At 63.6% G+C, this 57,671-nt stretch carries 44 protein-coding genes (1 of these 44 only partly in view); 17 read left to right on the top strand and 27 right to left on the bottom strand.

The window, feature by feature from the left end; all coding sequences use genetic code 11:
* The 6 genes from JV551A3_RS08955 to JV551A3_RS08930 all read right to left on the bottom strand — a co-directional run.
* Window positions 1-931: the 5' portion of an acyl-CoA synthetase gene (locus JV551A3_RS08955; RefSeq protein WP_133970957.1), read on the bottom strand. The gene continues 716 nt to the left of window position 1, outside the view; 931 of the gene's 1,647 nt are visible here — the first part of the coding sequence; the start codon lies at window positions 929-931; its stop codon lies beyond the left edge, outside the window.
* 121 nt (window positions 932-1,052) lie between these two features.
* Window positions 1,053-5,423 (bottom strand): NEL-type E3 ubiquitin ligase domain-containing protein, encoded by a 4,371-nt coding sequence (locus tag JV551A3_RS08950; protein ID WP_166674234.1) that lies wholly within the window; start codon window positions 5,421-5,423, stop codon window positions 1,053-1,055.
* 304 nt (window positions 5,424-5,727) lie between these two features.
* On the bottom strand, window positions 5,728-10,215 hold the full coding sequence (locus JV551A3_RS08945; protein ID WP_133970955.1) for an NEL-type E3 ubiquitin ligase domain-containing protein: 4,488 nt from the start codon (window positions 10,213-10,215) through the stop codon (window positions 5,728-5,730).
* Window positions 10,216-10,314: 99 nt separating this feature from the next.
* Entirely contained in the window at window positions 10,315-11,334 is a 1,020-nt protein-coding gene (locus JV551A3_RS08940) for an AraC family transcriptional regulator (RefSeq protein WP_133970953.1), read from the bottom strand.
* Window positions 11,335-11,388: 54 nt separating this feature from the next.
* A complete protein-coding gene (locus tag JV551A3_RS08935) occupies window positions 11,389-12,252 on the bottom strand; it encodes a LysR substrate-binding domain-containing protein (protein WP_133970952.1) in 864 nt (287 codons plus the stop codon).
* A 125-nt stretch (window positions 12,253-12,377) separates the two neighbouring features.
* Window positions 12,378-16,871 carry an NEL-type E3 ubiquitin ligase domain-containing protein gene (locus JV551A3_RS08930; RefSeq protein ID WP_133970950.1) on the bottom strand — a complete coding sequence of 1,498 codons (4,494 nt, stop codon included), beginning with the start codon at window positions 16,869-16,871 and terminating at the stop codon, window positions 12,378-12,380.
* Here JV551A3_RS08930 and JV551A3_RS30635 point away from each other — a divergent pair.
* The 3 genes from JV551A3_RS30635 to phnX all read left to right on the top strand — a co-directional run bounded on the left by JV551A3_RS30635 (window position 16,870) and on the right by phnX (window position 19,045).
* The gene (locus tag JV551A3_RS30635) at window positions 16,870-17,013 is read left to right on the top strand and encodes a hypothetical protein (RefSeq protein ID WP_166674233.1); all 144 of its coding nucleotides are present in this window, start codon (window positions 16,870-16,872) and stop codon (window positions 17,011-17,013) included. The genes JV551A3_RS08930 and JV551A3_RS30635 overlap by 2 nt on opposite strands.
* 63 nt (window positions 17,014-17,076) lie before the next feature.
* On the top strand, window positions 17,077-18,183 hold the full coding sequence (locus JV551A3_RS08925) for a 2-aminoethylphosphonate--pyruvate transaminase (protein ID WP_133970948.1): 1,107 nt from the start codon (window positions 17,077-17,079) through the stop codon (window positions 18,181-18,183).
* Between the two features lie 34 nt (window positions 18,184-18,217).
* Window positions 18,218-19,045 carry a phosphonoacetaldehyde hydrolase gene (gene phnX, locus JV551A3_RS08920; RefSeq protein WP_133978580.1) on the top strand — a complete coding sequence of 276 codons (828 nt, stop codon included), beginning with the start codon at window positions 18,218-18,220 and terminating at the stop codon, window positions 19,043-19,045.
* Window positions 19,046-19,559: 514 nt separating this feature from the next.
* Here the strand turns inward: phnX and JV551A3_RS08910 are convergent.
* On the bottom strand, window positions 19,560-20,624 hold the full coding sequence (locus JV551A3_RS08910) for an AI-2E family transporter (protein WP_112253285.1): 1,065 nt from the start codon (window positions 20,622-20,624) through the stop codon (window positions 19,560-19,562).
* 133 nt (window positions 20,625-20,757) lie between these two features.
* Here JV551A3_RS08910 and trhP point away from each other — a divergent pair, with 133 nt between their 5' ends.
* The 4 genes from trhP (at window position 20,758) to JV551A3_RS08890 (ending at window position 24,144) form a co-directional block, all read left to right on the top strand.
* Window positions 20,758-22,092 (top strand): prephenate-dependent tRNA uridine(34) hydroxylase TrhP, encoded by a 1,335-nt coding sequence (gene trhP / locus JV551A3_RS08905; protein ID WP_133970946.1) that lies wholly within the window; start codon window positions 20,758-20,760, stop codon window positions 22,090-22,092.
* 106 nt (window positions 22,093-22,198) lie between these two features.
* Entirely contained in the window at window positions 22,199-22,627 is a 429-nt protein-coding gene (locus JV551A3_RS08900) for a DUF411 domain-containing protein (RefSeq protein WP_063914085.1), read from the top strand.
* Complete coding sequence (locus JV551A3_RS08895) at window positions 22,627-23,064, top strand: YqaA family protein (RefSeq protein WP_133970945.1); 438 nt, start codon at window positions 22,627-22,629, stop codon at window positions 23,062-23,064. Before JV551A3_RS08900 ends, JV551A3_RS08895 begins: the two co-directional genes overlap by 1 nt.
* Window positions 23,065-23,139: 75 nt before the next feature.
* Window positions 23,140-24,144, top strand: a complete 1,005-nt coding sequence (locus JV551A3_RS08890) for an alpha/beta fold hydrolase (RefSeq protein ID WP_133970943.1) — start codon at window positions 23,140-23,142, stop codon at window positions 24,142-24,144.
* A 121-nt stretch (window positions 24,145-24,265) separates the two neighbouring features.
* Here JV551A3_RS08890 and JV551A3_RS08885 read toward each other — a convergent pair whose 3' ends face one another.
* From JV551A3_RS08885 to JV551A3_RS08860, 6 genes are all read right to left on the bottom strand, one after another.
* Window positions 24,266-24,847 (bottom strand): DinB family protein, encoded by a 582-nt coding sequence (locus tag JV551A3_RS08885; protein WP_133970941.1) that lies wholly within the window; start codon window positions 24,845-24,847, stop codon window positions 24,266-24,268.
* A gap of 14 nt (window positions 24,848-24,861) precedes the next feature.
* Window positions 24,862-25,968, bottom strand: coding sequence for a cell division protein ZapE (zapE, locus tag JV551A3_RS08880; protein WP_133970940.1), 1,107 nt, complete (start codon window positions 25,966-25,968; stop codon window positions 24,862-24,864).
* A 74-nt stretch (window positions 25,969-26,042) separates the two neighbouring features.
* Window positions 26,043-27,194, bottom strand: a complete 1,152-nt coding sequence (locus tag JV551A3_RS08875) for a PQQ-dependent sugar dehydrogenase (RefSeq protein WP_133978576.1) — start codon at window positions 27,192-27,194, stop codon at window positions 26,043-26,045.
* Window positions 27,195-27,217: 23 nt separating this feature from the next.
* Window positions 27,218-27,535, bottom strand: coding sequence for a hypothetical protein (locus JV551A3_RS08870; RefSeq protein ID WP_133970937.1), 318 nt, complete (start codon window positions 27,533-27,535; stop codon window positions 27,218-27,220).
* 234 nt (window positions 27,536-27,769) lie between these two features.
* Window positions 27,770-28,735: an agmatinase gene (gene speB / locus JV551A3_RS08865; RefSeq protein ID WP_112253293.1), complete on the bottom strand. Its 966-nt coding sequence runs from the start codon at window positions 28,733-28,735 to the stop codon at window positions 27,770-27,772.
* 25 nt (window positions 28,736-28,760) lie between these two features.
* The gene (locus tag JV551A3_RS08860) at window positions 28,761-29,840 is read right to left on the bottom strand and encodes an extracellular solute-binding protein (protein WP_133970935.1); all 1,080 of its coding nucleotides are present in this window, start codon (window positions 29,838-29,840) and stop codon (window positions 28,761-28,763) included.
* Window positions 29,841-29,942: 102 nt separating this feature from the next.
* Here JV551A3_RS08860 and JV551A3_RS08855 point away from each other — a divergent pair, with 102 nt between their 5' ends.
* On the top strand, window positions 29,943-30,833 hold the full coding sequence (locus JV551A3_RS08855; RefSeq protein ID WP_133970934.1) for a LysR family transcriptional regulator: 891 nt from the start codon (window positions 29,943-29,945) through the stop codon (window positions 30,831-30,833).
* 195 nt (window positions 30,834-31,028) lie between these two features.
* On the opposite strand, the gene JV551A3_RS08850 is transcribed toward JV551A3_RS08855, so the two are convergent.
* Complete coding sequence (locus JV551A3_RS08850; protein ID WP_133970974.1) at window positions 31,029-33,455, bottom strand: TonB-dependent receptor; 2,427 nt, start codon at window positions 33,453-33,455, stop codon at window positions 31,029-31,031.
* Window positions 33,456-33,682: 227 nt separating this feature from the next.
* Complete coding sequence (locus JV551A3_RS08845; protein ID WP_133970932.1) at window positions 33,683-34,804, bottom strand: sigma-70 family RNA polymerase sigma factor; 1,122 nt, start codon at window positions 34,802-34,804, stop codon at window positions 33,683-33,685.
* Window positions 34,805-34,939: 135 nt separating this feature from the next.
* Here JV551A3_RS08845 and JV551A3_RS08840 point away from each other — a divergent pair, with 135 nt between their 5' ends.
* Window positions 34,940-35,422 carry an LEA/WHy family protein gene (locus JV551A3_RS08840; protein WP_133970930.1) on the top strand — a complete coding sequence of 161 codons (483 nt, stop codon included), beginning with the start codon at window positions 34,940-34,942 and terminating at the stop codon, window positions 35,420-35,422.
* 18 nt (window positions 35,423-35,440) lie between these two features.
* On the opposite strand, the gene JV551A3_RS08835 is transcribed toward JV551A3_RS08840, so the two are convergent.
* On the bottom strand, window positions 35,441-35,704 hold the full coding sequence (locus tag JV551A3_RS08835) for a hypothetical protein (RefSeq protein ID WP_025338356.1): 264 nt from the start codon (window positions 35,702-35,704) through the stop codon (window positions 35,441-35,443).
* 129 nt (window positions 35,705-35,833) lie between these two features.
* On the opposite strand from JV551A3_RS08835, the gene JV551A3_RS08830 reads away from it, so the two are divergent.
* Window positions 35,834-36,154: an ElaB/YgaM/YqjD family protein gene (locus JV551A3_RS08830; RefSeq protein WP_133970928.1), complete on the top strand. Its 321-nt coding sequence runs from the start codon at window positions 35,834-35,836 to the stop codon at window positions 36,152-36,154.
* Window positions 36,155-36,176: 22 nt separating this feature from the next.
* On the opposite strand, the gene JV551A3_RS08825 is transcribed toward JV551A3_RS08830, so the two are convergent.
* Window positions 36,177-36,794 (bottom strand): MiaE family protein, encoded by a 618-nt coding sequence (locus JV551A3_RS08825; RefSeq protein ID WP_133970926.1) that lies wholly within the window; start codon window positions 36,792-36,794, stop codon window positions 36,177-36,179.
* Between the two features lie 154 nt (window positions 36,795-36,948).
* On the opposite strand from JV551A3_RS08825, the gene JV551A3_RS08820 reads away from it, so the two are divergent.
* Window positions 36,949-37,812, top strand: coding sequence for a universal stress protein (locus tag JV551A3_RS08820; protein WP_133970925.1), 864 nt, complete (start codon window positions 36,949-36,951; stop codon window positions 37,810-37,812).
* A gap of 142 nt (window positions 37,813-37,954) precedes the next feature.
* Here JV551A3_RS08820 and JV551A3_RS08815 read toward each other — a convergent pair whose 3' ends face one another.
* The 6 genes from JV551A3_RS08815 to JV551A3_RS08785 form a co-directional block, all read right to left on the bottom strand.
* Window positions 37,955-38,158, bottom strand: coding sequence for a formate dehydrogenase subunit delta (locus JV551A3_RS08815; RefSeq protein WP_133970923.1), 204 nt, complete (start codon window positions 38,156-38,158; stop codon window positions 37,955-37,957).
* On the bottom strand, window positions 38,155-41,037 hold the full coding sequence (fdhF, locus tag JV551A3_RS08810; protein ID WP_133970921.1) for a formate dehydrogenase subunit alpha: 2,883 nt from the start codon (window positions 41,035-41,037) through the stop codon (window positions 38,155-38,157). The genes JV551A3_RS08815 and fdhF overlap by 4 nt, the downstream gene beginning before the upstream one ends.
* A complete protein-coding gene (locus JV551A3_RS08805) occupies window positions 41,034-42,593 on the bottom strand; it encodes a formate dehydrogenase beta subunit (protein ID WP_133970919.1) in 1,560 nt (519 codons plus the stop codon). Before JV551A3_RS08805 ends, fdhF begins: the two co-directional genes overlap by 4 nt.
* Window positions 42,587-43,069, bottom strand: a complete 483-nt coding sequence (locus JV551A3_RS08800) for a formate dehydrogenase subunit gamma (protein ID WP_133970918.1) — start codon at window positions 43,067-43,069, stop codon at window positions 42,587-42,589. Before JV551A3_RS08800 ends, JV551A3_RS08805 begins: the two co-directional genes overlap by 7 nt.
* A gap of 1,037 nt (window positions 43,070-44,106) precedes the next feature.
* Entirely contained in the window at window positions 44,107-44,823 is a 717-nt protein-coding gene (locus JV551A3_RS08790; protein WP_133970972.1) for an IclR family transcriptional regulator, read from the bottom strand.
* A 249-nt stretch (window positions 44,824-45,072) separates the two neighbouring features.
* Complete coding sequence (locus JV551A3_RS08785) at window positions 45,073-46,389, bottom strand: OprD family porin (protein ID WP_133970916.1); 1,317 nt, start codon at window positions 46,387-46,389, stop codon at window positions 45,073-45,075.
* A 230-nt stretch (window positions 46,390-46,619) separates the two neighbouring features.
* Here JV551A3_RS08785 and JV551A3_RS08780 point away from each other — a divergent pair, with 230 nt between their 5' ends.
* Both JV551A3_RS08780 and JV551A3_RS08775 read left to right on the top strand, forming a co-directional pair.
* A complete protein-coding gene (locus JV551A3_RS08780; RefSeq protein WP_133970915.1) occupies window positions 46,620-47,540 on the top strand; it encodes an SMP-30/gluconolactonase/LRE family protein in 921 nt (306 codons plus the stop codon).
* A 46-nt stretch (window positions 47,541-47,586) separates the two neighbouring features.
* Entirely contained in the window at window positions 47,587-48,921 is a 1,335-nt protein-coding gene (locus tag JV551A3_RS08775; RefSeq protein ID WP_133970914.1) for an MFS transporter, read from the top strand.
* A gap of 4 nt (window positions 48,922-48,925) precedes the next feature.
* On the opposite strand, the gene JV551A3_RS08770 is transcribed toward JV551A3_RS08775, so the two are convergent.
* Both JV551A3_RS08770 and JV551A3_RS08765 read right to left on the bottom strand, forming a co-directional pair.
* A complete protein-coding gene (locus JV551A3_RS08770; protein ID WP_133970970.1) occupies window positions 48,926-50,107 on the bottom strand; it encodes an MFS transporter in 1,182 nt (393 codons plus the stop codon).
* Between the two features lie 132 nt (window positions 50,108-50,239).
* Window positions 50,240-50,917, bottom strand: a complete 678-nt coding sequence (locus JV551A3_RS08765; RefSeq protein WP_133970913.1) for an RraA family protein — start codon at window positions 50,915-50,917, stop codon at window positions 50,240-50,242.
* Between the two features lie 236 nt (window positions 50,918-51,153).
* Here JV551A3_RS08765 and JV551A3_RS08760 point away from each other — a divergent pair, with 236 nt between their 5' ends.
* The 3 genes from JV551A3_RS08760 to JV551A3_RS08750 all read left to right on the top strand — a co-directional run bounded on the left by JV551A3_RS08760 (window position 51,154) and on the right by JV551A3_RS08750 (window position 54,547).
* A complete protein-coding gene (locus JV551A3_RS08760; protein WP_133970912.1) occupies window positions 51,154-52,131 on the top strand; it encodes a hydroxyacid dehydrogenase in 978 nt (325 codons plus the stop codon).
* Between the two features lie 81 nt (window positions 52,132-52,212).
* Window positions 52,213-53,541, top strand: a complete 1,329-nt coding sequence (locus JV551A3_RS08755; protein ID WP_133970911.1) for an MFS transporter — start codon at window positions 52,213-52,215, stop codon at window positions 53,539-53,541.
* A gap of 88 nt (window positions 53,542-53,629) precedes the next feature.
* Entirely contained in the window at window positions 53,630-54,547 is a 918-nt protein-coding gene (locus JV551A3_RS08750; protein ID WP_133970910.1) for an amidohydrolase family protein, read from the top strand.
* Between the two features lie 111 nt (window positions 54,548-54,658).
* Here JV551A3_RS08750 and JV551A3_RS08745 read toward each other — a convergent pair whose 3' ends face one another.
* Entirely contained in the window at window positions 54,659-55,345 is a 687-nt protein-coding gene (locus JV551A3_RS08745; protein WP_112253306.1) for a hydrolase, read from the bottom strand.
* 209 nt (window positions 55,346-55,554) lie between these two features.
* Between JV551A3_RS08745 and JV551A3_RS08740 the strand changes: the two genes are divergently transcribed.
* Window positions 55,555-56,460 carry a LysR family transcriptional regulator gene (locus tag JV551A3_RS08740; protein WP_133970909.1) on the top strand — a complete coding sequence of 302 codons (906 nt, stop codon included), beginning with the start codon at window positions 55,555-55,557 and terminating at the stop codon, window positions 56,458-56,460.
* Here the strand turns inward: JV551A3_RS08740 and JV551A3_RS08735 are convergent.
* Window positions 56,457-57,494: a sterol desaturase family protein gene (locus JV551A3_RS08735; RefSeq protein WP_133970908.1), complete on the bottom strand. Its 1,038-nt coding sequence runs from the start codon at window positions 57,492-57,494 to the stop codon at window positions 56,457-56,459. The two genes, JV551A3_RS08740 and JV551A3_RS08735, sit on opposite strands and share 4 nt — an antisense overlap.
* Window positions 57,495-57,671 lie beyond the last annotated feature (177 nt).

The following is a 57,671-nucleotide window of genomic DNA, read 5'->3' as shown; positions in this document are numbered from 1 at the left end:
GTTCGCCGGCACTGCTGACCACCCGCAGGCGGCCCTTGATCGGTGTCGAAAAATCCGCCCCGGCGGCAATCAGCAGGCGGTAAGCGGTGGGCGAGCCGGCCAGGTTGGTGATGCCCAGCTTGTCGATCACCCGCGCGCAACTTTCAACACTGAAAGGGCCATCGTAGAAGGTGGTGGCATGGCCCAGCGACAGCGGGCCGGTGACCGCGTAATACAGGCCATAGGCCCAGCCCGGGTCGGCCAGGTTCCAGAAGTTGTCCTCGGGGCGCAGGTCGATGGCATCGCGCATGTAGCCCTGGAACGCGACGATGGCACGCAGCGGCACTTCCAGCGGTTTGGCCGGGCCGGTGGTACCTGAGGTGAACATCAGCAGGAACGGGTCGTTGCCCGAGCGCATGACCGGCTCGCATTGGTCTGCGGCATTATTTAGGCACTGCTGGAAGTCCAGCTCGCCACTGCGGGCATTGACGGTGATGATGGTCGGGCAGGCGCGCACATCGTCCAGCTTGGCGCGGTTGTGGCTGTCGGTGACGACCACGCGGGCGTGGGACTGCTCAAGGCGATGTTCGATGGCCTTGGGGCCGAACGCGGTGAACAGTGGCTGGTACACCGCCCCGAGACGCCAGGTGGCGAGGATGGTGACCAGCAGCTCCGGGGTACGCGGCATCAGGCCGGCGACCCGGTCTCCGGCGCCTACGCCATGCTCCCTGAGCACCGTGGCGAACCGCGCCGCCTGGTCCTTGAGCTGATCGAAGCTGTATCGTGCGCTGTTGCCATCACGGTCTTCCCAGACCAGCGCCAGCTTGCCAGTACCGGCGTGGCGGTCGCAGCATTCGACACAGGCATTGAGGGCTTCGAGGCTACCCTGCAGCGCCGCCGCAACAGCCTGGTCATGGTCAAACGTACGAGCGGCCTGAGCGTAGTCGCGCATCGTCGAACTCCTGGTTTGTTGTTTTTGTTAACCATCGGTTCGACGATATTCGCGCTGCCCGGGCGAGGCGACAATGGCCAAAGCTGTCAATATGGATGACCGGTTTGGCCGTTTGGGAGCGTCAGACCGGCCGCGCCAGCGCTTCTCTGGTCAGGCGCAAGTTCAGCGCGGCAAGCGCCCGTGCGCGGGCTTGCTGAAGGTTTCGCGCCTGCTGCAGATAGCCAGGGTCACCCAGCGCGGCGGCAGCACTGCGCTGCGCCTGCCCTTGTGCTTCCACAGCCTGCCATTGTTCGAGAAAGTCGTCCTCGACCGCGCTGTAGAGCGATGGATAAAGTGCCCGCAAGGACTTGATCCAGAACCCGAGCTTGCTGATGAATGCAGGTCGCTCCTCGCTGGCTTCAGCTGTAAGCACCGAAACATAGGCCGCGTCCAGGTCTGCCGGGCTAACCTCGACCATGTGCGCGAAATACGTGCTGGTGGGCTGACCGAGCAGATTGAGACGCTGCGCCAGCCCCACCCGATAAGCCAGGCTGACCTCCACCTCCTCCTCGTCGTGCTCACCTTGCTCCCAGCGGCCATCTGCATACCTTGCGTCCATGTTCGCGCGGGCGAGCTTTTCGACCTGGTTCAAGCGGAACAGGCGCCGAGCGAGCATCAAGCGTTCCTTGGCAGTTGCCCCGGGTTCACCGTTGTGGGTGAACTCGGCCACATGCATACCCACCTCCAACTGACTGAAACAATGCGCTACGCTGTCGGCACAAGTGCGCGGGTCGGCCGCCAAGTCGAACAGGTCCCTGCGCACCCGGGCATCGCCCTTGGCTGCTGCCACCACCCTCCATACCCTTCGCCCGGTCTCCTGCGGCGCTGCCCTGAAATCGGCGCTTTCCACCAATTCGTCGAGCAGCCCGAAAAATGCATCGCTGTCCGCTTCGACGCGCAGCGCATCCCACAGCGCTTCATGGGCTTGACGCTGGTTGTCATCGAGCGTGCCCAGCCAGGTGTTCTTCGATACGACGGGCTCCAGCTCGACCAGCGTCGGCTGGCCGGGGTGCGCAGGGTTGCGCAGTTGGTCCATCACTTGCTCCGACAATGGGTTGCCAGACAGGATAAGCAGCTGGCGCCGCGGCACTGGCGAATCGATGAGTGCTTGCGGCAGGTCGGTGATCTGGTTGTTACGCATGTCGACATAGGTCAGCTGTTCACAAAGCTCTAGCCCTTCGGGCATTGCCGTCAGGCCAACGCGGCGCAGGCTCAGGGTTTCCAGGCTATGTAGAGCTCCCATCTGCAGGGTCACCGCGCCCAACGGGTTATCGCTGAGCTCGAGGCTGCGCAGTTCGCCGAGGCCAGCCAGCACCGCCGCCTGGTCCTCGTCCAGGCGAATCTGATTACCGGCAAGGTTCAGCTCGCGCAGCTGGCCAAGGTTCTCCAAGCCGGCAGGCAGAGCATGCAGATCGTTGTAGGCAAGGTTGAGTACCTGCACATTGGGGAAAAACGACAGGAAATCCGCAGGCAACGCCGGCAGGCGCAGGTTGACCAACACCAACTGGTCGATGTGGCCAAAATCCGTGCCGGCGGGCAATTCGGGCAGCTCGCCCAGAGGAATGGAGATCAGAGAAACGTTTGCCTGCCTGCCGCCCTGCGGCCGGGCAGCCAAACGGAAGGTCTCCATTCGCCACGCCCGCTGAAATTCGATGCTGGCTTGCAGGCGATGATCACGCACATGTCTATTGGCATGCCGCGCCCAGGCATTGAGGCGCTGGGACAGCTGATCGTATTCCAGCTCCAGCCGCAGTACCGAGCTGAACGGTGACGCGCTGTGCTGGTAAAGCAGATCGATGTAATGCTCGGCCTGCACTTCATTCAAGCTCGGATAAAGCGCGAGGATCCTGCGGCGTAACACGCACTCAGGCGAGTCCAGGCACGACAGCACCGGGCCGAGCGGGTAGCCGGCGCGGCCATCGCCGAGCCGCTGGAAGGTGGCTCCAAGCGGCCTGGCTTCACGCCAGCCTAACAAGGCCAGCTGTTCCTTGGGTTCAGATGGCAGCCAGGCCTGTATCTGCGCGCGGATGCGCTGCGGCGCATCGTCACCCAGCCAGCCCAGCCGACGGCAGTAGGCAGGGGAAAGGCAGGCCGCGAGCACTTCGAACAAGCCTTGCGGCTGCGCGACATCCAGGTCGCTGCGCCTGCCAGCGTCGTCATACAGCTCGAAGCGCCCCGCTGACCAGACCATGTGCAGCCTTTGCGGCGGCTTGCCAAATGCCGGCAGCAAGCGCTCGAGTACCGGGCTGCTGGACGAGCGCTCATGCAGCACCAGGTCGGCCTGGTCGGCAGCGAGCCCCTGACGTTGCAACAGACGAAATACCAAGCTCACGGCATCATGGCTGTAGCTGTCACGCAAACACAATGCCTCGCGCAGGCGGGTCAGCCGAGCACGCTGCTGCTGCAGCCGCGCCTGTTGAGCCAATACCAGCGGCAGGCGCGAACTGCTCTGCATGCTTGCTCGCATTTCGCTGGTGGCCGTTCTGAGGATATCCGACGCATAGGCTTTGGGCAGTTGCGGGAAATGGCGAGCGAACAACGGCCACAACGGCTCTTCGCGCAGGTATCGCTCAGCAAAATGATCCAGCATGGCAGGGCGTAGCTGGCCGGCCTGGTCGCTCGCAGCATCCACTGGCACACCCAGCTTCTGGCTACACCAGTTGAGCCGATCGGCAAAGGCCGCGCCTTCAGCCGAACCGTCAAAAAAGGCTTGATTCCGAGTATGCACCGCGAACCGCTCGAGGGTGTCGCGCAGCGTCACCGGTAACGGTCGGGATTCGACCGCCAGCCGACGCAACCCCGCCTCGTCTGTGCCCGCAACCAGCAGTATCTGCGCCACCTGCTCGGCTGACAGGGTTCTGGCCGCCGGCCACAGGCGTGTGAGCAAGTACGCACTCCCTTGCCATTGCTGTGGCCGGTCCAGGCTCAGCCACCAGCCGCGTTCGCCATTAGTGCGCAGCAGCGGGCCGAATGCTTGCGGGCCATCCGGGTGCAGCAAGCGCCACGCGCCCTTGCTGTCCTGATACACGCCGTAAAATTTCCCATCGTTGTGCCACCATAATTCACCGGCACCGCTGAACAGCCCGTCGTGGCGTTCAGTCATCTCAACATCAGGGCCTGCTTGTCCATACGGCGCCAGATCGGACAACCAGAGTTTTTCCTGCCCCTGCTCAGTGATAACGGGTTCGAGCGTCTCGACAAAAACGCTACGCGCCGTGTAGGCCGCCACGGACGCCACCCCAAGCGTTGCAACCGCGCCAGCCACCTCCAGCAAATGCTGCAAGGCTTCGTGCTGGTGACCTTGGGACCAGTCGCTGACGCCTTCGTACACATGCCCCAACACTTGCCTGGCCATGTCAGCCAACAGCAGGGTGCCCACCACAGGCACGAACAAACCGGCCAGGGTCAGCAGCCCGATGCCGGCGTTTTTCAGTGCGGTCAGGCGCGCCGCAGCCGCTCGGCTATCCACGCGAGCCGAAGGAACCGCCAGGAACATCGCGTCGTTCTTGATACGGCGCGCCTGCCAGCGGGCCATATCGATGAACCACTTACCATCGGTTTTCGACCGGCCAGGCTGCAAGTCTGGCTGGGCATCACTCAAGCGCACAGCCAACAAGGCCTGGAAACCCGCCTGATCATGCAAAGCGATGCGCTGCAGCAAAGCACGCTGAAATGCCACTTGCGCCAGCTCATGGGCCAGAGCTTGGTTGACGGCGCCCCAATCCGCAAAACGACGTAACGACGCTGACGCCGCGCCGGGCAGGTAAATGATCACGCCTTTGAGACGGTCAGGCAGCCCCACCGGGAAATCACTCTGCCGCCGGATCGGCTCGCGCAACTCGAAGGCCAGGGCGCCATCGACCCGTTTTCCCAGAACCTTTAACGCCCCGGTGTCAAAGACCAGCCCCTCGGCATGGAGGGCTGGCTTGTCTTGGCAAATCAAGCTTAACGCCATGCCATCGGCACTGTTGAGCTGCCCTTTCAGGCAGGCCAGCTCGATGGCGAGTGCCAGCTCCTGGCGTTTGTCTTGCGCCAGCGCATCGACGAATGCCGGGCTCAGTACCTGGGCAAGATGCGCCTGGTAAGCGGCCCCGACATCGACTTCCCGGCAGACGGCGACCAAGTCATCGATTCGGTCGGTCAATATGACGGGCGCTTGCTGGCCCGCAGCCTGTGGCCCGAGCACCGCGGTCTGGTTGGCGAAAGACTCGCCTGCAGTAAAATTTTGCAGCAGTTTTTGCAGCAACGGCTGCTGGACGAAACGGGTTTCGAAGTCTGGCGGAAGCAAACCCGGAATGGGCTCGAATGGCCGCTGGCTGACATGAATGCGCGCTTCTCGCCAGACGGCGGTATCCAGCTCGATCACCTGCCCCAGGCGGCTTGCAATGGCTGGTTGAAGCAGGCCTTTCGCGAATTCCCCAAGCGGCTGCAACTGGCCGCTATAACGGGCCATCTGCTTCTGGCTTTGCAGATGCGCAGTCACACAGTCATGCAAGCGCCTGACTTGTTGCGCGCTGGCTTTGGCAAGCCACTCGGGCAAATGACTGGCAATGAAGCCATTGCCAGGGTAAGAGGAGGCGCGGAGCGCCTTTGCGGGACACATAGGCGGAGCCCTGTCTGGTTGAAGGGCCATCACCATGATCAGCCTGCCTCGGTACAGACAGCAGGAACGCTTGCCTCTGGGCAGCAACCTCCTCGGGCAAGCGTCCTGGGCGAGATACGAATTTCACCCTCCTGCGCGACCGATAGCAAGGTGATCAGGCGCCGTGGTCAGGCCTGGCTTGCAATATTTCCTTGGTAAATTCCACAACCAACCTGTAGCGGTCCGAGGTCCGCCTGTATTCAAGCTCATCCCATTCAGCCTGAGGTGCCTGCGCGCCGGCGCCCTGCTCCGTCTGAGCGGACAATGCGTTTGCCTGCTCCGCATAGTGCGTGTCGACTTCCTCGAAGCGCTGCTGATTCTCGCTTTCCACCCAGCCGCTCCAGAACGGTTGCAACGCCAGAAACTCGGCTTGCGCCTCTACGGTCTCGCCCTCGCGGACGAATGCACGCGCTGCCTCCAACTGAGCTGGGGTAACGTTGGCCAGATCGCCGTACCTGATCGATGAGGGTTGCCCTGGCAAGCCCATTTCCTGCGCCAATGCCACGCTGTAGGCGAGCTTGACCTCTATCGGGTCCACCAGTTGGCGCAGGCTCTCGCGCGTGGCGATGTCCATGCGTACGAACCGTTGCAGCCTTTCCAGCCGAAACAAGCCAAGCCCCAGCTGCAGCAAGCCATCCTGCTGGACGTCGGTGGCTCGGTTCGTCTGAGCTATCAGCGCCTGCAGATGCATTTCGCTGAAGCGCTCGGCAATGCTGTCGGCGCAGGTGGTCATGTCTTCAGCGATAGCTGTTACCCGGCCTGCAAGCTCGGCATCTTCATCCATTGCCTCGAGCAGCCCCCACACCTGCAGTGTCAGGTCGGCTCGGTGCCTCTGGTAGTCCTTGGTGTTCTGCAGCGCCTGCAAGATATGCATTACACGCGCACGGCCCGCCACGCCGAACACTCGGTCCCAACGATCGCTCTGCACCTGGGTGGCAGCCTCGCCCAACCACAGCTGCCGAGCCGGGACTTGCGCCATTGGGGCGGCCTCTGGATGCGCCGCATGCGCCGGCGGAGCGTGCAATCCGGCCAGCTGGCGTGCGGAGATCGCATTGTTTTGCACGTGAAAAGCCATACGAAACTCATACGGCATCTGCATGATCGCCTGAGGCACCTCGGGGATCTGGTTACAGCGCAAATCCACAATTGTGAGCATGGCGCATTGTTCAAGCCCAGCAGGCCATTCCACCAGACTGCAATGGCGTAGATGCAAGGCTTGCAGCTGCGGTTCCGGGTTGAAGCGCAGCGTCAGGCGATGAAGCGGATTGGCGCTCAGGTCCAGCACGGACAGATGCTGTAACCCGCTCAAGGTTTCGCTACCCAGTTCGCTCCACTGGATGCGGTTATAAGACAGCTGCAAGTTTTCCAGGTTGACCATATGCCGCAGGCCGGCGGGCACCCGGCGCAGGTGGTTTCTGGAAAAATTCAGCCTGCGCACTTCTCTGAAGCAGCTGAAGAACTCGTTAGGCTCCACGACCAGCGGCGTATTGATCATCACCAGCGTGGTCACGAAATGGAAGTCGAGGGCCTCTGCCAGTTCCGGCAGGCTGCTGACCTGAAAGCCGCTCAGGTCAAGAATCCGCCCCCCCAGTTCGGCATGCATCGTGTCGAAGGGCAATTGCCGGCGCCAAGCCTGACGTAACCGGGCTGCAAACAACCGCCGCGCTCCCGCCTCGTTGCCCCTGGCATATGAAACCCATACGCCCAGACGGTGGTTGAGCAGGCGAAAATTGTCTTCCTCGGCAAGCATCGCTGCGAACGGATTGTCGCTGCGGATTATCCTGTCAAGATGCTCATCGATGTCTGCTTCACTGGCGCCATGGTAAAGGCTTCTGAGTCGCGCGCGCAGCTGGCCCACGTAGCCCTGTTCGGTTGACTGCCGACCGCCCAGAGGGTAACCCACTCGCCCGTCAGGCAAGCGCTGCCCGGGGTTGAACCAACCTGGCTGCTCTCGCCAGCCGAGCCGCCTGAGCAACTGCGCACGTGTCGCCGGTATCGCCTTGATAATCAATCGACGCAGCGCGTTGGCCGGATTCGCGGGGTCAAGCATCAACCGGCTTTGCTGTTCGGGTGACAGCAGGGCGACAACCACCGCGAAGATGTCGTCAGGTGCATCCACTTCAGTATCGAGCGACGCGCCAAGATGGTCATACAGCTTGAACTGCCCCTCGGCGCGCACCAGTACTACCCCGGCCTCTGCGGGCGCTTGTGAGTTGAGGATCGCGATCAGGCGGCCCGATGCGCTTTTTGCGCGCAGCTCCAGCCGCTGCCGGAAAGACCAGTTGGCCAGGCGTGGCAACAGTTGCACCAGCAGTTCACCGCTTTCGTCGCTATAAGCGTTGCGCAGCAGCAGACCTTGTTGAGCCCGGCTCAGCCTGGCCAGCTGCAGCAACGCGCGGGCTTTTTTGGCGACCGGCAGCGGTAGCCGCTGCAACAGCTCGATCTGCTGCCGCTCTTCGCCAGAAACCGAATACGCCAGCTCCAGGGCATAGCCCAAAGGCAACCCGGCAAAGTCACGCATGACTACACCCGCAACGCGGTCCTCCGTGGTCGCTTCCTGGACTAGGTGGGCAAACAGCTCCACACGCAATGTCGAGCTCTGTTCGACAACCGCAGCAGCCAGGGCGGCGTCGTCGACCCCGGCAAATTGCGGACGTCGCCGGCAGTACTGGATCAGTGCTGGATCCGCCGCAGCCTTGGCGGCGCCGAGCGCGGCAAAAAACGTCTCGATGCGCTGATCCGCCGCGAAGCGGCGCAAGGTATCACGCAGGTTGGCTGGCAAGGCGCGGTTATCGAGAACGATGCCGCGCAGCTCGTCCAGGTCACTGCCTGCTACTTGCAATATTGCCTGGGCACGCTCAGGGTCCAGTGGCTGTGCCTGCGGCCACAGCCGGTTGAGCATCTGCGCTGGATCGTTCCAAGCTGCCAGGCGCTCCTGCGGCAAGTGCCAAAAGCACTCCCCGTTGAAATTGACTGCAGGCCCGTAGGCTTCACTGCGAAGCGGATGACGCAAGCGCCAGCCGCCACCCGTGTGCGGCTGGTGCACCTCATAGTAATCATCAGCGATGCGTAGCCAGTGCCGCTGACCGGTGCTATAGAGGCCTCGCTCATCGAGTACCGCATTTTGCTCCAGATCACAGGCATAGGCCGTCAGATCATTTTGCCAGAGACGCGCGCCACCACCTTCAAGGCTGACCGGCACCAGGTCGTCGACGAATGCACTGCGCTGTAACAGCCGCACCACAGCCCCGGCGCCCGCCACCGCGCCAGTGGTGATGGCTACGCCCGCAGCAATCTGCGCAACGCCAAGCAAATGTTCAAGTGCCTCGTGGTCATGCCCCTCGGCCCAGTCGGCCATCCCTTCGTAGGTATGGGAACAAACCTGGCGCAGCAAGTCGGCCAGCAATGCTGCCCCCACCAGTGGAATGAAGAACCCGGCGAGGTTGGCCAGGTTCCAACCGGCCGAACTCCAAGTCGCCAGGCGCTCCTGACTGGCCTTGGCGTCGGCATCAGCGGTGGGCACCAAAAGCAGCCGCGCATCATCCTTGGCCCGATCGATCAGCGCCGCGACCCAACGCTCGCCAATGGCGCCATGCCCCGCCTCGCCTTCCACTTCGAGATCGGGTTCAGCATCTGCCAGGCGCAATGCCAATTGATCAAGAAACGGCTTGCGCTCGCGCAGGGCTATGCGCTGGCTGAATGCGGCGAGGGGCTCCGCTGTCGATAGCTGCCCGACCAACGCCTCCTCAAGAGCCAGTTTGGAGTCATAGCGGCGCAACGGATGATCGGAGCCATCTGCCAGGTACAGGATTACCCCTTGATCACTGTCATCGTGGCCGCGCAACTGGATGTACAGCGCCTCGTGCACGGTGTAGCCGAGCATGCTCAGCAAGCCAGGGTATGCGATCAATGCAGCGGCGGGATTGTGCGTTGGCTCGGCACTGGGCGTGAAGCAGACATCCAACGCTGCTTTCTCCGTCGCGTCGATCTGCCCGCGCAAGAGCGCGACCTGCGCGGCAAGCCGCAGCGCCGCGAGCTTGTCACCGACCAGTACCGCCCGGTGCTTTCTGAAGTTGTCGGTGAGCAAGGTTTGATACCTGCCACCCGCATCCAGGCTTCGGCAGGCAGCCACGAGCGAATCGATATCCTCGGACACCAGCGTTTGCGTGACAGGATCGTAAAGGCCACTGCCATCCAGCGGGGTGGCGCCTTCTGCGAAGTTCTGCATCAGGCGCAACAAGGCAGGGCCTTCCTTGTAGGTGTATTGCAGGTGCGGCAGCGAGACACCCAGCAGTTCCACTTCCTTGTCTCGCCACTGCAGCTTTTGCAGGGATTTGCCCGCTGGCAGAAACGGGCTCAGGGCCCGGGCAAGCTGGGTTGCGGCAAACTGCTGCACTGGAGCGACCGCTTGCGTCGCATCCTTCACTCGCTTCTGGCTGGCCTTGTGCGCGTCGAGCAAGCGGCGTAGTTCGCTGATTTGCGCCACGGAGGCTTTTTTTAGCCAGTCTGGCAAGCGCTGCTGGATGAAACGGTCAGTGGCCTGCTGCTCATCCTTCACGGTGTATGCGAGGGGTTTTTGCGAAACGGCGGCAAACTGGCGCATGGGCTGTGCTCTGATCGGCGGAAAGGGACGCACAATCTTTCATCGAAGCGCCCTGCCGGTCAGGGGGAACTGCCTCACCCGCTTGCCTTTCACGCCTGTTCAGCGCCTGCCGCGGGCCTGGGTCTGCTCGCGATATTGCCCTGGGTTGCAGCCAAACCATTTGCGAAATGCCTTGTAGAACGAGCTACTATCGGCAAACCCTAGGCGTTCGGCAATTTCAACCATGCCTGGCTGTGGCTGGCTCAACCAGGCAATGGCGAGCTCGCGCCGGACGCTGTCTTTAAGGCCTTGATAAGACTGCCCTTCTTCAGCCAGGCGGCGGCGCAAGGTGGAAGGTGACAAGCACAGACGCCTTGCCAGGCTGTCGCTGTCGGGCCAACGGCCAGGGTCCAGGCCCAATAGATCGCTACGGATACGCAGGCCCAGGCTGGCTGGGTCACGGTATTTCACCAGGATATTGCCCGGCGCTTCGGCAAGAAAGCGCTGCAGCTCTTCTTCGGTACGGCGCAGCGGCTGGTCGAGGCCGTCTGCCGCCATCACCAGCCGGGTCAAGGGCCGCTCGAAGTGCAGGTTGTCCGAGAACATCACGCGATAGTCTTCGCAGAACGGCGGCGCGCTGCAACGCAGGTCGATGGCCAGTATCGGAATGCGTCGCCCAGCCAACCAGCACGCAACGCCATGCACGATCATCCAGAAGGTGAAATAGGTAAACGCCCGGCGGGGTTGGTCGCGGGGTTCGTTGATCACGATCTCGGCCAGGCCCTGCTGACGCACCAGCGCCGGTTGCAGGTCTTGCAGCATCAATGACAAAAAGGCCAGGGCCGTTTCCAGGCCGGCGCCGAGGGTAGGTTGCGCCATGCTGGCCCGGCACATGAACGCCAGGCTGCCATTGCGCAAGCCGCGCGGGTCCATGGCAAAAAACTCATCGTTGCAACGCCGCGCCAACAGGCGCCAGAGCCGGGCATAGGCCTGCGCCCCAACGCGCGCATCCGGCTGGTGCAACTGGTCGGCGTCGATACCGGCGCGCGCCAGCAAACCCCTGTCGGGCTCGCCGGCCGGGCAGGTTTGTAAAAGTGCCTCACGCACCAGGTGCATGGAGATGGTGTCTTTTTCGCTCATCGGCCGTCCTGTCGGCTTGATCTCGGTAGTTACGGGCACCTTGGGCAACCGCCATCAGAGTGTTGCCGCCAGCCCCAGAAAAGCCTGGATCAGGCGCAGTTCGCGGCGCCGCTCGAGGCAGCCGACCAGGTGCTGGTTGACCAGCCCCTGCCCGCCCAGCGGCCGGGCGACCACCCGCGGATCACTGGCGACCTCGGTGGACGAAACCACGCCAATGCCAAGCTCCGCTGCCACGGCCTCGGTGACCGCTTCGCGGCTGTCCAGCTCCAGCAGCACGCGCGGCTGAACCGTCGCCGCCAGGCAAGCCTTGTCGAACGTGCGGCGGGTAGTGGAACTGGGCTCACGCAGTACCATGATCTGCTGATGAAGTGCTGTCAGCGGCAGGTCGCCCTGCTCCGCCGCCCAGGCATGCCCCGCTGGCAGCAAGGCACACAGGCGTGACTGGCATAGGCTCTGCAAATGCAAGCCCTTGCGCGGTTCGATCTCGGTCAGCACGGCGACATCGGCATGTTCACCGAGCAACGCGGCCAGGGTTTCCTGGGCATTGCCCAGCCGCAGGTTGACGGTGATACCCGGGTAGCGCTCGCGGAGTATCGCCAGCATCGGCATGACCCGATGCGGGCCGTCGGCGGCCACTTCCAGCCGCCCGGTCAGTAGTTGCCGGTTGGCTTCGAGCATGGCTTGCGCTTCGTCGGCGAGGCTGAACATGGCCCGCGTGATGGCTGCCAGGCGGGTGCCCTCTTCCGTCAGCTCCACCCGGCGGGCCGTGCGCCGCAGCAAGGTAATCTGATAATGCTCCTCCAGCGCCTTGATGTGACCGGTCACCGCTGGCTGGCTGATGAACAGACGTGCGGCGGCGCGGGTAAAACTGCCTTCACGGGCTACCGCGTCGAAAGCACGCAACTGGAACAGGTTCATGGACATAGGCCTGGCTAATGCTCGAATTATCTGCGAGCAATTTGACTGATGAGGGCGTCAGCTCGCAAGGGTAATCAGCGAAGGCTTGTGTCGCCAGGCGGGAAGAACCCGCCCGGCGTCGTGCGTCAAGGGGTGTCTGGCGTCTGCAGGGCCGCCAGCGTGAGCTCCTGGGCCAATTGGCTCAGTGCCGTATCGCGCGCGTCACGTATGGCATTGGAGCGCCTCACGTAGGCTTCACTGGTTATGCTGTGCCGCTGTTCATCCAGCGCTTCCTGCTGCTGACCATAAAGCGACTCCACATCGTCGAAACGCTGCGGCTGCTCGGCACGGAGCACCTCAAGCCAGAAATCACGCTCACTGATGAAGGCCACGCGCTGGTCGGTGGCTTCCGCTTGCAGCACTTCGAGGTACGCAGCATCAAGCTGCGCCTGGGTGACCTCCGCCAAGCCGCCGAATTGCATGTGCCGAGGCTGGCCAATCAAATCCAGGCGCCGGGCCAAGCCGGTGAGATAAGCCAGATTGACTTCGACCTCTTCTGCACTGCGTTCCCCTCTGCGCCATCGTCCATCTGTGTAGCGAGCATCCATGTCGCGCCGGGCGATACGCTCGACCCAGGCGACCCTAAACAGCCGCCTGGCCAGCTGCAATCGCTGGCTGCGCGTGGCCAGCGGGCTGCCCCCGTGGGTCACTTCTTCAACGTGCATGCGCACCTCGAGCCGGCTGAAAACCGTCGAGACGCTATCGACACAGGTAGGGGGGTCAGCCGCCAGGTCGAACAGCGCGTCTCGCGTTGCGGTGTGCCTGTAAGCAGCGCCGATCATTGTCCATACGCGTGCGCTTATCTGATCGGGCGCCCAGCGGTACTCAGCCGTGTCGGTCAACCGCGCGAGCAGGTTGAAGAAACTCTCGCCTAGCGGCTCTGCCCGCAGCGCATTCCACGATGCCCGGCCTATGTCACTCCCTGGTTCGGGGTGGGCACGCAGCCAGACTTCCAGCAACGGATCGGCGGGCACCTCAAACTCGTTGATCAGCAACCGCTCAACCCCATACAAACGTTGCAAGTCTGCAACAGCCAGCGCATTGCCATCCAGATGCAGCGCGCGACGAAGGGGTAACGGCGCCTGGAACAAGGCTGCTGGCAGCTCGCTGATCTGGTTGTTGCGCAGGTCCGCAAACAGCAACAGCCCGCACCATTGCAACCCGGCAGGCAGGGTGAGCAACCCGGAGCGGTTCATGCGCAGAATGCGCAAACCGGGAAGCTGATTGAACTGAAGGCTGATGGAACCCAGAGGGTTGTCACTCATATCCAGCGAGCGCAATTGGGGCAGGCGACCCAACACATGAGCCTGGGGCGGCAGGATACGGATACGGTTGCGCGACAACAGCAACTGGCGCAGCCCGCTCAAGCCCTCCAGGCCGGCCGGTAACTCGGTCAGGCTGTTATTGCTCAAGTCCAGCCGGCTCAGGCGGGGGAAGCTCGCCAGAAACCCCGGCGCAATGGCTGACAAGGCCAGGCCAGACAGGCTCAGTTCGGAAATATGCGAGAAGTCAGTACCTGGGGGAAGCATGGGCAGGCCACCAATGGCTACACCTTCCATCCTCAGGCTCAACGCTGCTCGGTTGCCAAGTGCGCCGACCGGGCGCTCTTCGCGCATCTGCCAGGCGCGGCGAAGCGCGTCTTCGATCCGCTGCCGCGTACGTCTCGATGGGCCCGATTGTTCGTCGGACCAGGCGCGTAAACTCTGATCAAGCTGCCGATACTCCTGCTCGACACGGAGCAGGTTGTCCAGCAACGTACCCGGTAATTGCAGCATGTTCTGCAGGTAGCGCTCAGTCGCCGCTGCGTCCATACCCGGGAACAAGGCACGGATCCGGTTGCGCACCCTTTGCTCTTGCGTCAGCAGGCAAGACTGGCAACCGCCCAGTGGATACCCCAGACGGCCATCGGGCAAGCGGCGCATAGGCGAAGCTGTCGCTTTGGCCTCCCCCCACCCAAGGAGTTTGAGCAACCCGTTGCGGTCGTTCGGCAGCCAGGCTTGCAGCTGGCTACGTAACCGCACCGGTCCGTCCGCTACGTTCCAGCCCTGACGCGTGCAATAGTCAGCGGGCAAACCCGCGATCAGCGCCTCGAACAGCCCCTCAGGTTCGGCTACATCACGGTCGTCCGGGCGCCCGAGATCGTCATACAGCTGGAACCTGCCGTCGCTGCGTACCAGCACCAGTTGTGCCTGGGTTGGCTGAGTCAACCAGCGCGCCCGGACCGGGCCGCTCAGGGGGTCGTCGCGCAATAGCAGGTTGGTATGGGCCGTGCTTGGACCGTGCCGCCGCAACAAGGCGAAGACCAAGGCAACCACATCGTGGCGGTAGCTATCCGCAAGGTATAACCCTTCCCGCGCACGGGTAAGGCGTGCCAGCTGCAGCGTGGCCCTGGCACGTTCGGCCAACGCCAGCGGTATACGCTGTTCAACTGTCATCCTCGCGCGCATGGCCTCGCTTGCGGTGGCCAGCAGATCAAGCGCATAGGCGTCCGGCAAGGAAGCAAAGTCGCGCTGGATCAGGGCCAGCAACGGGTCAGCTGCCAGGTATGACTGCGAGAAATGCTCGAGCAGCGGCCCGCGCAGCGACGCGGCATCCTGGTCGATGGCCATGCGCTGCTCTTCAAGGGGCTGGCCGTGCAGGCGCAAACGTTCGGTGCACCATTGAAAAAAACCGGTATCGGCGTACGGATCGGCAAAAAAGCTGTCAATCCGCGCCTGCACCGCGAAACGCTCCAGAGTGTCGCGCAGATTCACCGGCATGGGCCGGCCCTCCACCAGCAAGCCCCGCAGGTAGGCTTCGTCCACATCGGCAACACTGAGTATCTGCGCCACCCGCTCGGCATCCAGGCCGCGCGCCGCTGGCCAGAGACGCCCCAGCAACATGGCCTCGCCCTGCCACTCCAGCGGCCGCTCGTACCTCAGGCGCCAGGCGCGTTCGCTGTTGTTTTCCAATGCAGGGGCATATCTGGCCTGCCCTTCCTTGTGCAGCAACCGCCAGACTTTGTTGGCATCCCGCCGCACGCGATAGGTCACGTCAGCCAGTTTCCACCAATAGCCCTGGCCATCGCTCAACAGCCCATTGTCGAGTGTGACCGCTTGCGCGGGTACGCGGGTTTCCTGGTAGGGGGTCAGGTCGTTGCACCATAGCCGTGGCTGCCCCGCTGGGGTGGTGACCGGCTCCAGGTTTTCGATGAATGCATTACGCAGCAGGTGCGCCCCGATTACCACTGCGCCTGCGCTGCACACCGCCTGGGCCACCTGCAACAGGTGCTGCAGCGCCTCGTGCTGATGGCCGAGCTGCCAGTCGAGCACACCTTCGCAGACATCGCCAAGCACGTGTCGCCCCAGGTCGGCCAGCAGCAGCGCGCCAATGGCCGGAACGAACAGCCCTGCCAGGTTGAGCAATACCAAGCCTGCATTCTCCAGGGCCCGCAGTCGTTGGGCCGCGGTGTTGGCATTGGCCTGCGCGGTGCTTACCGCAAGAAATCGCGCATCGGCCTTGATGCGTTGCAGGTGCCATGACGCCAGCGATGCGAAGCCATCCTCGGTTTGCGGCACCCTGAGCGGCTCCAGGTCCGGCTCGGCATCACGCAAACGGGTGGCCAGGGTTTGCCGAAAGCGTGCCTGATCGTCCAGCGCGATGCGCCGCAGCAGGGCTCGCTGCTCCTCCTCGCTGGCCAGGATGCTGACCAATGCGCGGTTCATTTCATCCCAATCCTTGAACACCCGTAAAGGCCGGGCTGGCGTGTCGGGGAAATACAGCATCACCTTTTTCAGGCGTTCGAACCCGCCAAACGGGTAATTGGCCAAGGTGTGCGGCAACTGCGTCCATTCAAGGCATAGCGCGCCATCGACGCGACACCCCAGTAGTTGCAACGCCGCCTGGCGAAACCTGAACGTGCCCGGCGCGACTGGCTTCTGACCCGCGCCTAGCTGGCGCAACACTGGCAGATCGTCGCTGTCCAGCTGCCCCTTGAGCGCTGCTACCTCGACCGCTACCGAAAATTCCAGGCGCTTGTCGGTTACCAACTGCTTCTCGAACGCACCCGTCAGCACATCTGCCAGGTGCCGTTGATAGGCCGCACCGACATCCGTACTGCGGCATACCTGGACGATACGCGTCACATCATCCGACACCACGGTATCGGCGCCGCCAGGTTCCGCCTGGTTTGTGAGCGCCGTGCCTAGATAAAAGGATTCGCCCTCCTTGAAGTTCTGCAGCAATTTCTGCAAAGCAGGCACGCGTACGTAATAGGGCTGGAAATCCGGGATTGCGCCTGGCTGCGGGGTCAATCGAGCACGTTCTTCACGCCAGGTCAGCTGGCTCAGATCGACATCAAGCTGCAGCTGCGGGTCTGCGGCGAAAGCCCGCTGAAGCAGTGACTGGGCAAAGGTGTCCAGCGGCTGCAGTTTGCCGGTGAACCTGGCCAGTTGTTTCTGGCTGGCCAGGTAGGCCTTGTAGCACGCCTGCAACGCGGCAATTTGCCGGGGGCTGGCCTTGCTCAACCAGTCAGGCAAGTGTTGCGCGATGAAGTCGTTGATCGGGTGACGAAGCTTGGGCGGTGTCACAGGAGGGGTCATGACGGTTCCTTGCTGTTATCGGCTGGCCACGATGCGCGAGCGGGGCACGCTGGGGCAGCAGGAAACAGCCGCAGAGCAAAGGAACACGCGGCCATTTATCGGCACGACTTATAGCTCGGATAACAACAAACAATTTGATTGATGGGCAGACGGATTGCAACCTAGGCCCCGTAGTTTCAGCCCACCGCTTGTGAGGAATAACGGAATGAGCAACGCCCCGATTCTGCTGACCCCCGGTCCCCTGACCACATCAATCCGCACCCGCCAAGCCATGCTGGTGGACTGGGGCTCCTGGGACCGCGACTTCAACCAACTGACTGCCAGTGTCTGCGAACAACTGCTGGCCATCATCGATGGCAGCGCCAGCCACCACTGCGTGCCTCTGCAGGGCAGCGGCACCTTCGCCGTGGAAGCCGCGATAGGCACCCTGGTGCCACGTGATGGCAAGGTTCTGGTCCTGATCAATGGCGCTTATGGCCAGCGCCTGGCAAAGATCTGCAAGGTCCTGGGCCGCAACTACAGCACGTTCGAAACCGCCGAAGACCAACCGACCACCGCCGCCGACGTCGACCGCCTGCTGGCCGCCGACCCGGCCATCACCCATGTCGCGTTGATCCACTGCGAAACCAGCACCGGTATTCTCAACCCGCTGCCCGAGATCGCCCAGGTGATCAAAGGCCACGGCAAGCGCCTGATCATCGACGCCATGAGCTCGTTCGGCGCACTGCCGATCGATGCTCGCGCAATTCCCTTCGAGGCGCTGATCGCCGCCTCCGGCAAATGCCTGGAAGGCGTACCCGGCATGGGCTTCGTGTTTGCAGAGAAAACCGCCCTGGCCGCCGCCGAAGGCAACGCCCACTCGCTGGCCATGGACCTGCACGACCAGCACGCCTACATGGCCAAGACCGGCCAGTGGCGCTTCACCCCGCCAACCCACGTGGTCGCTGCCCTGCACGAAGCGCTGCAGCAATACAACGAGGAAGGTGGCCTGCCGGCGCGCCACCAGCGCTATGCCGACAACTGCAAGACCCTGCTCGACGGCATGGCCGCCATCGGCCTGCGCAGCTTCCTGCCTGCCGCGATCCAGGCGCCGATCATCGTCACCTTCCACGCACCGAAGGATCCCCGCTATCAGTTCAAGGACTTCTATGAGCGGGTCAAGGCCAAGGGCTTCATCCTCTACCCGGGCAAGCTGACCCAGGTGGAAACCTTCCGTGTCGGCTGCATCGGCGTGGTCGGAGCCGATGGCATGCAGGCCGCCGTGAATGCCGTGGCCGAAGTGCTGCGGGAAATGGAAGTGCTGGATATCTGACCCTTTGCCCACCCAATTTCAGGAACACGCGCACATGAACTACAGCAACCCAACGCAGCTGCAAGCCGCCATCCTCGACTGGGCTGGCACCGTGGTCGACTTCGGCTCCTTCGCCCCGACCCAGATCTTTGTCGAAGCCTTTGCCGAATTCGATGTGCAGGTGTCCATCGAAGAAGCCCGCGGCCCGATGGGCATGGGCAAGTGGGACCACATCCGTACCCTGTGCGATGTGCCGGAAATTGCCGAGCGCTACCGCAAGGTGTTCGGCCGTACCCCGACCGACGATGATGTCACCGCCATCTACAACCGCTTCATGCCGCTGCAGATCGAGAAGATCGCCGTGCACTCGGCGCTGATCCCCGGCGCCCTGGACACTCTCACCGGGTTGCGCCAGGACGGCCTGAAGATCGGCTCTTGCTCGGGCTACCCGAAGGTGGTGATGGACAAGGTGGTGGAGCTGGCCGCGCAGAACGGCTACGTGGCCGACCATGTTGTGGCCACCGACGAAACCCCGAACGGCCGCCCATGGCCGGCCCAGGCCCTGGCCAACGTGATCGCCCTGGGTATCGACGATGTGGCGGCGTGCGTGAAGGTCGACGACACCGTGCCGGGCATCCTCGAAGGCCGCCGCGCCGGCATGTGGACCGTGGCCCTGGTGTGCTCGGGCAATGCCCTGGGGCTGACCTGGGAAGGCTACCGCGCGCTGAGCGCCGAGAAGCTGGAAAGCGAGCGCCAGCGCATCCACGCCCTGTTCGCCGGCTCTCGCCCGCACTACCTAATAGACACCATCAACGAACTGCCCGAAGTCGTCGCCGACATCAACCGGCGCCTGGCCAAGGGTGAGATGCCGCAGGCCTCCTGAACCGGCATTGGGGCCGCTTTGCGGCCCATCGCCGGCAAGCCGGCTCCCACACCGACCGCGCTGCCCTCAAGACCTGCGCAGTACCTGTGGGAGCGGGCAAGCCCGCGAAACAGGCGACGCGGTGGATGGCACGGGCTTCGCCCGTGTTCGCGGGCGCGCCCGCTCCCACAGGGATCGCGCCAGCTTTTAGAAATTGAGCAAGACAGTTGCTCCCACAGGTACAGCGACCATCGCGAGAACAACGCCTACCTGGGAGCAACTGTCTTGGATATCTCTTCAAGCCAGCACTGGCCCTTGTAGGAGCGGCCTTGTGTCGCGATGGGCTGCGCAGCGGCCCCGGCAATCTTTGCTGCGAAGCTGAAAACCTGGGGCCGCTGCGCCCCATCGCGACACAAGGCCGCTCCTACAGGTATTTGCACATGGCTTGAGGCCGGTGTGGTCGAGGTGGGAGCGGGCTCGTCGTGGCGACGAACCGCGTCGATGGGCTGCAAAGCAGCCCCATCAAGGCCCACCCCTACTCCGGTAACTGCACCTGGGGCTTGGTCGCCGCGAAGATCGCCCAGCTCGACACGAACAGCGCCGCGATCAACGGCCCGATCACGAAGCCGTTGAGCCCGAACACCGCCAGCCCGCCCAGCGTCGACACCAGGATCAGGTAGTCCGGCATGCGCGTGTCCTTGCCCACCAAAATCGGCCGCAACAAATTGTCCACCAGGCCGATCACCAGCACGCCGAACGCGGTCAGGATCACCCCCGACAATATCGCCCCGGTCAACAGGAAATACGCCGCCACCGGTGCCCACACGATCCCTGCCCCTACCGCCGGCAGCAGCGACAGAAACGCCATCAGCACCGCCCACACCAGCGCACTCGGGATATCCAGCACCCAGAAGATGAAACCGCCCAACGCCCCCTGGGTAATGGCCACCAGCACGTTGCCTTTCACCGTTGCCCGCACCACACGGTTGAACTTCAACTGCAAGCGGCGCTTCTGCTGCTCGGGCAGCGGCACCGCCAGACGCACCTGGCGAGCCACCTCCGCGCCTTCGCGCAGGAAGAAGAACAACAGGTACATCATGATGCCGAAGCTGATCACGAACTCGAACGTTCCCTGCCCGAAGTTGAACGCCTGGCTGGCCAGCACCTGGCTGCCCTGGGTGGCCCACTTGCTGATCTTGTCGCGCAGCCCGTCGAGGTTGCCCATGCCCATGCTGTCCAGGCCCTGCTGGGCAAACGCCGGCAGCATTTCCTTGCCGCGCTCGACATAACCGGCAATGTCCAGCTCCCCGTGCTCGATGCGCTGGTACAGGGCAGCTCCCTCCTGCACCAGCAGCGCGCTGGTGATGATCACCGGCAGGATCGCCACCAGCAGGCACACTAGCAAGGTGGTCGCCGCGGCCAGGTTGCGCCGGCGGCCGAAACGCAGCAGCAGGTGGCGCTGCAGCGGGGCGAACAGGATGCCGAGTATCACCGCCCAGAAGATCGCACCGTAGTACGGCAGCAGGATCCAGATGAAAGCTATGGTCACGAGCGCCAGCAGTACTGCCAGGGCTTTGTTCTGCAGGGCGGTCTGATTCATCGCGGGTCCTCGCATGACTTATGCGTTATTAGTGCGCCGCGCCTGGGCAAAAGTGCCGCCATTCCCTTGATGCAAATCAATACGCGCCGTGTCTGCCAACACTAGCATCCGCGCCTTTCGCTCCGGTGCGCACATGACCCTTATCGCCAAGCCCGAACTGCTGGCCCCCGCCGGCACCCTCAAGACCATGCGCTACGCCTTCGCCTATGGCGCCGACGCGGTCTACGCCGGCCAGCCACGCTACAGCTTGCGGGTGCGCAACAACGAGTTCGACCATGCCAACCTGGCCTTGGGCATCCAGGAGGCGCATGCCTTGGGCAAGCGCTTCTACGTGGTGGTCAACATTGCCCCGCACAATGCCAAGCTCAAGACCTTCCTCAAGGACCTGGCACCAGTGATCGAGATGGCACCGGACGCGCTGATCATGTCCGACCCAGGCCTGATCATGCTGGTACGCCAGCACTTCCCGCAGATGCCAGTGCACCTGTCGGTGCAGGCCAACACGGTCAACTGGGCCAGCGTACAGTTCTGGCAGCAACTGGGCCTGAGCCGGGTGATCCTGTCGCGCGAGCTGTCGCTCGAAGAGATCGAGGAAATCCGCCAGCAGGTGCCGGACATGGAGCTGGAGGTGTTCGTTCACGGTGCCCTGTGCATGGCCTACTCCGGCCGTTGCCTGCTGTCGGGCTACCTCAACAAGCGTGATGCCAATCAGGGCACCTGCACCAACGCCTGCCGCTGGAAGTATGACGCCACCCCGGCCACCGAGAACGCCAACGGCGACATCGTGCGCGAAGTGCAGCCGACCCTGGGCCTGGGCGCCCCGACCGAGCAGGTATTCCTGCTGCAGGAAAGCAACCGCCCCGGCACCGAAATGCCGGCGTTCGAAGACGAGCACGGCACCTACATCATGAATGCCAAGGATCTTCGCGCCATCCAGCACGTCGGGCGCCTGGCTGCCATGGGCGTGCACTCGCTGAAGATCGAAGGCCGCACCAAGTCGCACTTCTACTGCTCCCGTACCGTGCAGTCATACCGCCAGGCGATCGACGACGCGGTGGCCGGGCGGCCATTCGACCGCGCATTGATGGACAACCTCGAATCCCTGGCCCAACGCGGTTACACCGAAGGCTTCCTGCGCCGCCACGTGCACGACGAATACCAGAACTACCAGCGCGGCAACTCGGTGTCCGAGCGCCAGCAGTTCGTTGGCGAGCTGACCGGGATGCGCGTCGACGGCCTGGCCGAGGTCAAGGTGAAAAACCGCTTCGCCGTGGGTGACCACCTGGAGCTGATGACTCCACGCGGCAACTACCACTTCGACCTGCACCGCCTGTGCGACCGCCAGCAGCAGGCCATCGAGGTGGCTCCGGGTGACGGCCACGTGGTGTACCTGCCGATTCCGGAGCAGGTCACGCTCGACTACGCCCTGCTGATGCGCGACCTCGGCACCGACGAGGTGGCCAGCTGACAAACCTGTAATGTGCGCCTCAGCTACCTGACAGGTGCCAGCGGCGAACATCGTGCAAGCGGCTTACGCTATGCTGCTGAACTACCGCTGGAAGGAGTGCTTCAACATGCTGCGCAAACACTTGCTGACCCTGGGCCTGCTGGCCGTCACTGGCCTGGCCCAGGCCGCCGAGACCATCGACGTCTACCGCGACCCCAACTGCGGCTGCTGCAAGGCCTGGATCAGCCACTTGCGCGACAACGGTTTCACCGTCAACGACCATGTCGAGCCGAACATGAGCGAGGTGAAGCAACGCCTGGGCGTGGCGCCACGCCTGGCGTCGTGCCATACCGGGGTGATCGACGGCAAGTTCGTCGAAGGCCACGTGCCGGCCGAGCAGGTGCGCCTGCTGGCCAAGCGCAACGACCTCAAGGGCCTGGCCGTGCCGGGCATGCCCATGGGCTCGCCCGGCATGGAAATGGGTGACCACAAGGATGCCTACCAGGTCATCGGCGTGACCCAGGACGGCAAGGACACCGTGGTCGCCAACTACTGATGCTCAGCCTGTGGGCGCTGTTCCTCAGCGCCTTCGGCGCCGCCACCCTGCTACCCCTGCAATCCGAGGCCGTGCTGGTCGGCCTTATACTGCGCCAGCCCGAAGCCTGGGCCACCCTGCTGCTGGTGGCTACCCTGGGCAATGTGCTGGGCTCGGTGGTCAACTGGGTGCTGGGGCGGGCCATCGAGCACCTGCGCGACAAGCGCTGGTTCCCGTTCAGCCCTGCCCAGCTGGAGCGCGCGCAACAGCGCTACCAGCGCTGGGGGCAATGGTCGCTGCTGCTCAGCTGGATGCCGGTGATCGGCGACCCGCTGACGCTGATCGCGGGCATCATGCGTGAGCCGTTCTGGCGCTTCCTGCTGCTGGTGACCCTGGCCAAGGCCGGTCGCTATGGGGTGCTGGCGATGATTACCCTGGGCTGGTTTCACGCCTGGTAACACCTTTCACGTTCCGCGTGGTCCACTGGCTGTTACAGTCGCCCCTTCCTACATGGCCCTACACGGAGTGCCCCCATGCTGCGCGCAACCGCCCTGGCCCTGGTCTGCCTCGCCGGCAGTTCTGCCATCGCTGCCGAATCGCCCACCTATGGCCCCCAGTTGGAGGGCTTCAGCTACCCGCATCCGCTCAAGCATTTCGACTTCAAGTCCCAGGGCCAGGACCTGCAGATGGGCTACATGGACGTACCCGCCCAAGGCCAGGCCAACGGCCGCAGCGTGGTGCTGATGCACGGCAAGAACTTCTGCGCCGCCACCTGGGAAACCACCATCGATGCCCTGAGCAAGGCTGGCTACCGGGTCATCGCCCCCGACCAGGTCGGCTTCTGCAGCTCCAGCAAGCCAGCGCATTACCAGTACAGCTTCCAGCAACTGGCGAGCAACACCCATGCCCTGCTCGAACAGCTGGGCGTGAAGCAAAGCACCGTGCTCGGCCACTCCACCGGCGGCATGCTCGCCACCCGCTACGCGCTGATGTACCCGCAGCAGGTGGAGCGCCTGGCGATGGTCAACCCCATCGGGCTGGAAGACTGGAAAGCCCTGGGCGTGCCCTACCGCACGGTGGACCAGTGGTATGCGCGCGAGCTCAAGCTGGATGCCGAAGGCGTGCGCGAGTATGAGCGCAAGACCTACTACGCCGGGCGCTGGAAGCCGGAGTACGAGCGCTGGGTGCAGATGCTGGTGGGCCTGAACAAGGGGCCAGGGCATGAAGCGGTGGCGTGGAACTCGGCGCTGATCTACGACATGATCTTCACCCAGCCGGTGTACCACGAGTTCAAAGACCTGCAGATGCCCACCCTGCTGCTGATCGGTGACCAGGACACCACGGCCATCGGCAGTGATATCGCGCCGCCAGAGGTAAAAGCGAAGCTGGGCAAGTATGCAGAGCTGGGGCCGCAGGTGGCCAAGCTGATTCCCAAGGGTGAGCTGATTACCTTTGAAGGCATGGGGCATGCGCCGCAGATCGAGGAGCCGGTGCGGTTCAACCGTACGCTGGTGGAATGGTTAGGGCGCCAGATCTGATTTGGGGCCGCTTTGCGGCCCTTCGCGGGCTCGCCCGCTCCCACGGGTAGTGCACAGCTGCCAAAACCTGTGCAGTACCTGTGGGAGCGGGCGAGCCCGCGAAGGGCTGCAAAGCAGCCCCCTACACTTTCCAGACCTGCTCCTCTGTCCAGCCCAGCTCGGCAAAGTCCACCGCCCGCAACCCTGCCTCTTCCTCACAGAAAAACTCATCCAGCTGCGGCGGCCTCACCGCCGTGTCACTGAGCATCGCATGCACCTGCCCCCGGTGATGTACCTGGTGCTCGAACAGGTGCGCCAACAGCCGCAGCCGTTGCTCGCGCTGCACCCGCTCGGGGCGCACGATACTTACATAGCGCCCCAGTTCACCATCGCGCAGGCCGCGGCAATAGGCGATCAGCCGGTGGTCGGCCTGGGCCTGTTCGGCATGCAGGTCGGTGCAGGTGGCAAACGGCTGTTCCGGCTCGAAGAAGCGTTCGCCGTCGGCGTCGGGCTGCTCGCCCCGCTGCTCGCACTCGAGCATGTGCAGGTAGAACCAGTCCACCGTCAGCAGGTGATTGAGGGTGGCTTTGATCGAGGGGAAAAAGCTGCAGCGGGGGGCGACGAATTCGTCCTGGGTCAGTTGCAGGCAGGCCTTGTACAGGCGGTGGTTGGCCCAGCCATTGTTGTAGGCCTGGGTCAGCAGATGATGCGACAACGGCTCCATGGTTCGGCTCCTTTTCAGGCGAAGCGTTGCAGTTGCATCTCCCGTAGCCGGCTCAGGGTCCGTTGGTACGGGAACGCCAGATACCCTTGAGTGTAGAGGGCATCCAGCGGTACCTGTGCCTCCAGGTACAACGCCACCCGGCGGTCGTAGCATTCGTCGACCAGGGCAATGAAGCGGCGCACTGCGTCGTCCTTGGGCGACAGCGCCGGCAGCTCGCGGTCGCCCGCCACCACCCGCGCCGCAGCATCCTCGGTGCCCCGGGCAATCCGCCCGGCCCGCTGTTCCCCACCCAGCGCCGGAATGCCCGACACCAGAATGGCCGGGAACCGGTCGCACAGGGCCATGAACTCCATGGCTGCCAGCGGCTGTTCGCACAGGTCGGTGAAGCGGCACCAGATGGCCTGCGCGCTGCGCCGCACCACCTGCACATGTCGGGAGCCGATCGCCAAGGGCTGGTCGTGGCCTGCATCGCCGGGGCTGAGCTGGCGGAACACCTCGCCCAGCTGGCTGGCCTGCCCCGCTTGCGCCACCCAGTAACGCTGGCGCTCGGCGCCGGGGTGCAGGCGGTGGTCCTGCTCGCCGGCTACCGGCAGCACCTGCATGTGCCGCTGGATGGCGGCGATGGCCGGCAGGAAACGCTCACGGTTGAAGCCGTCGCGGTACAGCTGCTCGGGTGGCTGGTTGGAAGTGGCGACGATCACCACGCCTTGGTCGAACAGTACCTGGAACAGGCGGCCGAGGATGATCGCGTCACCGATGTCGTTGACGAACAGTTCGTCGAAGCACAGCACGCGAATCTGCCCGGCCAGTTCCCCGGCCAGCGCCAGCAGCGGGTCGGCAGTGCCGTTGAGCTGAAACAGGCGCTGGTGGACCCAGGCCATGAAGTGGTGGAAGTGCTGGCGCCGGCTGGATACCCGCAGGCAGCGGTGGAACTGGTCCATCAGCCAGGTCTTGCCGCGGCCGACCGGGCCCCACAGGTAGATGCCCTGGGTGGGGCGGCCCTGTTCGACGGCCTGGAAGCAGACCTGCAAGGCCTCGACGGCGCGGGCCTGGGCGGGGTCGGCGACATAGCCCTGGGTGGCCAGGGCCTGCTGGTAGAGGGAGTGGGGATCGATAGCCATGCGGCATTCTACACGGACCTTGTGGGAGCGGCCCTTTCGCGACACAAGGCCGCTCCCACAAGTACTGTATTGGGTCAGGTGGCGTCGCCCAGGCCTACCTTGAGCAGCGCGCCGTCCTTGTCATCGGTCAGCACATACAGGTAACCATCCGGCCCCACCCGCACATCGCGGATACGCGCCTTCAACTCACCCAGCAAACGCTCTTCATGCACCACCTTGTCGCCATCCAGTTGCAGGCGGATCAGCTCCTGGGTAGCCAGCGCGCCAATGAACAGGTTGTGGTCCCAGGCCTTGAACTTAGGGCTGTCGTAGAACGCCATGCCGCTGATCCCCGGCGACTTCTCCCATACATGGTGCGGGTCGACCATGCCCTGCACATGCTTGCCCTTGGCCTCGGGAATCGGCAAAAGCGAGTAGTTGATGCCGTGGGTCGCAACCGGCCAGCCATAGTTCTTGCCGGGCTCGGGAATGTTGATCTCGTCGCCGCCGCGCGGGCCGTGCTCGTGGGTCCACAGCTTGCCGGTCCACGGGTTGAGTGCGGCGCCTTGCTGGTTGCGGTGGCCGAACGACCAGATCTCCGGCCGTACGTTGTCCTTGCCGACGAAGGGGTTGTCCCTGGGCACTTCGCCGTCCGGCAAGATACGCACGATCTTGCCTTGCAGCTTGTCCAGGTCCTGGGCAGTCGGGCGCTGGTTGTTCTCGCCGAGGGCGATGAACAGGTAACCGTCGCGGTCGAACACCAGACGCGAGCCGAAGTGGTTGCCCTCCGACAACTTGGGCTGCTGGCGGAAGATGACGTTGAAGTTTTCCAGCCGGGCGCGGTCCTGGGACAACTGGCCACGGCCGACCGCCGTGCCGGCCTTGCCGTCACTGCCCTCTTCGGCGTAGGACAGGTACACAGTGCGGTCCTTGGCGAATTCCGGCGACAGCACCACATCCAGCAGGCCGCCCTGGCCCTCGGCCCAAACTTTGGGCACACCGCTGATCGGTGGGCCGACCTTGCCTTCGGCATTGACCACCCGCAAGTTGCCGGCGCGCTCGGTGATCAGCATGTCCTTGCCACCCGGCAGGAACGCCAGGGCCCAGGGATTGCGCAGGCCGTCGGCCACTGTGCTGACGGTCAAGGTGCCTTCTTCACTGCGAAGCTGCTGTTCGGCCGCCGCCTGCGCCAGCAGGGGCAGGAGTGCGGCGGCGGTCAGGGTTACAAGCCAGGGTGCTCGAAGCATGCAGGATTCCTTTCGTAGGGCGCTCATGGCGCGCGCGGGTTGTCGCGAGGGGGTCGGGTGGGCTCCAGGTTCGGGGTTTGCTGCTGGCGGCGCAGGTTGTCGCCGTTGCCGATGCCGCGGTTGTCCAGGGTGGGCGTGCGCTGGTATGGGTCGTTGGACGGGCCGCGCACGGGAGGTGCGGCCGGCATGCTGCCCTGGCGGCTGTTGGGGTTGGCGCGCTGGATCGGGCTGTTGTAGGGGTTGTTGTTGCCGGCGGCGAGTTGCACGGGCAGCTCCGGGGCTGCTTGCGCGGGCAACCACAGCACCAGGCTGAGGGCCAGGATGGGCAATGTCGGGGTCATGCTTCACCTCCTGTACGAGAATGCCGCGCCTGGTGGGTTTGATAGCCTAAGGCGCGAAGGGTTCGCGGCAAAAGTGTGAATGCGGGGGGAGATGATTCCTGATGTTTCAGTATGAGCCCTCGGGGCTGCTTTGCAGCCCATCGCGACACAAGGCCGCTCCCACAAAGGTCCTGCGTACACCGATCAATGTGGGAGCGGCCTTGCGTCGCGAAAGGGCCGCAAAGCGGCCCCAGGTTACTGCCCCTTGTCTACCTTGTGCCGCGCCGCATAAAGGCACAGCATCTCCATCGCCAGGGTGGCGCCCGCCAGCGCGGTGATATCGGCATGATCATAGGCTGGCGCCACCTCCACCAGGTCCATGCCCACCAAGTTGATGCCGCGCAGCCCGCCTAGGATCTCCAGCGCCTGCACCGTGCTCAGCCCGCCGCACACCGGTGTGCCGGTACCGGGCGCATAGGCCGGGTCGAGGCAGTCGATATCGAAGGTCAGGTACACCGGCCGCTCGCCCACCCGCTGGCGAATCGCCGCGATCACCGCCTCGGTGCCCTGCCGATGCACCTGGCGGGCGTCGAGAATAGCAAAGCCCTGGCTGTCATCATTGGTGGTGCGCAGGCCGATCTGCACCGAGCTGGCCGGGTCCACCAGGCCTTCGCGGGCGGCATGCCAGAACATGGTGCCGTGGTCGATGCGCTTGCCTTCCTCGTCCGGCCAGGTGTCGCTGTGCGCATCGAAGTGGATCAGCGCCAGCGGGCCGTGGCGGCGGGCATGGGCCTTGAGCAGCGGGTAGCTGATGAAATGGTCGCCACCCAGGGTGAGCATGGCGCAGCCTGCTTCCAGAATATGCGTGGCATGGGCCTCGATGCTGTCCGGTACCGACTGCGGGGTGCCGCTGTCGAAGGCGCAATCGCCATAGTCGATCACCGCCAGGTGGTCGAACGGGTCGAACGCCCACGGCCAGTGCCGGGCCCAGGCCTGCTGCACCGAGGCGGCACGGATCGCCCGTGGGCCGAAGCGCGCACCAGGGCGGTTGCTGGTGGCAGTATCGAACGGCACACCGCTGACCACCACATCGACACCACGCAGGTCGCGACTGTAACGGCGGCGGGAGAAACTGGTAATGCCGGCGTAGGTACTTTCCGCAGCGGTGCCATACAGGCTGTCGCGGGTGATGGCCTGGTCGTTGTTTGCGGCTTGCTCCACGGTCGGGCTCCTTTGTCGTTATTGGTTACTGGCGGCTGCGGAATGCAGTCCACAAGCGGTTGCGCTGGCGCAGGTCGGCCAGGGCCATGCTGCGGTCGGCATACAGGCGCTGGCGTACTGCGGCCGACGGGTAGATGTCCGGGTCGTTGCGTACTGCTTCGTCCACCAGCGGCGTGGCCGCCTGGTTGGCGTTGGCGAAGAACAGCGTGTTGGTCAGCGCGGCCACCGACTCGGGCTTGAGCATGAAGGCGATGAACGCCCGCGCGGCCTCGGGGTGCGGGGCGTCCTTGGGAATGACCAGGTTGTCCTGCCACACCAGCGTGCCTTCGCGGGGGATGCGGTAGATCAGCTCGAACGGTTTGCCGGCACGGCGCGCCTGGTCGGCGGCCATCGCCGCATCGCCGTTGTAGGTCAGTGCCAGGCACACGCTACCGTTTGCCAGGTCGCTGATTTGCCGGCCATTGGCGACGTAGCTGATCGACGGCTGCAGCTGGCTCAGCAGGTGCTGCGCAGCGGCCAGGTCGTCCTTGTTTTGGCTGTAAGGGTCCTTGCCCAGGTAGTTCAGGGCCACGCCGATCACCTCCTGGGGCGAGTCGGGCATGGCAATGCCGCAGTCCTTCAGCCGGCTGGCGTACTCGGGCTTGAACAGCAGGTCGAGGCTGTCCAGCGGCACATCCCCCAGGCGTTGGCGCACAGCCTCCACATTCACCCCCAGGCCCAAGGTGCCCCAGGTGTAGGGCACGGCATGGCGGTTGCCGGGGTCGGCCTCGGCGAGCTTGGCCAGCAGGTCCTTGTCGAGGTTGGCAAAGCCGGGCATGGCCTGGGCGTCGAGCGGCTGCAGGGCGTTGGCCTTGAGCGCCCGGGCCAGCACCGCCGACGACGGCACCACCACGTCATAGCCGCTGCCACCGGTCAGCAACTTGGTTTCCAGCACTTCGGTGGTGTCGAAGGTGTCGTAGCGCACCTTGTAGCCGGTTTCCTGCTCGAAGCGCTGGAGGGTTTGCGGGGCGACATAGTCGGCCCAGCTGTAGAGGTTGACGACCTTTTCTTCGGCCTGCAGCGGCAAGGCCAGGACCAGGGATAGCAGGCACAACGATCGACGCATGGCGGACACCTCGGCAAATGGGTGGATGCCGCGAGCATGCCAGCCGGGTTACATTGCAGAAATGGCAAGTTTGCAAAGCTGACATTCACCAGGAGCAATGTAATGCTTGGACAAGTGCACGACCCCGACCTGCACCTGCTGCGGCTGTTCGTCACTGTAGTCGAGGCCGGTGGCTTCAGCGCCGCGCAAGGCGTGCTGGGCCTGAGCCAGCCCACCATCAGCCAGCGCATGGCTCAGCTGGAAGCGCGGCTGGGTTACCGCCTGTGCAGCCGCGGCAAGGGCGGTTTTCACCTGACGGAAAAAGGCACGTTGTTGCTGGACGCCGCTCGCGGGTTATTGCTGAACATCGAACAGTTTCGCCAGCAGGCCAATGGCGTTGCCGGGCGGCTGCTGGGGACCGTGCGCCTAGGCATGGCGGAGAACCAGGACAAGGCGGTAAGCCTGAAGCTGGCGGCGACCATTGCGGCGTTTCGCAGGCGCGAGGAGGCGGTGCAGTTGGAGCTGATCAGTGCGCCGCCGGCGGAGCTGGAGCGGTTGTTGCTGGAGCAGCGGTTGGATTACGCCATCAGCTACTTTTCCGGCAACCAGGCAGCCTTCGATTACCAGCCGCTGTTCGAGGAACGGCAACGGCTGTATTGCGGCAAGGGGCATGAGCTGTTCGGTGAGGCAGGCGTTGGGCGGGAGCGGTTGTTGGCGATGGACCAGGTGCGCCATCCGTACCGGTTTTTGAAGGGCGGCGAGCCGTTCCAGAGCCAGCGCAGCATGGCGGTGGCGGAGCAGATCGAGAGCGTGCTGACCTTCATTCTGTCGGGGCGGCATATTGGCTATTTGCCGTGGCACTGCGCGCAAGCGTGGGAGGCTGAGGGGCTGCTGTGGGCGCTGGACCCGGGGCTGGACTTTATGGTGCCGTTTACCCTGGCCAGGCACCGGGCGCAGGCGGTTGGCGAGGCACAGCAGGCGTTTGCGCAGGATTTACGGGCGGCGTTTGCCTGACCGGGCCCCTTCGCGGGTAAACCCGCTCCCACAGGGACCGAGACTTCCTCAGGCTGTGCGGTCTCTGTAGGAGCGGCCTTGTGTCGCGAAAGGGGTGCGAAGCGCCCCCAGGATTTCAGCTGCGCAGCACATATTGCCGGGGCCGCTTTGCGGCCCTTTCGCGACACAAGGCCGCTCCTACAGAACCGCGCAGGGTCAGTAAGCCATGCTCCAGGTCAGGGTGTAGGTACGCCCGCGCCCCTGGTAGTCATACAGATACGCCGGCCCGTAGGTCGGCGAGTAGAACAGCGTCGCACGCTGCCCCCAGACCGTGCTGTACTGCTTGTCCAGCAGGTTCTGGATGCCGGCGCTGAACGTACCGAAGCCGGTGTCCTGGCTGCCCAGCAGGTCGAAGGTGGTGTAGCCGTCGATCTCGTGGTCGGCATCGTCCTTCAGGCTGAAGGCATGGTTGGCCTGCAGCCGTGCACTGCGGCCATCGCCCTTCCAGCCGACGAACGCGGTAGCCTTGGACAACGAGGCATAGCGGGCATCGCGCTTGATCCAGCCGCCATCGGCATCTTCTTCCTCGGAGCGGGTCAGGTGCAGGGTGCCACCGGCTTCCCAACCCGTCTGGAAGTGCCGGGTCAGCGCGCCTTCGAAACCGAAGTCACGGCTCTTCTGATCTTCCACATTGATGGTCAACGTCTGCGAGTCGACGTTGATGATCTTGTCCGACCAGATGTAGTACAGCGCCGCCTGGGCATCCCAGTCCAGGTCGGCATAGCGCCAGCCCAGTTCCACCTGGCGGCTCTTGATGCCGGCCAGCGGGTTGTCGGCCACGCTCAGCCCGGGCTTGCCGTAGTACTTGGCCGGATCAGGCAGGTCGAAGCCTTCGCCGTAGTTGGTCCATACCTGGTGGCCATTCTTGAAGTCGTAGATGGCACCGACGTTGAACAGGTTGACCTGGTAATCGTTGCTACCGCCCGGCACGCCCTTGAAGTCGCTGACGTCCACATCCATCTGCTGGCGCCGGGCGCCGCCGGACAGGGTCAGGTTATCGGTGGCATGCCAGTCCAGCTGGGCGTACACCGACACGCCATCGACCCGGTAGCTGGGGTAGCGTGCGGCCTTGCTGTCCTTTTCCAGCTCCAGGCCACCCGACTCGGACGAGGTCTGGGCATTGAAAGTGGTCTGCTCGGCGTTGAAGCGCTCGCGGTCCAGGTCGACGCCGTAGGTCAGCTTCAGCGCGTCCCACTGCTTGGCGAACAGGCCCTTGAGGCTGGTGACTTCGAAATTCTGCTGCGAGGCGGCGAAGTACACCCCGCGCGAGCCGGTGGGCGTGGCGCGGTTGTAGTACGGGAACGGGTAGAAATTGTCGTCTTCCTTGCGATACGAAGCCTGCAGGTAGAAATCCTGGCCCAGCACGTCGGTGTGGTGGTAGTTGGCGTTCAGCAGCAGGCGCCGGGTGCGCGGCTCCAGGTCCGACGAGTAGCCACTGCGCAGTTCGGCATCTTCCAGGTCGGATGGAGCGTTGTATTTCAGGTTGGGGAAGTAGATGCCAGTGCTGCCGTGGTTGCCCGAGTCATAGTACTGGGCCAACAGGTCCAGGCTCTGCTGGTCGTTCAGTTGCATCCCCAAGGTGCCGAGCACGTCGATGGTGCGGTTGTACTGCAGGTCGGTCTGGGTATTGTCGATGAAGATCTGGTCGCCGGCGCCGTCGTAGAAGGCTTCGTTCTGCTCGCCGGAAACCCCCAGCCGGGCGTTGAACCGCTCGTTGCCACCACTGATCGACTGGGCGAAGCGGGTGGCCAGGTCGTCGCTGTTGTTGAAGCCGCTGCTGGCACCGAGCTGGGTCTCGAAGCGCGCCGGGCCGGGTTCGCCCTTTTTGGTCACGATGTTGATGATGCCGCCGGTGGCGCCGCCACCGTAGATGGCACTGGCGCCAGACAGCACTTCGACGCGTTCGACGTTGAACGGCGAAATGCTGTCGAACTGGCGTGACAGGCCGCGCGAGCTGTTCTGGCTGACCCCGTCGATCATCACCAGCACGTTGCGCCCGCGCATGTTCTGGCCGTAGTTGGTGCGCCCTTCCGGCGCCAGGTCGAGGCCTGGCACCAGCTTGCCGATGGCTTCCTTCAGGCTGACGCCGCTGTCGATCTGCTCGCGCAGCTGTTGCTGGTCGACCACCCACACGGTGCCGGGGATTTCGCTGATCGCGGTGCTGGTGCGCGAGGCCACGCTGACCTCGATCGGCTTGAGGTTGACCGCCTGCGGCGCGGGGTCGACCTTGCGCAGGGTTACCGTGCGGGCATCGCTGAATTGCCAGCTCATGCCGCTGCCGGCCAGCAACTGTTGCAGGGCCTGCTCGATGCTGTAGCTGCCTTGCAAGGCCGGGCTGGCTTGGCCGGCGACATCGCCGGTGGTGTACAGCAGGTGCAGGCCGGCCTGGTCGGCGAACGTGGTCAGGGCCTGGTCCAGCGGCTGGGCCGGCAGGTCGAGCTGGACCTGGCGGGCCTGGGTCTGGGCCTGTTCGGTGGCGGTCGAGGCCAACGCCTGCAGCGGACCGACCAGCATGGCCAGGGCACTGCAGGACATCAGGGCATGGTGAAGCGGACCGCGGCGGCGGTGCAAAGGCTTGAGCATCAGAGGCACGAATGAGCTTCCTGACAAGTCGTAAATGAGAATTGGTTGCTGATCAGTCCCACTACGACGATCTGGCTGGCAGGAACTTGCAGTGCAAGATAAAAAAATTTTTCCTGTGCCGGCCTCTTCGCGGCTGAAGCCGCTCCCACAGGGATCCCCACAGCCTTCCAGACCTGTGCAGTACCTGTAGGAGCGGCTTCAGCCGCGAAGAGGCCGGCACAGGCGAATCAATGAACCACGGCCAACCACGGCAGGTAGGTCACTTTCAGCCCATAGCGCTGCTCAAGGGTGCGCAACAGGGCCTCAGGTTCATCGAGGTCGAACACCCCGCTCACCTCCATCGCCGCCAGCTTGCCATCCGACAGCACGATCCGCCCATACCGATAACGCTCCAGCTCCGCCAGCACCTGCCCCAGCGGCTTGCCGTTGAAGATCAGCTTGCCGCGCTGCCAGGCCATCTGCGTGCCGGCATCGGCCGTTATTGCCAGTTCATGCGCGCCAACCTTGGCTTCGCCACGAGCCAATACCACGCTGCCATCGCGACGCACGCTGAAGGTGGCCGCGCTCCCCTGCACCCGCTCACCAGCCGTATCGACCACAAAGGGCCGTGAATCATCGGAGGTCTCGAACAAGGCCTCACCAGCCTCCAGCACCACCCGCCGCTCATCGTCGCTGAACTCCACGCTCAGGGCACTGGCACTGTTCAGCGTCACCCGGGTGCCATCGGCCAGGGTTATCACCTGTCGCTCACCCACTCCGGTGTAGTAATCCGCCAGCAGCATTGGCGCCTGCTGCCAACCCGCCACCGCAACGGCCAACACCAGTGCAGCCGCCACCCCAGCCTGTTTCAGCCAGTTACGGCAATGGCGCAGGGCCTGGCCGATGTATTTTGCCACCATGCTTTCGGAAACCCCCAGGCGTTGCGCGATCTGCGCCTGGGTCAGGCCGTCGACGCGGTTGAGCAACAGTGCCTGGCGGGCATTGTCGGACAGCTGCAGCAGCGCCTGGTCGAGGATCTGCAAGCGCTCCCGGGCCAGCAAGGCCGCCTCGGGGGCCGGTGCCGGGCAGGCGACCTCACCTGCCCGCTCGCTGTCGTCGTGGCTAGCGGCAATGCGCTGCTCGCGGCGCAAGGCATCGATCGCCAGGTTGCCGGCCACACGGAAGATGAAACTGCGCGCGTGCAACACCGGCACCGCCTGCTGGTCGATGCTCACCAGCCTGAGGTAGGTTTCCTGCGCGACGTCGGCAGCGCGCTGGCGGTCGCTCATGCGCCGGGTCAGGAACTGCAGCAGGTCGTCGTAGTGCTCCTGGAAACTTGCCAGCAAGCCCGGCGCGGTAGGGGTCAGCATGGGTTTGGGAACGGCCAGTAGGAGAAGTTATCGGGCGTTAATGAGAAACAGTATCTTTCATCTGGAAGGAGACTTTCAACGCCGACGCGTATTTGCCACACTGCCCATTCGCCCAAACTTGCAAGGTCGCTCCCCATGGCTGCCCGTCTGCACCGCTACGCCCGCCTGTTTCTGGTCCTGCTGCTGGCCTTCGGCCTGGGGGGCTGTGCGCTGTTCCAGGCCCGCGACCCGGTCAATATCAGCGTGATCGGTATCGAGCCGCTGCCCGGGCAGGAGCTGGAACTGCGCATGGCGGTGAAGATGCGGGTACAAAACCCCAACGAGGCGCCGATCGACTACAACGGCATCGCCCTCAACCTGGAAGTGAACGGCCAGCCTCTGGCTGCCGGGGTCAGCGACCAGCAGGGGCACATCGGCCGTTATGGCGAGGCAGTGGTCGTGGTGCCAGTGAGCATCACGGCGTTTTCCTTCCTGCGCCAGGCCTATGGGCTGGGCCAGGCGGGCTCGTTGCAGGGCCTGCCCTATGTGCTGCGCGGCAAGCTGGCCGGCGGGCTGCTGGGGACCGTGCGCTTTACCGACGAGGGCAAGCTGGACCTGCCCAAGGGCGTCTACTGGTAAGCGCCCGGCAGAGTGAGATCAGCGGTTGGCGCTGGCTGCGGCCATCAGCTTGTTGACTTCGCTGCGCACCATGTTGGCGTATTCGGGCGGCGACATGCCATCCAGCTCGGCACGCACCCACTCGGCCCATTTGCCTTTGCGCCGTGGTTTTTCGGCGATCAGCCGCGCCGCTTCGCCCTTGGCCTTGCCCAGGTTGTTCTGCCACAGTTCGAACAGCCGGGCCTTCTCTGCCTCGATCTGCGCCCGTTCCTCGAAGCTCATGTTGGCCAGATTGAAACTCATGAAGGTACCTGCAAGTTTGAAAATGGCCGCTATCTTACACCCAGGTATTGCAACAGCCCAAAGCCGCCGCAACTTTCCCGACGCGTCGGCATCCATTGTTCAAGCCACACCATCGACGAGGACGAGTTCATGGCCCGGAAAAACGCCGCGCTGGCCGACAGCGATCAGATCAAGGACCAGGTATTCAGCGAACTGCAGGCGCTGATCGAAGAATCGGAAAAGCTGCTGAACGACAGCGCCGCCCTGGTGGGTGACGAGGCGGAAACCCTGCGCGCGCAGGTGAGCCTCAAGCTACGCCAGGCGCGCCAGGCCGCCGACAAGGTGCGCAGCAAGGCGCAACCGGTGATGGACGCTACCCAGGACTACATCGGTGGCCACCCGTGGCAGACCGTGGCCATTTCCGCAGGCCTCGGGCTGGTGGTCGGCCTGCTGCTGGGCCGCCGTCACTGACACCTGGGCCGCCTGGCGCTAGTCAGGCGGCCTGCGCCATCGGGATACCGCTGTGGAAGCGCAGCTCCTGGTCCGGTGACTGGATCAGTTCCACCTCTGCTGCGCGCACCAGTTCCACCCGGTGGGCGATATCGGCCTCTTCACCGTAGTTGTGCGCCAGTTTCAGGTAACCCTGGTAGTGGCGCGCTTCGCTCTTCAGCAGGCCGTGGTAGAAGCGGCCCAGCTCCTCGTCCAGGTGCGGTACCAGCGCGGCAAAGCGCTCGCAGCTGCGCGCCTCGATGAACGCCCCCACCACCAGCGTATCCACCAGCTTGACCGGCTCGTGGGCGCGCACCAGCCGCCGCAGCCCCGACGCATAACGCCCCGCCGACACCGGGCGCAGCGGCACGCCACGACGCTTCATCAGGCGCAGCACCTGCTCGTGGTGCACCAGCTCCTCGCGGGCAAGGCGCGACATCATGTTGATCAGGTCGAGGTGGGTGTTGTACTTGGCGATCAGGCTCAGGGCGGTGCTGGCAGCCTTGAATTCGCAGTTCTTGTGGTCAATCAGCAGGGTTTCCTGGTCGGCGAGCGCCGCTTCGATCCAGGCGTCTGGTGTCGGGCAACCAAGAAAGGCGTCGATTTCGGGGATCAGGGACATGAGCGTGCAACCACACAGGACAGGCAGGGCCGGCGATTATACCGGCGGCGGCGGGCGGCGCCAGTGACTATGCTTGATGTACATCAAGCGCCAGCGGGGGAAGCGCCGACTATAGTCAGGCATTGGTCGCCACCTTTGAAGGGAGTTAACGCCCATGCAAGCCGTCCGCAGCATCCTCGTCGTCCTCGACCCCGAGCACGCCCACAGCCGGGCGCTGACCCGGGCCAAGCTGATCGCCGGCCTCACCGGCGCCCGCCTGCACCTGCTGATGTGCGACAAACGGCATGACCACAGCGCGCTGCTGAGCCTGCTGAGCAGCCAGCTGCATGATGACGGGTATGACAACGTCACCCATGAAGAGGCTTGGCGCGACAACCTGCACGACACCATCATCTACGTGCAGCAGGCCGAGGGCTGCGAGCTGGTGATCAAGGAACACCGCCCGGACAACCCACTGAAAAAGGCCCTGCTCACCCCCAGCGACTATAAGCTGCTGCGCCAGTGCCCGTGTGCCGTGCTGATGGTCAAGAGCGAGCGGCCGTGGACCGGCGGCAAGGTCCTGGCCGCGGTGGATGTGGGCAACCAGGACGAGGACCACCGCCGCCTGCATGCCAGCATCATCGACCATGGTTTCGAGATTGCCAAACTGGCCAAGGGTGAGTTGCACGTTATCAGCGCCCATCCGTCGCCGATGCTCTCGGCATCGGACCCGGTGTACCAGCTGAGCGAAACCATCGAAAAGCGCTACCGCGAGGCTTGCAAGGCGTTCCAGGCAGAGTACGACATCAGCGAAGACCGCCTGCATGTGGCCGAAGGGCCGGCAGATGTGCTGATTCCGCATACCGAGAAGAAGCTGGATGCGGTAGTGACGGTGATCGGCACGGTGTGCCGCACGGGGATTTCCGGGGCATTGATTGGTAATACCTCGGAGGTGGTGCTGGATGCGCTGGAGGGGGATGTGCTGGTGCTCAAAAGCGAGGAGGCAATTGCCCACCAGGCGGAACTGGCCCGCGGCTGAGTTTGCCTTCCTCAGGAGGACACATGATTCCTTGAAATGGCAGGGCCCCTGTGGGAGCGGGTTTACCCGCGAAAGCGGCGGTGAGTCCAACGACGCATTCGCGGGTAAACCCGCTCCCACAGAGATTTCTTACAAGAAAAATCTAGGCCAACGCCTCCTGGACCTTCGGGTCCAGCCCCTCCCCTGCATTGGCCTCGATCCATTCCGCCAGCTGCCTGCGCATCGCCGGCGTCCAGAAGCTCTGCAGATGCTGGCGTACCCCTTGCACCGCCAGCGCCCGGTCTGGCTCGCTGTCGAAGTAATGGGCAATCTGGTTGGCCATCTTGACCAGGCTCTCACTGCTCATCGACGCACCTCGGCTTTTTCCGCAATACGGCGCTCCTTCAGCAAGCGCTGCTGCTCGTCACTGAAGTCCTGATAGCGCTTCTGCCACTGCGAAGGCTGGAACACTTTCACCACCTCCACCGCCGTCACCTTGTACTCCGGGCAGTTGGTGGCCCAGTCGGAATTGTCGGTGGTAATCACGTTGGCCCCCGACTCGGGGAAGTGGAACGTGGTGTACACCACCCCCGGCGCCACCCGTGCACTGACCTTGGCGCGCAGCACCGTCTGCCCGGCGCGGCTGCCGATACCGACCCAGTCGCCGTCCTGGATGCCACGGCTCTCGGCATCGGTCGGGTGAATTTCCAGGCGGTCGGCGTCATGCCAGGCAACGTTGCCGGTACGCCGGGTCTGGGCGCCGACGTTGTACTGGCTGAGGATGCGCCCGGTGGTCAGCAGCAGCGGGAAGCGGTTGTTGACCTTCTCCTCGGTGGGCACGTAGCCAGTGAGCATGAAGCGCCCCTTGCCACGTACGAACTGGTCGATGTGCATGGTCGGCGTGCCATCCGGCGCTGCGTCGTTGCACGGCCACTGCAGGCTGCCGTGGCGGTCGATCTCGGCGTAGCTGACACGGTGGAAGGTAGGCGTCAGTCGGGCGATCTCGTCCATGATCTCGGACGGGTGGCGGTAGTTCATCGGGTAACCCAGGGCATTGGCCAGGGCCACGGTCGCCTCCCAGTCGGCCTTGCCGGCCAGCGGCTCCATGACTTTGCGCACCCGCGAAATGCGCCGCTCGGCGTTGGTGAAGGTGCCATCTTTTTCGAGGAACGAGCTGCCCGGCAGGAACACATGGGCGAACTTGGCTGTTTCGTTGAGGAAGATGTCCTGCACCACCACGCACTCCATGGCCAGCAGGGCCGCGGTGACGTGCTGGGTGTTGGGGTCGCTCTGGGCAATGTCCTCGCCCTGGCAGTACAAGGCCTTGAAGCTGCCATCCAGCGCCGCCTCGAACATGTTGGGGATGCGCAGGCCCGGGTCGGGCTGCAGGGTCACGCCCCAGGCACGCTCGAACTCGGCACGCACGCCTTCGTTGGAAATGTGCCGGTAGCCAGGCAGTTCGTGAGGGAACGAGCCCATGTCGCACGAGCCCTGCACGTTGTTCTGCCCGCGCAGCGGGTTCACCCCTACCCCTTCACGGCCAATGTTGCCGGTGGCCATGGCCAGGTTGGCGATGCCCATTACCGCCGTGCTGCCCTGGCTGTGTTCGGTCACGCCCAGGCCGTAGTAGATGGCCGCGTTGCCACCGGTGGCGTAAAGGCGGGCGGCCGCGCGGATCTGCTCGGCGGGTACGCCGCAGACCGGGCCGAGCACTTCGGGGGCGTTTTCCGCCAGGCTGACAAAGTCGCGCCAGCGGGCGAAATCCTCGGTTTCGCAGCGGTCATCGATGAAGCGCTGGGCCAGCAGGCCCTCGGTCACGATCACATGGGCCAGGGCGTTGAGCATGGCCACGTTGGTGCCCGGGCGCAGTTGCAGGTGCAGCTCCGCGCGGGCGTGCGGCGAGTCGACCAGGTCGATCCGGCGGGGGTCGATCACGATCAGCCGCGCGCCCTGGCGCAGGCGGCGCTTGAGCTGCGAGCCGAACACCGGGTGGGCGTCGGTGGGGTTGGCACCGATCACCAGCACCACATCGGCCTGCATCACCGAGTCGAAGCTCTGCGTACCAGCCGATTCACCCAGGGTCTGCTTCAGGCCATAGCCGGTGGGCGAGTGACAAACCCGCGCGCAGGTGTCGACGTTGTTGTTGCCGAACGCCGTGCGCACCAGTTTCTGCACCAGGTACGCTTCTTCGTTGGTGCAGCGGCTGGAGGTGATGCCGCCGATCGAATCACGCCCGTACTTCAGCTGGATGCGGCGGAACTCGCTGGCGGCATAGGTTACCGCCTCGTCCCAGCTGACTTCCTGCCACGGGTCTTCCAGGCGCTTGCGGATCATCGGCTTGGTGATGCGGTCCGGGTGGGTGGCGTAGCCCCAGGCGAAGCGGCCCTTGACGCAGGCATGGCCGTGGTTGGCGCCGCCGTTCTTGTCCGGGACCATGCGCACCAGCTGGTCGCCCTTCATTTCGGCACGGAACGAGCAGCCGACACCGCAGTAGGCGCAGGTGGTGATGACCGCACGCTCGGGTTGGCCCAGCTGCACCAGGCTCTTTTCCGTCAGAGTCGCGGTCGGGCAGGCCTGCACGCAGGCGCCGCACGACACGCACTCGGAGGCGAGGAAGTTTTCCCCACCCGCCGCCGCCACCCGTGATTCGAAGCCGCGCCCGGTGATGGTCAGGGCGAAGGTGCCCTGGATGTCCTCGCAGGCACGCACGCAGCGGCTGCAGACGATGCACTTGCTTGGCTCGTAGTCGAAATACGGGTTGGATACGTCCTTCTTCTCGGCCAGGTGGTTGGCACCGTCATAGCCGTAGCGAACCTCGCGCAGGCCCACCTGGCCGGCCACGGTCTGCAGCTCGCAGTTGCCGTTGGCCGAACAGGTCAGGCAGTCCAGCGGGTGGTCGGAGATATACAGCTCCATTACGTTGCGGCGCAAACCGGCCAGGCGCGGGGTTTCGGTGCGCACCACCATGCCTTCGCTGACCGGGGTGGTGCAGGAGGCCGGGTAACCGCGCATGCCTTCGATTTCCACCATGCACATGCGGCAAGAGCCGAAGGCTTCGAGGCTGTCGGTGGCGCACAGTTTGGGGATGCTGGTGCCGAGCATGGCCGCGGCGCGCATCACCGAGGTACCGGCGGGCACAGTGATGGCACGGCCATCGATGCTCAGGCTGACCTGTACCTCGCTGTCACGGGCCGGGGTGCCGAGGTCGCTGCTTTTATCAGAAGCGGGGTCGAAGAAATTGATCACTGCGCGGCCTCCGTGTGGGTCAGCCCGAAATCGGCGGGGAAGTACTTCAACGCGCTGGCCACCGGATAGGCGGTCATGCCGCCCATGGCGCACAGCGAGCCGTATTGCATGGTGTCGCACAGGTCGCGCAGTAACAGGGCTTGGTCATGCCGCTCGGTCATGTCGCTGGTGGCGATCAACCGGTCGACCACTTCCATGCCACGGGTCGAGCCGATGCGGCACGGGGTGCATTTGCCACAGGACTCCTCGGCACAGAACTGCAAGGCGAAACGCGCCATGCTGGCCATGTTCAGGGTGTCATCGGCCACTACCACACCACCATGGCCGAGCATCGCGCCCATGGCGGCGAAGGCTTCATAGTCCAGCGGCGTGTCGAAGTGGCTTGGCGGTACCCAGGCACCCAGTGGGCCACCAACCTGCGCAGCCTTCAGCGGCCGGCCGCTGGCCGTGCCGCCGCCATAGCCTTCCACCAACTCACGCAGGGTCAGGCCAAAGGCGCGCTCCACCAAGCCGCCCTGACGGATGTTGCCGGCCAGCTGGAACGGCATGGTGCCCAGCGAGCGGCCCATGCCGAAGTCGCGGTAGAACGCCGCGCCCTTGGCCATGATGATGGGAACCGAGGCCAGGGTGAGCACGTTGTGCACCAGCGTCGGCAGACCGAACAGGCCCTGCAGCGCAGGCAGCGGAGGCTTGGCACGGACGATGCCGCGCTTGCCTTCGATGGATTCGAGCAGCGCGGTTTCTTCGCCGCAGATATAGGCGCCGGCGCCGACCCGCACTTCCAGGTCGAAGGCCTGGCCGCTGCCGGCCACGTCGCTGCCGAGGTAGCCGGCGTCACGGGCAATGGCGAAGGCCTGGTCGAGCACCCGGATGGCGTCTGGGTATTCCGAACGCACATAGATGTAGCCCTTGTCGGCACCCACGGCGAGGCCGGCAATGATCATGCCCTCGATCAGCAGGAACGGGTCGCCTTCCATCAGCATGCGGTCGGCAAAGGTACCGGAGTCACCCTCGTCGGCGTTGCATACCACGTATTTCTGCCCGGCTCCGGCGTCACGCACGGTGCGCCACTTGATGCCGGCCGGGAACGCCGCACCGCCGCGGCCGCGCAAGCCGGAATCGAGCACGGCGGCGACCAACTCGGCGCCGTCCATGGCCACGGCCGCTTCGAGGCCGGCGAAACCGCCATGGGCGCGGTAGTCGTCCAGCGACAATGGGCGGGTGATGCCGGCGCGGGCGAACAGCAGGCGCTGCTGGGTCTTGAGATAAGGGAGGTCCTCGACCGGCCCCAGCGCCAACGAGTGGCCATCGGCTTCACTGGCGAGGGCGTCGAGCAATGACGGCACGTCTTCCGGGGTGACCGGGCCGAAACCCAGGCGCCCTTGCGTGCTGTCGCATTCCAGCAATGGCTCCAGCCAGTACAGCCCGCGGGAGCTGGTGCGCTGGATGTCCAGCGGCAGCTGGCGGCGCTCGGCCTCACGCTGCAAGGCATCGGCGACCTGGTCGGCGCCCACGGCGCGGGCTACAGAGTCGCAGGGGATATACAGCTTCAGCATGCTGCGTCCTCCTGGCAGGCGTTGATCAGCACGCGCAGGCGCTCAGGGGTAAGGCGCGCATGCACCTGGCCGTCCAGTTCCAGCGCTGGCGAGCAGGCACAGGCACCCAGGCAGTACACCGGGCGCAGGCTGATGGCGCCGTCGGCGCTGGTGCCATGGTCGTCCAGCGCCAGCTGTTCGCGCAGTTGCGCGGCCAGCGCCTCGGCGCCCCGGCTCTGGCACGACTCGGCACGGCACAGGCGCAGGGTGTGGCGCGCCGGTGGCGTGGTGCGGAAATCGTGGTAGAAGCTGATCACCCCACGCACCTCGGCCAGGCTGAGGTTCAGGGCATGGGCAATTTCGTCGACAGCGGCATCGGGGATGTAGCCGATGTCGTGCTGGATGGCATGCAGGATCGGCAACAGCGCGCCGGGGGTATCCTTGTCACGGGCCAGAATGCGGTGGATCACAGGCAGGTGGAGCAATTCATCAGGCATACAGCGGACCTCGGCATCACGGACCCTGCCTGAATTGTTGTGAGGGCAGGTATCCGGCGTGTTCTGCTGCGGCGCGCCGGCCACGTCACGGTTGCGTGGTGCCAGCGGCCTCCTTGCCTGCGGCCGCACGTCTGCGCGCACTGGTCCGAGGCATCCTGCAAGCATGGCACTTGTGGCGCCCGGGGATTGCGTGCGAACGACCAGGCGCATCCTGAAACCGACGCGGGTTGTTTCTGACCTTATGCAGTCTGCTGTGCTGTGGCTTAGAAAACTGAATGCGCAAGCGGTCCGCGTACCCTGTGGGAGCGGGCGCGCCCGCGAAGAATCCAACGCGGTACATGGCACCGGCTGCGCCGGTGTTCGCGGCTAAAGCCGCTCCCACAGGGTGCTCCGGCAGCCCAAGGAATGCGCCATACCTGTGGGAGCGGGCGCGCCCGCGAAGAATCCAACGCGGTGCATGGCACCGGCTACGCCGGTGTTCGCGGGCATGCCCGCTCCCACGGGGTGCTCCGGCAGCCCAAGGCAAGGTGCCGAGCCCGCCCTGCGCCCGGCTTCAGGCCACAGCCTTGTCCACGCTGCGCCTGGCCTCCAGTTCACGCACCAGCTGCAGCACATGTTCGCCGAAGTACGCTTTGTCGGCGATGTTGGCTGCATGCGGTCGAACAAGCTGCTGGAACGCTGTTGCCTGCACAACATCGCCGCCCCGGGGCCTGGGTCAGGGTGTCTTCCAGTTGACCAACGGCTCGATATCGCGGCGGCGGGGCTCTCATGGAGCAGCACATAACTCATTGCATTAGCAGGGCCGCTGTGGGAGCGGCTTTAGCCGCGAACACCGGCGCAGCCGGTGCCATGACCGCGTTGGATTCTTCGCGGCTAAAGCCGCTCCCACAGGGTACGCGGACCGCTTGCGAATTCCGTTATCTACGCGACAGCACAGCCACTCCCGCCCCCCCGACCAAGCTTGTTCAGGGAAAAAGCTGCTAGCTACCAGGCATCTTGGCCGTGGTTGGCCTTGGTGGAGTGAGCGTGTGCTCGACCTATTGGACCGATTCGGGCTCCAATGATGCAGGCTTGAAGCCCAGGCTTCGCATTAGATCACGTGCCGCTTCGAAGAACATGAGCTTGAGGCTTTCGGCATATTCCTCCGTCAAACGGCTCGCAGGCCCTGAAATTACAAGGGCTCCCATCAGTTCCTGTTGCGCTCCGTAGATGGGCAGTGCCATTGAAGCCGCATGCGGGTCGGTGGCTCCCTTCGAGTAGAAAGGTTTCTGCAATGCAATGCCGACTTGATAAGGCGCGCGCAAGGCCTGTGCCCCTGCTGCTTCATCCATCGGACGCATGTCTCCGGGTTGAAGATTGAGGCGAAGTCGATGGGAAGAGTTAACACGGTACTGACACATCCGATATGCACCGTGACGCACATAGAAGGAGGCGGTCTCACCTGACTTTTCAGCCAAATCATGCAAACGTGGCATCACATGCCTTTCGAGGTCCAGCGCCTCTTGATAGACCGTGTTCAACCGCATGACTTCGCTGGCTAGCTGATAACGCCCGTCAGCCATGCGCGTGATGAAGCCATGATTTTCCAGAGACACCATCAAGCGCATGATCGTGCTTTTGATGAGGCCGGTACGTTCAACCAGCTGAACCAGGCTCAGCGCAGAGTCGCCTATCTGAAACGCGGTCAGCACGGTCAAAACACGGTCTGCCGATGCCACACCATTTACCGCTGGACGCGGCCGCGCTTTCACCATTTGCAAAACCTCACAGGATCGAAGCCCTCAATCTGTACGCAAGGGCGGAAAAACCTCATTATCCGACAACGGTCGGCCCCCGCCAACGTAGCATGCGCTGTGTGTGCCAGGAAAAAAAAGCCAGCAGGGCAATATATTTGCGCCTGCTGGCTAGAGGTTGATCGCAATCGTATGGGCAAATATCCACTGGCCTGGCAATCAGCGAACTTTACAGCCGATGCGGCTCCCGTTCGCTGGACTGGTCGATGCTCAGAACAGCGGCAGGGTGTAGTTGATGATCAGGCGGTTCTGGTCACCATTACGCGCTGCCTCGCTGTGCGATTTGCCGTTGCGCCAGGCCACGCCAAGCCCTTTGAACGTGCCGCCCTGGATCACGTAGTCCAGTGAGAAGTCTCGCTCCCACTCCGACTGTTCGGCGCCTCCGGCTGCCTGGATGTGGTCGCCTTTCAAATAGATCACCGAAGCCTTCAGCCCAGGAATGCCGTTGGCAGCAAAGTCATAGCCGTACTGGGCAAACCCGGTACGCTCACCCGCGCGCGTGAAGCTGAGCAACATCTTGTCGGTCCACAGATACAGGCTGCTGCCACCAGCCCCCTTGTCGATCGAACCCTGGTTGATCTGCACGAAGTTGCTATCATCGGAAACACTCTGATAACCCAGGGTCAGCGAGTGGCCTCGCAAACGATAGGTGAACGCCGCGCTCCACAAGTCATTGTTGATTTCCCCGTCGCTACCTTTGGTGTACCCGCCAACGGTATAGCCCTGGCTACGCCCTGAGCTACTGCCGTTGGCACCGTCCGCACGGGTGCGGAAATAGCGCAGGTCGGTGGTAAACGAGCTGTCATCGGTCAATGCCAGGGTGTGATTGAGGCCAGTGAACTGCTGCAGGTAGTAGTCTTCGAGTTGCCCGGCGTAATACTGCAGCAGCAGCGTATTGGTGGCGCGGTAATCGGCACCGACAAAGTTGAAACGGTCACTCTCCTGAGTGCCGCCGCTTACGGCCATGCCGGTGAGGTCGGTCGAAGCCCGGCCCCTGGCGCGGTTCAGCGCCCCGCCGATGAGCGTGAGGTTATCGATGTCCCTGGTCTGCAATTGCACGCCCTGGAAGGTCTGCGGCAGCAATCGGCCATCAGAGGCCACCAGTACCGGCAACCTGGGCATCAGTTGCCCCACGCGCAGCTCGGTCTGGCTCATCTTCATCTTGGCGGTGGCACCGGCGCTGCTCCAGCGGTCAGCTGCGCCATCGCCATCGGAAGGAATCATGCTACCACCCTGATGCCGCCCTCTGCCGCTGTCCAGCGTAAGGCCCAGCATGGCCGTGGCGTCCACGCCGAAACCAACCACACCGTCGGTATAACCGGAGCGCAGGTCGAGCAGAAAGCCCTGCGCCCACTCCTCGGTTCTGGAGGGCTGCGCCGTGCCGTCGCGGTTATCGCTATTGAAGTAGAAATTGCGCATCGATAAGTTCGCGTGGCTGTCATCGATCAGCTCGGCCTGGGCAGACAAGCCCAGGACGCTGCCGCCTGCTGCCAAGGCAATGCGGCAGATGGAAGGTGAGGATTTCAAGCAAGAGACTCCAAGAGATTTTTGTTATTTTGAAACGCCATTTCTTTATATGGAGGCAGATTAGCGCAACCTCGTCAACAGGCAGTGCGACACTTCACTAAAAATCAGAAATCTCCGCAAAAACAGCTTCACCCTTCGTCTGATTTTGTTTTATTTTGCAACGTCGTTGCATTAAATACATCAAAACAACAATCGGACGCCCAGGCGTCCCCGGCCCTACAGGAGCGCCCATGAGCTTCTTTGCTGCCCCGCCGACCGTGGAGACCACGGTATTCACCCGCCTGCCCGACCGCTTCCGCGACCCGCGCCCGACCGCCTGGGCCAATGCCAACCGCCAGGGCCGTGCCATCGACTCATTTCTCGAAGGTCCATCATTCGATCGTCAAGGCCGCCTTTACGTGACCGACATTCCCAACGGGCGAATTTTCCGCATCTCGCCGCAGGGCGATTGGGAACTGCTGTGTCAGTACGATGGCTGGCCGAACGGTCTGAAGATTCACCAGGATGGACGCATCTTCATCACCGACTACAAGCGCGGGATCATGCTGCTCGACCCAGATACCGGCGCTATCGAAGCGTTGCTGGACTCGGCTGGTTCGGAAGGCTTCAAAGGCGTTAACGATTTGGTGTTCGCACCCAACGGCGACCTGTATTTCACCGACCAGGGCCAGACTGGGCTGCAGGACGCCAGCGGCCGTGTATACAAGCTCGACGCCAGCGGCAACCTGACTTGCCTGCTGGGCACCATCCCCAGCCCCAATGGCATCGTCTACGACCCGCACCTCAATCACCTGCTGGTGGCAGTGACACGCGCGCAACAGATCTGGCGCATCCCGCTGGGCAACGGCTCGATCGTCGGCAAGGTGGGCGTTTTCGCCCAGCTGCATGGCGGGCTGGGCGGGCCCGACGGCCTGGCCCTCGATGCGCAGAGCAACCTGTATATCGCCCAGACCGGGTTCGGCTCGGTATGGAAGCTGTCGAAAGTCGCCGAGCCATTGCAGCGCATCGTCTCCTGCGCAGGCATCAGCAACACCAACCTGGCCTTCGGCGGCAATGACGGGCAGACCCTGTACATCACCGAATCCGAAACCGGCAGCATTCTGCAGGTGCGCACCACTGCGCCTGGGCTGCCAATGTATTCCCATAGCTGAACCAGCCCCCTGTCAGGGCACAAAACAACTACAAAAGAGTGACGACATGACCCAAGAAAACCCTGCTGCCCAGGCGCCGCTCAGCGACGCCGAGGGCGAACGCCTGATGCGCCGCGTGCTGTGGCGCCTGGTGCCGTTCATCTTCATTTGCTACGTGATCAGCTACCTCGACCGCACCAATGTCGGCTTCGCCGCCATCAGCATGAACCAGGACCTGGGCCTTACCGCGACGATGTTCGGCTGGGCAGCCGGCCTGTTCTTCTTCGGCTACTTCATGTTCGAGATCCCCAGCAACCTGCTGATGCAGCGCTTCGGCGCACGGGTGTGGATTGCGCGGATCATGATCACCTGGGGGCTGATCTCCATGGCCACCGCGTTCGCCACCGGGCCAATCAGTTTCAGCATTGCGCGCTTTTTGCTGGGGCTTGCCGAAGCGGTCTTCACGCCTGGCGTATACCTGTACTTCACCTACTGGTTCCCCGGCAAATGGCGGGCGAAAGCTACTGCCGCCTTCCTGCTGGGCATTCCTGCGGCCAACATCGTCGGCTCGCCCTTGTCCGGCTGGCTGATGGAACAACACGGCGTATGGGGCCTGAAGAACTGGCAGTTGCTGCTGGTCACCGAGTCGATGCCGGCCGTGTTGCTTGGCATCGCATGCCTCTTCGTACTGGTCGACACGCCGGCCAAGGCAAAATGGCTCAACCCGCGAGAGAAAGCCTGGCTTGACCAGCGCCTGTCCCAGGAACAACAGGCCATCGGCGCATCTCATGGCAATACGCTGCGCGCCGCCTTGACCAACCCCAAGGTGTTCACCCTGGCGGCCATCAACTTTTGCTGCATCGTCGGCTCGATTGGCATAGGCATGTGGCTGCCGCAGATCATCAAAGGCCTGGGCATCGATAGCGGCGTGGTTGGCCTGGTGGTCGCCCTGCCCTACCTGCTCGGGGCGCTGGCAATGACGATGTGGGCACGGCTGGCCAACCGTAGCCGTCACCGCCTGCCCTATGTGGTCAGTGCATTGGCATTGGCCGCCGTGGCCCTGGTGGCCGCCGCCCTGCTTGACCAACCGGTGTTGAAGATCGCCAGCCTGTGCGTGGCGGTGGCAAGCATCCTGTCATTCCAGGCCACGTTCTGGGCGATACCTTCGACCTTCCTGACCGGTCGCGCCGCCGCTGGCGGCCTGGCGATGATCGTCTCGATCGGCAACCTGGGCGGCTTCACAGGCCCGTTCCTGATCGGCCTGATCAAGGACGCCACTCATAGCTTCAGCATGCCGTTCTTTGCCGTTGCATCGATCCTGCTGGTCGGCACCTGCCTGATGCTTTGGCTGGGCGACCCCGCCAAGCAGCAGACGCCTCACGGCCAAGGCCAGACAATCTGACCGCTCAGCTGCGACGACGCATGCCGTATTGACCCAACAGCCCGATCACCAGAAACCCGCCGGCGACACCCAAGGTCGCCGGCGCTCCCCAGCGGGCCGCGACCAACCCCGCCGCCATGCCGCCCAAAGCTTCGAAGCCGAAGCGCATGGCAATATAGAAAGCGATCACCCGGCCACGCAAATGGCTGGGTGCGCCACTTTGCAGCTGCATGTTGGTACTGACATTGCTCAGGGTGATGCCGAAACCCAGAACGCCCAGCGCCAGCAACGCCAGTGGCAGCGCACCTGCCATCCACAAACCGATCAGCGCAACCGCGCATAGCAGTGCTCCAGCATCGGTGAACTGGCGCAGGCGAGGCAATGCACCGCCAACCGCCAGCACCAGCGTGGCCACGAACGCGCCCGCGCCTGCCGCCCCCCACAACCAGCCAAGCACCCGCGCATCGCCAGCGAACACGGCCCTGGCCAGGATCGGCAGCAGTGCCGCGTAGCAGGATGCCAACAAGTTGACCATGATCACGTTGACCAGCAGCTGGCGAACGTAGCGCGTTTGCCACAGATACAACAGCCCTTCGCGAAACACTTGCGCGGTTGAGCCACTGGCCTTCGGGCCGGCGATGCCGCGCACTTTCAGCAAGCCACCCAGCAAGGCCATGAAAGCCAGGGCAGTAAGGGCGAAGCAGGCCGCCTCGCCGGCCAGGGCAATGAGCCCGCCGGCCAATGGTGGGCCAACGAACCGTGCAGCATTGATCAACATGGCATTGAGCACCAGCGCGTTCGGCAGGTCGGCCGGGTCGTCGACAAAACTGCCGATCAGCGCTTGGCGCAGAGGGGTTTCCAAGGCATTGAGCAAGCCAAGCAACAGTGCCATGGCAGCAATGAACGGGCCATCGACCCAGTTACGCCAGGTTGCAATCGCCAGCACGAGCGACTGCGCGATCAGGATAAGTTGCACGATGATCAGCAACCGGCGTTTGTCATGCCGATCGATCCAGGCTCCCGCCAACGGGCCGATGAGCAATTGCGGCGCGAGCGAAAGGAAGGTGATCAGCCCCAGCAGTACGGCAGACCCGGTCAGATGATAGGCCAGCCAGGCCAGTGCAACCTGCTGAACCCACTTGCCCAGGGTGGAAACACCCTGGCCGGCGAAATAGATCTGAAAGTTGCGATGAGCGAGCGCCCGCACGGCGGCAGGCCAACGTTTGCGATGCGGTGACGATGTATCGGACAAGTCTGCGAATCCTCAATAGAACCCGCGACCGACACCAACCCAACAGCCGCTGCACACCCCATCGCAAGGTGCGCAGCGCATGCTGGATCAGCCTGGCAGCAGGCAGCCTTTCTTCTTCAAGGACTCCAGGACCCAGGAACGGTCGTTGGTGCCTTGGGCAATGTGTTCCATCTGTGCGGTTTCGGCAGTGTGCTTGGCGGTGGCGCGAGCATACACCTCAGCGACGTGGTCGTAAGGCACGCACAGCAGGCCATCGTCATCACCGATCACCAGGTCGCCAGGCTCGATCACCATACCATCAATGGCAATCGGCACGTTGATCTCGCCCGGGCCGTCCTTGTATGGGCCACGGTGCGAAACGCCAGCAGCGAACAACGGGAAGTCACCCGCGCCGATGTTGGCTGCATCGCGAATGGCGCCGTTGATGACGATACCGGCCACACCACGCTTGATCGCGTAAGCCACCATCATTTCACCGATCAGGGCGTTGGTCAGATCACCACCGGCATCGACCACGATCACATCGCCCGGCTGAGCGATATCGATCGCGTAATGCAGCATGAGGTTGTCACCTGGGCGCGCTTTGACTGTCAAGGCCGGGCCGCACAGCACACCTTCGCGATGCATGGGGCGCAGGCGGGCACCACCTGCAGTCATCCGGTTCATCGAATCACTGACGTTGGCAACCGGAACCTCACGATAACGTGCAACCCATTCATCACCGACTTTGCGTGTGCGCTCAAGCACTTGGAAGCCAATGCTCATGTGACATACCTCTCTTGGTTTTATTCGATGTCGCCGGCAACTGCCGAATCTGTTTTTTAGAATGTCATTTCATTAAAATCGTGGCAATGGATTTTTATCGCCTTTTTCTTCCTGATCTCGGCGAGCATATTAATTTTCTTGCAACAGCGTTTCATTATGATAGGGTTTAGCCCATTGCCGCAGATGAGCGGCAGACTGCGCCCGAACCGCCCCCAGACAAGAACAAGGTATCCACGATGTCCCGTACCATTCTGCTGACCGGCCCTGAGCTTGCTGCCGAGGCCATGAACCTTGCCGCCGAACAGGGCGTCAGGATCATCCCCACCGCGCCCTACCTGCCCGCCGAAGAACTGGAAGCCATCATTCGCGCTGAACAGCCCGATGCCATCGTGGTCCGCCAGGGCAAACTGACCCGCGCCATGATCGATGCTTCAGCCAACCTGAAAGTGATCGCCAAGCACGGCGTGGGCTACAACACCATCGATCTCCAGGCCGCCGCCGACCGCAGCATCCCGGTATCGATTGCCCTGGGCGCCAATGCCCAGTCGGTGGCCGAGCTGGCCTTCGCCCTGATGTTCAGCGTGGCACGTCAAACCGCACTGCTGGATGCGCGCATGCGTGACGGGCATTGGGACAAATCCTCGGCCAACGGCATGGAGTTGTCGGGCAAAACCCTGGGGCTTATCGGTCTGGGCTCGATCGGCAGCATCCTCATGGACCTGGTGGCGCCACTGCGGATGAAGGTCAAAGTGTTCGACCCCTACCTCAAGCAACTGCCGGAGCGCCCGCACGTCGAGCGTGAAGAGGATTTCGATCGCCTGCTGGCTGAAAGCGATATCATCAGCCTGCACTGCCCGCTGACCGAGACCAACCACAACCTGATTGGCCCCGCCCAGCTCGAACGCATGCGCCCAGGCGCCATCCTGATCAACACTGCCCGTGGTGAGCTGATCGACACCAACGCCCTGGTAAAAGCGCTCAGCGAACGCCGCATCGCCGGTGCCGGCCTGGATACCTTCAGCCCCGAGCCGCCGCCTGCCGACAGCCCGCTGTGGGGCCTGCCGACACTGGTCGCCACGCCGCATGTCGGTGCCAACACCACCGAAGCCCGCGAACGGGTAGGACTGGTAGCGCTGAAGCAGGTTCTCGATGTGTGGGCGGGCAATGCTCTGGACCCGCGTTGCGTGGTCAACCGCCACCTCTTCGCCAGCTGATCGCACCCCTCGCGCGCCTCTTCGCGAGAAGGGGCACGCTTCCAACGCGTCACTCCAGAAAAAAAACAATTGGAGAGCACCATGACTTCAGCAACATCGCTGCCGGATGAACTCGAACGCAGCACCATGCGCCGTGTCGCCTGGCGACTGCTGCCCTTTCTGATCGTCTGCTACCTGATCGCGATCATCGACCGCGGCAACATCGGCATGGCTTCCCTGCAGATGAACGAGGACCTGCAGCTCACGGCCAAGGTTTTCGGCTTCGCCAGCAGCCTGTTCTTCTTTGCCTACTTTCTGGTCGAAGTACCCAGCAACCTGGCCATGCAGCGCTACGGGGCACGTATCTGGATAGCCCGCATCATGATCACCTGGGGCTTGATATCCGCAGGCACGGCATTCGTCCAGGGCGCCAACTCTCTGTATGTGATGCGTTTCCTGCTCGGCGCTGCCGAGGCCGGATTCTTCCCTGGTGTCTTGCTGTACCTCACCTACTGGCTGCCGTCGGCCTACCGTGCGCGCATGGTGGCACTGTTCATGGTGGCGATCCCGGCTGCCAACTTCATCGGTTCGCCGTTGTCGGGCCTGCTGCTGAGCCTGGATGGCTGGATGGGCATGCGAGGCTGGCACTGGCTATTCATTCTCGAAGGCATTCCTGCCGTACTGCTGGGCATCGCCTGCCTGTTCGTGCTTACCGACCGCCCGGAGCAGGCCAAGTGGTTGAGTGACGAGCAACGCGGCTGGCTCACCAAGCGCCTGGCTGATGAAGCCTCGAAAAAGACCGCCATCGGCCATATTTCGCTGTGGAAGCTGCTGCGTCACAAAGACATCTGGGTGCTGGCACTGATCTACTCGGGCGCTTCTGCCGCAGGCAGCACCATGAGCGTGTGGGCCCCGCAGTTGCTGAAAACCTTTGGCCTCAGCGCCATGGAAATCGGCCTGGTGAACGCCATCCCTTACGGCATCGCCTCGGTGCTGATGATCATCTGGGGCCGCAGCTCCGACCGTACCGGCGAGCGTCGCTGGCACACCGCAATGACCATGCTGCTGATTGCAGCAGGTCTGCTGATGACCTTGTTCACCTCGTCCCTGCCGGCAACGGTAGTGATGCTGACCATGGTCCTTGTGGGGGCGTACTCGATGAAAGGCCCGTTCTGGGCACTGGTGTCGGGCTGGCTATCTTCGTCGACCGCTGCTGCGGGGCTGGCAGCCGTGGGCGCCATGGCCAACCTGATCGGAGGGGGCATCATGGTCAATGCCTACGGCGCCATCCACGATGCCACAGGCAGCTACTCCCTGGCACTGATGCCATTGGCCGCACTATGCACCGTGGCCGGTATCGCTGTACTGGTGATCGGCCGCAAGCGCCAGCGCGAGCAAGCTGAGACAGCCAGCGCCGTCAGCGCGAAATAAGCCGCGCAAGCCGTACTTCGATGCCCACTTTCCTGCCTCAGGAACGTGGGCATCGTCATTTCACAACAACAAGATACGAGGAATATCCATGACGCTGTCTCGTCGTCAATTCTTGCAGGCCACCGGTGCACTGGGTGCTGTCGCCTCCATCGGCGCCATGGCCGACGTGCCCTTCAGCAAGGGCGATGCGCACCCGCGCCTGACGCCGCCCGCAGGCAGCATCGACTGCCACATGCACCTCTATGACAGCCGCATCCCGGCCGCACCCGGCGCTACCCTGCTGCCGGCGGATGCCTCGCTGGAGGATTACCGCAAGCTGCAGCAGCGCCTGGGCATCCGCCGCATGGTCATCGTAACGCCATCGACCTACGGCACCGATAACCGGGTGATGCTCGATGGCTTGTTGCGCAGCCGAGGCGATGCCCGGGGTGTGGCGGTTGTGTCGAATGCGATTACCGACGCAGAACTTGCCGAACTGCACCAGGCCGGAGTGCGTGGTATCCGCTTCAACCTGAGCGTCGGCAGCCAGGCGCTCGATGGGCTGGAAAGCCTGGCCGCGCGGGTCGGCGAACTGGGCTGGAACGTACAGGTCGCTCCCGGGCCGCTGCTGCCCGAGGTTGCCCCGCGCTTGCTGGCCTTGCCAGGCAAGATCGTTATCGACCACATGGGCCATGTACCACAGCCAGAAGCGCTGAAGTCGCCGGCTTTCGCCGCACTGGTGCGGCTGCTGGACACCGACCGGGCATGGATCAAGCTGTCGGCACCTTATCTTCGCTCGAAAATCGGAGCACCGCTGTTCGAGGACGTCGGCCGAGTCGCCACTGCACTGATCAGCCATCGCCCTGATCGCATGCTATGGGGCAGCGACTGGCCGCACCCGACGCTTGCCGCCGAGCAGAAACCCGACGATGCGCTGATTCTTGACCTGCTGATGCGCTGGGCTCCAAAGGAGCAAACCCAGACCCTGATCTTGCGCGACAACCCCGCTCAGCTCTACGACTTCTGATCACCCGCCAAACCGAAAAGTCGCGCGCATCGGACGAATGACGAAACTGGGTCCTGGGGAGAAGCGGACAGTAAAGAACAGCCCGGCAGCAAACCACCGGGCCGCAAGCCATCAACGTTGCGAGTCGAGCACTTCGTGCTCCGTCACTACCTGCTGGGCCTTGGCGTAGCTTTCGATCAGCAGGCGGTAGTGCGGGAAGATCAGGCTGTAGGCCTCGGCCCACTGCGCGGCGTCGGGGCGGTTCCAGGTGCGCTGGATTTCCGAGGCGACTGCGGCGGTATCCATGGGTACCACGCCGGCCTGGACGACGCGGGCCAGGGTGATTTCCTGGGCGGCCTTGGAATAGGTGCCGGAGGCGTCGATCACCGCGAACACACGGTAGCCGGCGTTGACTGCGGCGATCGCCGGGAAGGCCATGCACACGCTGGTAATGGTGCCAGCGATGACCAGGGTCTTCTTGCCGGTGGCCTGCACAGCGGCGACAAATTCGGGGTTGTCCCAGGCATTGATCTCACCCTTGCGCGCCACGTACTGCGCATGGGGCGCAGCCTCGTGTATCTCTGGGATCAGCGGGCCGTTGGGGCCCTGCGGCACCGAGGCGGTAGTGATCACCGGGATCTTCGCCAAAGTGGCGATCCTGGCCAGGGTGATGGCGTTGTTGCGCAGTTCGGTCATGGGCATGTCCTTGACCGTCTGGAACAGGCCGCTCTGGTGGTCGATGAGCAGCATGGCAGTGTCGTCGGGGTCGATCACCGGGCGCTGGCCGTTGAAGTTGGCAATCTGCGAGAAGTTGGTCATGTCGGTTCTCCTGACAGGGCATCCGGGCCGGGAAACCCGCGCCTCCTGCGCGGGCGTTCATCCGGACCAGGCGACCTGAGTCCGGGGTGTGACATTGCGGGCAACTACCCGAAACGTCCGCTCTGTTATGGAGTTCACGATACGGATGGAACAATTGCTTCGGTAGTTGGCAAAAACTACTATCAGTGTTCTGCCAGAGGAACACTGAAATGGAAGACCTCAACGACCTCTACTATTTCGCCCAGGTGGTGGAGCACGGTGGTTTCAACCCGGCCGGCCGCGCACTGGGCGAACCCAAGTCGAAGCTCAGCCGGCGCATCGCCGGGCTGGAGGAGCGCCTGGGCGTGAGGCTTATCCAGCGTTCGACGCGGCACTTCTCGGTGACCGAGATCGGCCAAGTGTTCTACCGGCACTGTGTGGCGATGCTGGTGGAAGCGGCGGCGGCCACCGAGGCCGTCGAGCAGCACCGCGCCGAGCCGCGCGGGGTGGTGAACCTGAGCTGTCCCACGGCGCTGCTGAACTTCTGGGTCGGCCCGATGCTGGCGCGATTCATGGTGCGGTACCCGCTGGTGGAGTTGCATGTGCAGAGCACCAACCGCCAGGTGGACCTGATCCCGGAAGGCATCGACATCGCTTTGCGGGTGCGCTTCCCCCCACTGGAGAGCAGTGACCTGGTGATGAAGGTGCTGGGCGAAAGCCGGCAGCATGTGGTGGGCGCCCCGGCATTGCGCGAGCACTTGCCGGCGAGGCCAACCCCTGCCGATATTGCCACCCTGCCGACACTGCACTGGGGCGTTGTACAACGCGAATACTACTGGCAGCTGGATGGCCCCGAAGGTGCCAGCGCGCAAGTGCGCTATCAGCCGCGAATGGTCACCGACGACCTGGTCGCCCTGCGCCAGGCCGCGCTTGTGGGAGCCGGTGCGGTGCACATGCCCGCCGTTGTAGTGCGTGAAGACCTGAATGACGGCAAGCTTGTGAACCTGCTGCCGGACTGGGCGCCCCGTACCGGGGTTGTCCATGCGGTCTATGCGTCCCGCCGCGGTTTGCTGCCGTCGGTGCGGGCGCTGCTGGACTTTCTTGGCGAAGAATTTGCCAACAGCGGGATCAGCTAACGGCCTGCCCTGCCGGATGCGCCCAGCACAGCCTTGCGCTGGCGTTTCACCAGGACCTTGCGGCCTGTTTCGACAAATGGCGTGACGATCAGGCTATAGACCGTCAGGTAACGCTGGTGGTCTTGCTCGCCGGTGCCGAAGCGGATGCTTTCAGGCGTCGATGTGGTGACATAGAGCGTGCCGAACATCCAGTCCCAGAGGGACAGGTTTGTGCCGAAGTTCCGGTTGAAATGGCGTGGGGCGTCACTGTGATGGATCTGGTGCTGGGCCGGGCTGTTCAACACATGCTCCAGCTGCGGGCCGAACGACAGCCAGACATGGCTATGCCGCAGGTTGGCCGCCAGGCTGTTGAAGATGAACACCAGGTAGGTCACGCCGAACAGGGTGTAGCGGCTGACTTCGCCGCCGCACAGGTACCAGAAGCACCCGGCGTAGAGGCCGATGCCAATGCCGGTGCTCAGTTTCTCGACGATCTTTTCCACGAAATGTACCCGGCTCGCCGTCGCCGGCACCAGCACGGGTGCCGAATGATGGACCTTGTGAAAGGCCCAGAGCCAACGGGAGTGAAAGGCCCGATGCGCCCAGTAATGAATGAAGTCCTTGAGCAGGAACACCCCCAACCCGTAAAGCAGGGACAGGGCGAGGTTCTCGCCCACGCGCGGGCGTGCGCCCCAGAGGTTGCTGAAAAAGGCCAGGTAATCGCCGGAGCGCAGGATGTAGGGATCGACCAGTTGGACGACGGGCAGCACCAGCGCAATCTTGAGGATGGCCCGCACGAAGTAATAGCGGTAATCCAGCAGCGCAGAGGGATGAAAATGTATACGGGCGCCGCCGATGAATTGCCAGAACGAATGGGCGCTGCTCAGGCCGCACCGCTTCCTGAAGCGGAACAGGCCATAGGCTGCGCCATAGGATATGCAAAGGAACAAGGCCCCGAACCGGCCGTTCATATTGAAAATGCCGAACAACTGGTCGGTAACAGGCGTGATTACCCACTCGGTCAGGTGCTCATAGACAAGCGACAGCGCATCCACGAATCGTCAGCCTCGGCAAAAGGGACGCGATTGTAAATCAGATTTATTTACTCCAGTGGTTTTATGCAGGGCCTGGTGCTGAAAGTACCGATCGGGGTGAACTACCCGCTGCGCCCATTCGACTGATCATGCCGGGGCAGTTACGCTACTGCCCTCTCCTGCGAGCCCGGATACAGC

This window comes from Pseudomonas inefficax, from assembly GCF_900277125.1.
GTDB classification, from domain to species: domain Bacteria; phylum Pseudomonadota; class Gammaproteobacteria; order Pseudomonadales; family Pseudomonadaceae; genus Aquipseudomonas; species Aquipseudomonas inefficax.
This window is presented reverse-complemented; position numbering and strand designations above follow the sequence as displayed.

Excerpts from the sequence above, each read along its gene's own strand:
- JV551A3_RS08815 (WP_133970923.1), bottom strand. The coding sequence starts at position 38,158 with ATGAGCAGTGAGAGCCTGGTCAAGATGGCCAACCAGATTGCCCATTAC.
- JV551A3_RS08805 (WP_133970919.1), bottom strand. The coding sequence starts at position 42,593 with ATGCTGAAGCTGTATATCCCCTGCGACTCTGTAGCCCGCGCCGTGGGC.
- JV551A3_RS08910 (WP_112253285.1), bottom strand. The coding sequence starts at position 20,624 with ATGAATCAGACCGCCCTGCAGAACAAAGCCCTGGCAGTACTGCTGGCG.
- JV551A3_RS08825 (WP_133970926.1), bottom strand. The coding sequence starts at position 36,794 with ATGTCCCTGATCCCCGAAATCGACGCCTTTCTTGGTTGCCCGACACCA.
- JV551A3_RS08945 (WP_133970955.1), bottom strand. The coding sequence starts at position 10,215 with ATGCGCCAGTTTGCCGCCGTTTCGCAAAAACCCCTCGCATACACCGTG.
- JV551A3_RS08935 (WP_133970952.1), bottom strand. The coding sequence starts at position 12,252 with ATGAACCTGTTCCAGTTGCGTGCTTTCGACGCGGTAGCCCGTGAAGGC.
- JV551A3_RS08775 (WP_133970914.1), top strand. The coding sequence starts at position 47,587 with ATGACCCAAGAAAACCCTGCTGCCCAGGCGCCGCTCAGCGACGCCGAG.
- zapE (WP_133970940.1), bottom strand. The coding sequence starts at position 25,968 with ATGGCTATCGATCCCCACTCCCTCTACCAGCAGGCCCTGGCCACCCAG.
- JV551A3_RS08745 (WP_112253306.1), bottom strand. The coding sequence starts at position 55,345 with ATGACCAACTTCTCGCAGATTGCCAACTTCAACGGCCAGCGCCCGGTG.
- JV551A3_RS08850 (WP_133970974.1), bottom strand. The coding sequence starts at position 33,455 with ATGCTCAAGCCTTTGCACCGCCGCCGCGGTCCGCTTCACCATGCCCTG.
- JV551A3_RS08750 (WP_133970910.1), top strand. The coding sequence starts at position 53,630 with ATGACGCTGTCTCGTCGTCAATTCTTGCAGGCCACCGGTGCACTGGGT.
- JV551A3_RS08845 (WP_133970932.1), bottom strand. The coding sequence starts at position 34,804 with ATGCTGACCCCTACCGCGCCGGGCTTGCTGGCAAGTTTCCAGGAGCAC.
- trhP (WP_133970946.1), top strand. The coding sequence starts at position 20,758 with ATGACCCTTATCGCCAAGCCCGAACTGCTGGCCCCCGCCGGCACCCTC.
- JV551A3_RS08890 (WP_133970943.1), top strand. The coding sequence starts at position 23,140 with ATGCTGCGCGCAACCGCCCTGGCCCTGGTCTGCCTCGCCGGCAGTTCT.
- JV551A3_RS08780 (WP_133970915.1), top strand. The coding sequence starts at position 46,620 with ATGAGCTTCTTTGCTGCCCCGCCGACCGTGGAGACCACGGTATTCACC.
- JV551A3_RS08950 (WP_166674234.1), bottom strand. The coding sequence starts at position 5,423 with ATGGCCCGTTATAGCGGCCAGTTGCAGCCGCTTGGGGAATTCGCGAAA.
- JV551A3_RS08860 (WP_133970935.1), bottom strand. The coding sequence starts at position 29,840 with ATGCGTCGATCGTTGTGCCTGCTATCCCTGGTCCTGGCCTTGCCGCTG.
- JV551A3_RS08760 (WP_133970912.1), top strand. The coding sequence starts at position 51,154 with ATGTCCCGTACCATTCTGCTGACCGGCCCTGAGCTTGCTGCCGAGGCC.
- JV551A3_RS08855 (WP_133970934.1), top strand. The coding sequence starts at position 29,943 with ATGCTTGGACAAGTGCACGACCCCGACCTGCACCTGCTGCGGCTGTTC.
- JV551A3_RS08870 (WP_133970937.1), bottom strand. The coding sequence starts at position 27,535 with ATGACCCCGACATTGCCCATCCTGGCCCTCAGCCTGGTGCTGTGGTTG.
- JV551A3_RS08925 (WP_133970948.1), top strand. The coding sequence starts at position 17,077 with ATGAGCAACGCCCCGATTCTGCTGACCCCCGGTCCCCTGACCACATCA.
- JV551A3_RS08900 (WP_063914085.1), top strand. The coding sequence starts at position 22,199 with ATGCTGCGCAAACACTTGCTGACCCTGGGCCTGCTGGCCGTCACTGGC.
- JV551A3_RS08755 (WP_133970911.1), top strand. The coding sequence starts at position 52,213 with ATGACTTCAGCAACATCGCTGCCGGATGAACTCGAACGCAGCACCATG.
- JV551A3_RS08840 (WP_133970930.1), top strand. The coding sequence starts at position 34,940 with ATGGCTGCCCGTCTGCACCGCTACGCCCGCCTGTTTCTGGTCCTGCTG.
- phnX (WP_133978580.1), top strand. The coding sequence starts at position 18,218 with ATGAACTACAGCAACCCAACGCAGCTGCAAGCCGCCATCCTCGACTGG.
- JV551A3_RS08820 (WP_133970925.1), top strand. The coding sequence starts at position 36,949 with ATGCAAGCCGTCCGCAGCATCCTCGTCGTCCTCGACCCCGAGCACGCC.
- JV551A3_RS08790 (WP_133970972.1), bottom strand. The coding sequence starts at position 44,823 with ATGGTGAAAGCGCGGCCGCGTCCAGCGGTAAATGGTGTGGCATCGGCA.
- JV551A3_RS08940 (WP_133970953.1), bottom strand. The coding sequence starts at position 11,334 with ATGAGCGAAAAAGACACCATCTCCATGCACCTGGTGCGTGAGGCACTT.
- JV551A3_RS08800 (WP_133970918.1), bottom strand. The coding sequence starts at position 43,069 with ATGCCTGATGAATTGCTCCACCTGCCTGTGATCCACCGCATTCTGGCC.
- JV551A3_RS08895 (WP_133970945.1), top strand. The coding sequence starts at position 22,627 with ATGCTCAGCCTGTGGGCGCTGTTCCTCAGCGCCTTCGGCGCCGCCACC.
- JV551A3_RS30635 (WP_166674233.1), top strand. The coding sequence starts at position 16,870 with ATGACGGTTCCTTGCTGTTATCGGCTGGCCACGATGCGCGAGCGGGGC.
- JV551A3_RS08765 (WP_133970913.1), bottom strand. The coding sequence starts at position 50,917 with ATGAGCATTGGCTTCCAAGTGCTTGAGCGCACACGCAAAGTCGGTGAT.
- JV551A3_RS08830 (WP_133970928.1), top strand. The coding sequence starts at position 35,834 with ATGGCCCGGAAAAACGCCGCGCTGGCCGACAGCGATCAGATCAAGGAC.
- JV551A3_RS08875 (WP_133978576.1), bottom strand. The coding sequence starts at position 27,194 with ATGCTTCGAGCACCCTGGCTTGTAACCCTGACCGCCGCCGCACTCCTG.
- JV551A3_RS08930 (WP_133970950.1), bottom strand. The coding sequence starts at position 16,871 with ATGACCCCTCCTGTGACACCGCCCAAGCTTCGTCACCCGATCAACGAC.
- JV551A3_RS08740 (WP_133970909.1), top strand. The coding sequence starts at position 55,555 with ATGGAAGACCTCAACGACCTCTACTATTTCGCCCAGGTGGTGGAGCAC.
- JV551A3_RS08835 (WP_025338356.1), bottom strand. The coding sequence starts at position 35,704 with ATGAGTTTCAATCTGGCCAACATGAGCTTCGAGGAACGGGCGCAGATC.
- JV551A3_RS08885 (WP_133970941.1), bottom strand. The coding sequence starts at position 24,847 with ATGGAGCCGTTGTCGCATCATCTGCTGACCCAGGCCTACAACAATGGC.